Origin of the sequence: Streptomyces polygonati (genome assembly GCF_042650325.1) — a bacterium.
In the GTDB taxonomy this organism is placed as follows: domain Bacteria; phylum Actinomycetota; class Actinomycetes; order Streptomycetales; family Streptomycetaceae; genus Actinacidiphila; species Actinacidiphila polygonati.
On record NZ_JBHSBB010000021.1, the window covers coordinates 1 to 56,697 of the forward strand.

The 56,697-nt window shown below is 70.7% G+C and carries 56 protein-coding genes, 4 pseudogenes and 2 CRISPR repeat arrays (1 of these 62 only partly in view); of the genes and pseudogenes, 44 read left to right on the forward strand and 16 right to left on the reverse strand.

Translation table 11 applies throughout. The annotated features are described in order from the left end of the window. The first annotated feature begins 173 nt into the window (after positions 1–173). A CRISPR array of direct repeats spans positions 174–2,003; the repeat unit is 30 nt; unit sequence GTTGTGACCCCTCCGAGGGTCGATGAGGTC. A 141-nt stretch (positions 2,004–2,144) separates the two neighbouring features. From cas2 to ACFO3J_RS27190, 8 genes are all read right to left on the reverse strand, one after another. Further along, a complete protein-coding gene (cas2, locus tag ACFO3J_RS27155; RefSeq protein WP_386434539.1) occupies positions 2,145–2,408 on the reverse strand; it encodes a CRISPR-associated endonuclease Cas2 in 264 nt (87 codons plus the stop codon). Between the two features lie 7 nt (positions 2,409–2,415). Beyond that, a complete protein-coding gene (cas1b, locus tag ACFO3J_RS27160) occupies positions 2,416–3,396 on the reverse strand; it encodes a type I-B CRISPR-associated endonuclease Cas1b (RefSeq protein ID WP_386434542.1) in 981 nt (326 codons plus the stop codon). Between the two features lies 1 nt (position 3,397). Continuing rightward, positions 3,398–3,895 carry a CRISPR-associated protein Cas4 gene (locus tag ACFO3J_RS27165; protein WP_386434544.1) on the reverse strand — a complete coding sequence of 166 codons (498 nt, stop codon included), beginning with the start codon at positions 3,893–3,895 and terminating at the stop codon, positions 3,398–3,400. Then, entirely contained in the window at positions 3,892–6,318 is a 2,427-nt protein-coding gene (gene cas3, locus ACFO3J_RS27170; protein WP_386434546.1) for a CRISPR-associated helicase Cas3', read from the reverse strand. The genes ACFO3J_RS27165 and cas3 overlap by 4 nt, the downstream gene beginning before the upstream one ends. Beyond that, the gene (cas5, locus tag ACFO3J_RS27175) at positions 6,315–6,992 is read right to left on the reverse strand and encodes a CRISPR-associated protein Cas5 (protein WP_386434548.1); all 678 of its coding nucleotides are present in this window, start codon (positions 6,990–6,992) and stop codon (positions 6,315–6,317) included. Before cas5 ends, cas3 begins: the two co-directional genes overlap by 4 nt. Positions 6,993–7,085: 93 nt before the next feature. Beyond that, positions 7,086–8,141 carry a type I-B CRISPR-associated protein Cas7/Cst2/DevR gene (cas7i, locus tag ACFO3J_RS27180; RefSeq protein ID WP_386434550.1) on the reverse strand — a complete coding sequence of 352 codons (1,056 nt, stop codon included), beginning with the start codon at positions 8,139–8,141 and terminating at the stop codon, positions 7,086–7,088. Next, positions 8,138–9,562 (reverse strand): hypothetical protein, encoded by a 1,425-nt coding sequence (locus ACFO3J_RS27185; protein WP_386434553.1) that lies wholly within the window; start codon positions 9,560–9,562, stop codon positions 8,138–8,140. Before ACFO3J_RS27185 ends, cas7i begins: the two co-directional genes overlap by 4 nt. Before the next feature lie 71 nt (positions 9,563–9,633). Next, a complete protein-coding gene (locus ACFO3J_RS27190) occupies positions 9,634–10,044 on the reverse strand; it encodes a CRISPR-associated endoribonuclease Cas6 (protein WP_386434556.1) in 411 nt (136 codons plus the stop codon). Between the two features lies 1 nt (position 10,045). Here ACFO3J_RS27190 and ACFO3J_RS27195 point away from each other — a divergent pair, with 1 nt between their 5' ends. Beyond that, the gene (locus ACFO3J_RS27195) at positions 10,046–10,252 is read left to right on the forward strand and encodes a hypothetical protein (RefSeq protein ID WP_386434559.1); all 207 of its coding nucleotides are present in this window, start codon (positions 10,046–10,048) and stop codon (positions 10,250–10,252) included. 636 nt (positions 10,253–10,888) lie between these two features. Then, positions 10,889–12,249: a CRISPR direct-repeat array (repeat unit 30 nt; unit sequence GTCCTCATCGCCCCTGCGAGGGGTAGCAAC). A gap of 108 nt (positions 12,250–12,357) precedes the next feature. Here the strand turns inward: ACFO3J_RS27195 and ACFO3J_RS27200 are convergent. Then, entirely contained in the window at positions 12,358–12,570 is a 213-nt protein-coding gene (locus tag ACFO3J_RS27200; protein ID WP_386434561.1) for a hypothetical protein, read from the reverse strand. Beyond that, positions 12,570–13,286, reverse strand: coding sequence for an HNH endonuclease family protein (locus ACFO3J_RS27205; RefSeq protein WP_386434564.1), 717 nt, complete (start codon positions 13,284–13,286; stop codon positions 12,570–12,572). Before ACFO3J_RS27205 ends, ACFO3J_RS27200 begins: the two co-directional genes overlap by 1 nt. A gap of 227 nt (positions 13,287–13,513) precedes the next feature. Here ACFO3J_RS27205 and ACFO3J_RS27210 point away from each other — a divergent pair. The 3 genes and pseudogenes from ACFO3J_RS27210 to ACFO3J_RS27220 all read left to right on the forward strand — a co-directional run. Continuing rightward, a pseudogene (locus ACFO3J_RS27210) lies at positions 13,514–13,821 on the forward strand (HNH endonuclease family protein); the annotation flags it as partial. Positions 13,822–14,284: 463 nt separating this feature from the next. Then, positions 14,285–14,515, forward strand: coding sequence for a DUF397 domain-containing protein (locus ACFO3J_RS27215; RefSeq protein ID WP_386434566.1), 231 nt, complete (start codon positions 14,285–14,287; stop codon positions 14,513–14,515). Positions 14,516–14,599: 84 nt separating this feature from the next. Continuing rightward, on the forward strand, positions 14,600–15,517 hold the full coding sequence (locus ACFO3J_RS27220) for a helix-turn-helix domain-containing protein (RefSeq protein ID WP_386434569.1): 918 nt from the start codon (positions 14,600–14,602) through the stop codon (positions 15,515–15,517). A 27-nt stretch (positions 15,518–15,544) separates the two neighbouring features. On the opposite strand, the gene ACFO3J_RS27225 is transcribed toward ACFO3J_RS27220, so the two are convergent. The 5 genes from ACFO3J_RS27225 to ACFO3J_RS27245 all read right to left on the reverse strand — a co-directional run bounded on the left by ACFO3J_RS27225 (position 15,545) and on the right by ACFO3J_RS27245 (position 19,954). Further along, a complete protein-coding gene (locus ACFO3J_RS27225; protein WP_386434685.1) occupies positions 15,545–16,342 on the reverse strand; it encodes an SAM-dependent methyltransferase in 798 nt (265 codons plus the stop codon). A 235-nt stretch (positions 16,343–16,577) separates the two neighbouring features. Further along, on the reverse strand, positions 16,578–16,997 hold the full coding sequence (locus ACFO3J_RS27230) for a hypothetical protein (RefSeq protein ID WP_386434572.1): 420 nt from the start codon (positions 16,995–16,997) through the stop codon (positions 16,578–16,580). A 2-nt stretch (positions 16,998–16,999) separates the two neighbouring features. Next, complete coding sequence (locus ACFO3J_RS27235) at positions 17,000–18,067, reverse strand: hypothetical protein (protein ID WP_386434574.1); 1,068 nt, start codon at positions 18,065–18,067, stop codon at positions 17,000–17,002. 118 nt (positions 18,068–18,185) lie between these two features. Next, on the reverse strand, positions 18,186–18,461 hold the full coding sequence (locus ACFO3J_RS27240) for a hypothetical protein (RefSeq protein WP_386434577.1): 276 nt from the start codon (positions 18,459–18,461) through the stop codon (positions 18,186–18,188). Positions 18,462–19,207: 746 nt separating this feature from the next. Further along, positions 19,208–19,954 carry a DNA-methyltransferase gene (locus tag ACFO3J_RS27245; RefSeq protein WP_386434580.1) on the reverse strand — a complete coding sequence of 249 codons (747 nt, stop codon included), beginning with the start codon at positions 19,952–19,954 and terminating at the stop codon, positions 19,208–19,210. A gap of 578 nt (positions 19,955–20,532) precedes the next feature. Here ACFO3J_RS27245 and ACFO3J_RS27250 point away from each other — a divergent pair. The 17 genes from ACFO3J_RS27250 (at position 20,533) to ACFO3J_RS27330 (ending at position 37,413) form a co-directional block, all read left to right on the forward strand. Beyond that, complete coding sequence (locus ACFO3J_RS27250) at positions 20,533–21,678, forward strand: C40 family peptidase (protein ID WP_386434583.1); 1,146 nt, start codon at positions 20,533–20,535, stop codon at positions 21,676–21,678. A 107-nt stretch (positions 21,679–21,785) separates the two neighbouring features. Beyond that, positions 21,786–22,094 carry a DUF6112 family protein gene (locus ACFO3J_RS27255; RefSeq protein ID WP_386434586.1) on the forward strand — a complete coding sequence of 103 codons (309 nt, stop codon included), beginning with the start codon at positions 21,786–21,788 and terminating at the stop codon, positions 22,092–22,094. After that, complete coding sequence (locus tag ACFO3J_RS27260; protein WP_386434589.1) at positions 22,094–22,783, forward strand: hypothetical protein; 690 nt, start codon at positions 22,094–22,096, stop codon at positions 22,781–22,783. Before ACFO3J_RS27255 ends, ACFO3J_RS27260 begins: the two co-directional genes overlap by 1 nt. Before the next feature lie 29 nt (positions 22,784–22,812). Then, positions 22,813–24,162 carry an SCO6881 family protein gene (locus tag ACFO3J_RS27265; RefSeq protein ID WP_386434591.1) on the forward strand — a complete coding sequence of 450 codons (1,350 nt, stop codon included), beginning with the start codon at positions 22,813–22,815 and terminating at the stop codon, positions 24,160–24,162. A gap of 111 nt (positions 24,163–24,273) precedes the next feature. Further along, a complete protein-coding gene (locus ACFO3J_RS27270) occupies positions 24,274–25,749 on the forward strand; it encodes an SCO6880 family protein (protein ID WP_386434594.1) in 1,476 nt (491 codons plus the stop codon). Between the two features lie 37 nt (positions 25,750–25,786). Then, complete coding sequence (locus ACFO3J_RS27275) at positions 25,787–26,242, forward strand: DUF6238 family protein (RefSeq protein ID WP_386434597.1); 456 nt, start codon at positions 25,787–25,789, stop codon at positions 26,240–26,242. A 28-nt stretch (positions 26,243–26,270) separates the two neighbouring features. Further along, the gene (locus ACFO3J_RS27280; protein WP_386434600.1) at positions 26,271–27,773 is read left to right on the forward strand and encodes an ATP-binding protein; all 1,503 of its coding nucleotides are present in this window, start codon (positions 26,271–26,273) and stop codon (positions 27,771–27,773) included. Positions 27,774–27,803: 30 nt separating this feature from the next. After that, positions 27,804–28,343, forward strand: coding sequence for a hypothetical protein (locus ACFO3J_RS27285; RefSeq protein ID WP_386434602.1), 540 nt, complete (start codon positions 27,804–27,806; stop codon positions 28,341–28,343). Between the two features lie 97 nt (positions 28,344–28,440). Beyond that, entirely contained in the window at positions 28,441–29,529 is a 1,089-nt protein-coding gene (locus ACFO3J_RS27290) for a hypothetical protein (protein WP_386434604.1), read from the forward strand. 44 nt (positions 29,530–29,573) lie between these two features. Beyond that, on the forward strand, positions 29,574–30,641 hold the full coding sequence (locus ACFO3J_RS27295; RefSeq protein ID WP_386434606.1) for a hypothetical protein: 1,068 nt from the start codon (positions 29,574–29,576) through the stop codon (positions 30,639–30,641). Positions 30,642–30,741: 100 nt separating this feature from the next. Then, positions 30,742–31,446, forward strand: a complete 705-nt coding sequence (locus ACFO3J_RS27300) for a hypothetical protein (RefSeq protein WP_386434608.1) — start codon at positions 30,742–30,744, stop codon at positions 31,444–31,446. Next, positions 31,443–32,231, forward strand: a complete 789-nt coding sequence (locus tag ACFO3J_RS27305) for a hypothetical protein (RefSeq protein ID WP_386434611.1) — start codon at positions 31,443–31,445, stop codon at positions 32,229–32,231. Before ACFO3J_RS27300 ends, ACFO3J_RS27305 begins: the two co-directional genes overlap by 4 nt. Before the next feature lie 90 nt (positions 32,232–32,321). Next, a complete protein-coding gene (locus tag ACFO3J_RS27310; RefSeq protein WP_386434614.1) occupies positions 32,322–33,095 on the forward strand; it encodes a hypothetical protein in 774 nt (257 codons plus the stop codon). A 270-nt stretch (positions 33,096–33,365) separates the two neighbouring features. Next, positions 33,366–33,557 (forward strand): hypothetical protein, encoded by a 192-nt coding sequence (locus ACFO3J_RS27315; protein WP_386434688.1) that lies wholly within the window; start codon positions 33,366–33,368, stop codon positions 33,555–33,557. A gap of 217 nt (positions 33,558–33,774) precedes the next feature. Next, entirely contained in the window at positions 33,775–34,917 is a 1,143-nt protein-coding gene (locus ACFO3J_RS27320) for an AAA family ATPase (protein ID WP_386434691.1), read from the forward strand. Beyond that, positions 34,914–36,713, forward strand: a complete 1,800-nt coding sequence (locus ACFO3J_RS27325) for a hypothetical protein (protein WP_386434617.1) — start codon at positions 34,914–34,916, stop codon at positions 36,711–36,713. Before ACFO3J_RS27320 ends, ACFO3J_RS27325 begins: the two co-directional genes overlap by 4 nt. A 208-nt stretch (positions 36,714–36,921) precedes the next feature. Continuing rightward, entirely contained in the window at positions 36,922–37,413 is a 492-nt protein-coding gene (locus ACFO3J_RS27330) for a hypothetical protein (protein WP_386434620.1), read from the forward strand. Positions 37,414–37,496: 83 nt separating this feature from the next. On the opposite strand, the gene ACFO3J_RS27335 is transcribed toward ACFO3J_RS27330, so the two are convergent. Continuing rightward, positions 37,497–37,925, reverse strand: coding sequence for a hypothetical protein (locus tag ACFO3J_RS27335; protein ID WP_386434623.1), 429 nt, complete (start codon positions 37,923–37,925; stop codon positions 37,497–37,499). A gap of 193 nt (positions 37,926–38,118) precedes the next feature. Here ACFO3J_RS27335 and ACFO3J_RS27340 point away from each other — a divergent pair, with 193 nt between their 5' ends. The 23 genes and pseudogenes from ACFO3J_RS27340 to ACFO3J_RS27450 form a co-directional block, all read left to right on the forward strand. Continuing rightward, positions 38,119–39,375 (forward strand): hypothetical protein, encoded by a 1,257-nt coding sequence (locus ACFO3J_RS27340; RefSeq protein ID WP_386434626.1) that lies wholly within the window; start codon positions 38,119–38,121, stop codon positions 39,373–39,375. Between the two features lie 6 nt (positions 39,376–39,381). Further along, a complete protein-coding gene (locus tag ACFO3J_RS27345) occupies positions 39,382–40,656 on the forward strand; it encodes an MFS transporter (RefSeq protein WP_386434629.1) in 1,275 nt (424 codons plus the stop codon). Between the two features lie 77 nt (positions 40,657–40,733). Next, positions 40,734–41,966 (forward strand): ATP-grasp domain-containing protein, encoded by a 1,233-nt coding sequence (locus tag ACFO3J_RS27350; protein ID WP_386434632.1) that lies wholly within the window; start codon positions 40,734–40,736, stop codon positions 41,964–41,966. Positions 41,967–42,085: 119 nt separating this feature from the next. Beyond that, on the forward strand, positions 42,086–42,760 hold the full coding sequence (locus ACFO3J_RS27355; RefSeq protein WP_386434635.1) for a hypothetical protein: 675 nt from the start codon (positions 42,086–42,088) through the stop codon (positions 42,758–42,760). 22 nt (positions 42,761–42,782) lie between these two features. Beyond that, complete coding sequence (locus ACFO3J_RS27360) at positions 42,783–43,223, forward strand: hypothetical protein (RefSeq protein WP_386434638.1); 441 nt, start codon at positions 42,783–42,785, stop codon at positions 43,221–43,223. A 144-nt stretch (positions 43,224–43,367) separates the two neighbouring features. Next, positions 43,368–43,826, forward strand: coding sequence for a hypothetical protein (locus ACFO3J_RS27365; protein WP_386434641.1), 459 nt, complete (start codon positions 43,368–43,370; stop codon positions 43,824–43,826). Positions 43,827–43,907: 81 nt separating this feature from the next. Further along, a pseudogene (locus ACFO3J_RS27370) lies at positions 43,908–45,699 on the forward strand (TraM recognition domain-containing protein). Beyond that, complete coding sequence (locus tag ACFO3J_RS27375; protein ID WP_386434644.1) at positions 45,696–46,757, forward strand: hypothetical protein; 1,062 nt, start codon at positions 45,696–45,698, stop codon at positions 46,755–46,757. Before ACFO3J_RS27370 ends, ACFO3J_RS27375 begins: the two are co-directional and overlap by 4 nt. A gap of 207 nt (positions 46,758–46,964) precedes the next feature. Beyond that, the gene (locus ACFO3J_RS27380) at positions 46,965–47,144 is read left to right on the forward strand and encodes a hypothetical protein (RefSeq protein WP_386434647.1); all 180 of its coding nucleotides are present in this window, start codon (positions 46,965–46,967) and stop codon (positions 47,142–47,144) included. Further along, entirely contained in the window at positions 47,144–48,298 is a 1,155-nt protein-coding gene (locus ACFO3J_RS27385; protein ID WP_386434650.1) for a DnaB-like helicase N-terminal domain-containing protein, read from the forward strand. The genes ACFO3J_RS27380 and ACFO3J_RS27385 overlap by 1 nt, the downstream gene beginning before the upstream one ends. Continuing rightward, positions 48,295–48,870: a hypothetical protein gene (locus tag ACFO3J_RS27390; RefSeq protein WP_386434653.1), complete on the forward strand. Its 576-nt coding sequence runs from the start codon at positions 48,295–48,297 to the stop codon at positions 48,868–48,870. The genes ACFO3J_RS27385 and ACFO3J_RS27390 overlap by 4 nt, the downstream gene beginning before the upstream one ends. Before the next feature lies 1 nt (position 48,871). After that, positions 48,872–49,045, forward strand: a pseudogene (locus tag ACFO3J_RS27395) (hypothetical protein); the annotation flags it as partial. Between the two features lie 121 nt (positions 49,046–49,166). Then, positions 49,167–49,421 (forward strand): annotated as a pseudogene (locus ACFO3J_RS27400) (DNA cytosine methyltransferase); the annotation flags it as partial. A 477-nt stretch (positions 49,422–49,898) separates the two neighbouring features. Then, the gene (locus ACFO3J_RS27405; protein ID WP_386434655.1) at positions 49,899–50,069 is read left to right on the forward strand and encodes a hypothetical protein; all 171 of its coding nucleotides are present in this window, start codon (positions 49,899–49,901) and stop codon (positions 50,067–50,069) included. A 158-nt stretch (positions 50,070–50,227) separates the two neighbouring features. Continuing rightward, positions 50,228–50,830 carry a DUF4913 domain-containing protein gene (locus tag ACFO3J_RS27410; RefSeq protein ID WP_386434658.1) on the forward strand — a complete coding sequence of 201 codons (603 nt, stop codon included), beginning with the start codon at positions 50,228–50,230 and terminating at the stop codon, positions 50,828–50,830. Further along, a complete protein-coding gene (locus ACFO3J_RS27415) occupies positions 50,827–51,603 on the forward strand; it encodes a glycosyl hydrolase (RefSeq protein ID WP_386434661.1) in 777 nt (258 codons plus the stop codon). The genes ACFO3J_RS27410 and ACFO3J_RS27415 overlap by 4 nt, the downstream gene beginning before the upstream one ends. Then, entirely contained in the window at positions 51,600–52,085 is a 486-nt protein-coding gene (locus ACFO3J_RS27420; RefSeq protein WP_386434664.1) for a type II toxin-antitoxin system RelE family toxin, read from the forward strand. Before ACFO3J_RS27415 ends, ACFO3J_RS27420 begins: the two co-directional genes overlap by 4 nt. Next, positions 52,082–52,750 carry a hypothetical protein gene (locus ACFO3J_RS27425; RefSeq protein WP_386434667.1) on the forward strand — a complete coding sequence of 223 codons (669 nt, stop codon included), beginning with the start codon at positions 52,082–52,084 and terminating at the stop codon, positions 52,748–52,750. The genes ACFO3J_RS27420 and ACFO3J_RS27425 overlap by 4 nt, the downstream gene beginning before the upstream one ends. Next, positions 52,747–53,898: a hypothetical protein gene (locus tag ACFO3J_RS27430; protein ID WP_386434670.1), complete on the forward strand. Its 1,152-nt coding sequence runs from the start codon at positions 52,747–52,749 to the stop codon at positions 53,896–53,898. Before ACFO3J_RS27425 ends, ACFO3J_RS27430 begins: the two co-directional genes overlap by 4 nt. 21 nt (positions 53,899–53,919) lie before the next feature. Then, the gene (locus ACFO3J_RS27435; RefSeq protein ID WP_386434673.1) at positions 53,920–54,459 is read left to right on the forward strand and encodes a hypothetical protein; all 540 of its coding nucleotides are present in this window, start codon (positions 53,920–53,922) and stop codon (positions 54,457–54,459) included. A 47-nt stretch (positions 54,460–54,506) separates the two neighbouring features. Beyond that, entirely contained in the window at positions 54,507–55,337 is an 831-nt protein-coding gene (locus ACFO3J_RS27440) for a winged helix-turn-helix transcriptional regulator (RefSeq protein ID WP_386434676.1), read from the forward strand. 97 nt (positions 55,338–55,434) lie between these two features. Beyond that, positions 55,435–56,274 carry a DUF317 domain-containing protein gene (locus ACFO3J_RS27445; RefSeq protein WP_386434679.1) on the forward strand — a complete coding sequence of 280 codons (840 nt, stop codon included), beginning with the start codon at positions 55,435–55,437 and terminating at the stop codon, positions 56,272–56,274. 19 nt (positions 56,275–56,293) lie between these two features. Continuing rightward, positions 56,294–56,697, forward strand: partial view of a DUF317 domain-containing protein gene (locus ACFO3J_RS27450; protein ID WP_386434682.1) — the beginning only. The gene runs 517 nt beyond the window's last position; 404 of the gene's 921 nt are visible here — the first part of the coding sequence; its start codon is at positions 56,294–56,296; its stop codon lies off the right edge, out of view.

A 56,697-nucleotide genomic window follows, 5' to 3' on the forward strand; every position in this document is an offset into this window, starting at 1 on the left:
AGCCAGACCCCTGGAGGGGGTCAACTTTCAAGCGCCGCCACTGGTCCACTTTTCAGCCGTCGCCGACACTTCGTGGCACCTCCGCGGCGAGTGACACGGCGGCGGAAGGCGAGTTTGATTTCGCCGTGGCAGCCGGACCGAGCTATACATCGATCGCTTGGTGCGGATGCGCTGTTGTGACCGCTCCGAGGGTCGATGAGGTCTCCAACGGCAGCACCGTTGCCGCCACGATGGTGGCGACGTTGTGGCCCCTCCGAGGGTCGATGAGGTCCGCGCTCTCGTCGGTCATCCCCGTGGCGGTCGTGAAGTTGTGACCCCTCCGAGGGTCGATGAGGTCGGCCGAGGTGTGACCGCGGTGGGCCGTGGTCAACTGTTGTGACCCCTCCGAGGGTCGATGAGATCCCCGCGCACCCACGCACCCTCTTCCTCGCTCATCGGGTTGTGACCACTCCGAGGGTCGATGAGGTCCCGCTGGCGCCGCGGCCGTCGTACTGCCCTGCTCTAGTTGTGACCACTCCGAGGGTCGGTGAGGTCCGGACGACCCGCTCTCCGCCGTCATCGCCATCGCCAAGTTGTGACCCCTCCGAGGGTCGATGAGGTCCGCCCGCTCGGTTCCTCGGTGACCGCCGTACTCGCGTTGTGACCCCTCCGAAGGTCGATGAGGTCGGCAGGTCGCTGGCCCGGGCGTCCTCGTCAGCTAGCAGTTGTGACCCCTCCGAGGGTCGATGAGGTCCCCCGTCGACCGGCGCCGCGACGCGATCCGCCAGTTCAGGTTGTGACCCCTCCGAGGGTCGATGAGGTCAGGTGGTCACCTACCTCTCCCGGTGGTGGCCTATCCCGTTGTGACCCCTCCGAGGGTCGATGAGGTCGCCGGGGGCAATTCCTCGTCGGCGTTGCCGCTGTAGTGTTGTGACCCCTCCGAGGGTCGATGAGGTCGACGTGCGCAGCTACCAGCGCCAGGTCACCGTGTCCTGTTGTGACCCCTCCGAGGGTCGATGAGGTCGGGTCGGCCGCTGCGGCTCCTACCGGCAGGGCACCGCGTTGTGACCCCTCCGAGGGTCGATGAGGTCCGGAACGGCCGTTCGAGTGAGCCCCGCGCCACTGATGTTGTGACCCCTCCGAGGGTCGATGAGGTCGGCGATGACGTCGTAGCGGACGCCGGTGGTGCGGATGTTGTGACCCCTCCGAGGGTCGATGAGGTCGCGCGATCCTCGACCTGCCCGGCAACCTGCTGGACTTGTTGTGACCCCTCCGAGGGTCGATGAGGTCCTCGCAGCGGTCGGCGACGAGCAGCTGGCCTTCGGGTTGTGACCCCTCCGAGGGTCGATGAGGTCGCCTGGAGAAGGGCACCCCCGCCCTCCGGAAAGAGTTGTGACCCCTCCGAGGGTCGATGAGGTCCCCTGGGCCGGGCTGATCGCCCACGGCCCAAAGCGGATGTTGTGACCCCTCCGAGGGTCGATGAGGTCGCCGTACTGCTCCCGCATCCCCGCCTTCCGGCTCGGCATGTTGTGACCCCTCCGAGGGTCGATGAGGTCCGGCTGTGGGAGCGGACGTTGGGGCTGCGGAGGATGGGTTGTGACCCCTCCGAGGGTCGATGAGGTCCCCGGTCATGTCCGTCACCTTCGCGGGCCCTCTGTCCGTTGTGACCCCTCCGAGGGTCGATGAGGTCCGCGGCCGACACGGGGCAGCCGGTCGCCCTGTTCCTGTTGTGACCCCTCCGAGGGTCGATGAGGTCGCGGCCACCGGGTTCGCCCGCGCCGCCGCCATCGGCAAGTTGTGACCCCTCCGAGGGTCGATGAGGTCGCGATCACCGGCTACAACCCGAAGGACCCGGACAGGTTGTGACCCCTCCGAGGGTCGATGAGGTCACGCCGCGTACTGGTGCGAGGGCAACTGCGGCATGCCGTTGTGACCCCTCCGAGGGTCGATGAGGTCCCGGGGCTGGTCAGGTCGGTCGGATGCACATCCGCCAGGTTGTGACCCCTCCGAGGGTCGATGAGGTCCCCACAGTAAAGCCGCAGGTCAAAGCGGCTTGATCAGGCCGCTTGCCAAGCGTTTTTGCAGCAGACCGCCGGTCGTGCACGCCGGCCCGGTGTGGCGTTGAAAAATGTGCGGAGTACTGGCCGTGCTCAAGCAGGTGCGGTCTACAGGATGTCGCTCGGGACGGGCTCAACTGCGCCCCACTCTAGACGCTGCGGAATGGCGCCTGGTGGGAAGGTGTAGACGAGGACGCTGTCGTAGCTGAGGTCGAGCACGTCTTCGACGTTGCTGTGGAATCGGCGGAGTTGGGCGTCGCTGAGGTGGCCTTCAAAGACGCTGCGCTGGACGTGGTGAAGGTATTTGCGGCAGGTCCGCAGGATCTTGGGGTTGCGTTCGGCGAGGGTGTCGTAGACGACCACGACGTACATGCCGGGGCTACCACCAGATCCGGAAGGGTTTGTACGCGGTGCCCTCCAGGCAGTGCCGGGTGAGGGCGAGGGCTTCGAGGTAGAGCAGTTCGTCGTAGGCGACGTTGCGGCTCAGGCTGCGGTGGGCGACGGTGACGGCGAATTCGTCGCGGACTGTCTGGACGACGAGTTTTCTGCCGGTGTCGCTGAGCATGGCCTGGTTGGTGTCGCGGTCGAAGTGGTGCTCTTTGAGCTGGTTGCGTCCGGACATGCGGAGCAGGAGGCGTTCTGCGAAGAGGGGTTTGAACATCTCCGAGAGGTCCAGGACCAGTGAGTGTCGCTGGCGTTCCATGCTGCTGTGGAGGAAGGCGATGCCGCTGTGGAGCGGGGTGAGCCGTACGGCGGTCAGGACGCGTGCGTAGGTGATGCCGTTGACGTAGCTGATGAAGGCGTTGCCGGCGTTCCTGGGTGGTCGGCGGCTTCGGCCGGCGAGTTGGAGCCAGTCGGGGAGTTTGGTGTCGATGACCTCCCAGGCGGAGCGTCGGAAGGTGCCTTCGGCGCCCATGAGCTGGGCAGAGCTGGTACTGACTTTGACGGACTCCTGGAGTACGGCGTAGGGCCGGGCCAGGAGTTTGCGGTCGACGACTCGGCGGACGTTGAAAGCGCAGGAGTCGACGATGCTGCGGGCGATGGCCAGGCTGGCTTGCGGGTTTTGTGCGGTTCTGGCCTGAGCGAGAACCGTTTCACCTGAGGTGCTGGTCTCGGAGGTGAGCAGTGAGCCGGCGTAGTCGCCGTAGTAGCTGAGCAGGTGGACGTTGATGCGGTGGCGGTTGAGCAGGGAGACGACTGCGGTGTTGAGGTCGGTTTCCGCGCAGGCGACGATGTCGCGCACGTCGGTGACGGGTATGTGGACGTTGTCGGCGTTGTCCCGTTCGATGATCAGGGACTCGTCTTTGCGGCGGATGCGGCACGGGCTGGTCAGCCAGTACGTGCGGGCGGCAGCGGGCATGTCATTCCGTCCAGCAGTAGTCGGTGAAGCTGCAGCCGCGGCATGCCGAGCGTGCCAGGCGGCCGGGAGACGCCGGAGTCGAGGCGAGGGTGAGGACATCGGCGATGTCGGTTCGGGCCTGGGCGGCGGCTTCGGGTGTGTAGAGGTGGCGCTGGGTGCGTCTGGTTTTGGGGTAGTGGAGGACGGCGCCTTGTGCATCGATTCCGACTGCGTGCAGGCGCAGGCAGTAGTGACGGCCTTGGGCCTCGTCGGCGGGGCTGGGGCGAGAGGAGGATTTGACTTCGTGGACCCAGTGGCTGCCGTCGATGAAGTCGAGTTTCGCGGCGCCGAGGTCGACGGGCGTGTTGCGGGTGTAGGAGGTGTCGTGGACGGCTTCGCCGAGTTGCACGGTGGTGCTGAGGTGTTCGGGCCGGATGCCCCGCAGGTACAGCCACAGCTGGCGGGGGCAGTGGTACAGGTATTTGATGTGGACGCCGCCGACGTCGTCCTCGCTGATCACAGGACCTCCCCGGGCGTGTAGGTCTGGCGGGATTCGCGGTGGATGGCCAGCAGGCCCAGTTGGGGGTCGTAGTCGGCGTCGATGATGCGGACGTTCAGGGCCTTGTCGTACTGGGTGAGTGCGGTTCCCCAGGCCGGCAGGGGGATGAGGTACTGGTCTGCGTGCAGGCGGCCGGTCTTCTTGTCGGGGCCTTGGTCGAGGGCTTCCTTGTAGTGGTCGCGGTCATCGGCCAGGACTGCCTCGGTGCCGTCGAATTGCTCGTCGAAGCGCCGGGCGAGGTGGGAGCGGTCGTCGAAGGGTAGGGTGAAGGTGAGGAATGCCTGGTGGAAGTCGTGCTGGTGCTGTTCGACGTTGGTTTTCCAGCGTTCGCCCCAGGGGCCCTGGTAGATCTCGTCGAGCCAGCCGGTGATGATCTGCTCGTCGATGGTCTGGCCGTCGTGGCGGGTGAGGATGTCCCAGCCGAGCTGTGTGGGTATGGCCTCGTAGACTCCGTCGGCCCACAGTTGTGGACGGCTGTCGCGCCGGGTGGTGTAGGCGGGTTGGTGGACGATGACGGGTGCGGGTGCAAGGGTTCCGAGGCGGTTGACGCGGCCGAAGCGCTGGATGAGGGCTTCGAGGTCCGCGGCTGAGGTGTGGCACACGTCCAGGTCGATGTTGAGGGAGACTTCCAGTGCCTGGGTTCCCACTAGGAGGCCGGGCTGCCGGGGTTGGCCGGCTGCGAAGCGTCGCAGGATGCCGGTTTCGATGGCGGTGCGGTCCATCCGGCGGTACCGCGAGTGGAGCAGGTACGCGGAGTCCGGCCCGTAGAGTTGCGTGCACAGCGGCTGCAGGTCCTGGTAGAGGGTGATCGCGTCGCGGACGTTGTTGGCCACCACCAGTACGGAACGGCCGGCGGTGAGATGGTCGCGGATCTCGTCGCGGGAGGTCTTCTCGGTGAGATGAGCCTGGCGGGTGTGGAGGCGGTGGCGTACCGGTGCGGGCGCGTCGTCGGGTGCCTCGACCAGCTGGACCTGGTGGTCCAGCGTGGTTTCCACCAGGCGGGCCAGGGCGGTGGGCAGGGTCGCGGACATTACCGCGATGTGTCCGCCCAGTTCGTGCCAGAGCCGGATCATGGCCAGGATCATGCCGAGGCGGCGGGTGTCGTAGGCGTGCAGTTCGTCCAGGACGAACACGGAGTTGGCGCTGTCGGTCAGGATGCTGGAGTGCACCGGTCCGGCCAGCGCGCCGCGCAGGAGCTGGTAGGGCGTACCGACCCGGACCAGTTCCCGGAAGTTTCTGGTCGCCTCGGCGCGGGAGTGGGCCTTGGCTGCCGCGTCCGCGGTATCGGACGGGTCATCGTGAGTGGCGGTGGTGTCGGGGCAGCCGTCGGCCAGGGCGCGGGCGAGGTGGTAGGAGGCGGCCTTGGAGTGGGCGACGCCGATGCCTTCCGGTGAGTCCAGCTCCGTGCTCAGGCGTTCGGCCATGGCGTTGATGCTGGCCAGGTACGGCAGGAGGTAGAAGACGCGGGGGTTGGCGCGGGTGCGCTGCGACAGGTCAGCGATCTGGGTGACGGCCCACAGCAGGACTGCCTCGGTTTTTCCGCTGCCGGTCCAGGAGCGCAGCAGCAAGTGGCCGCCGACCTGGGCGGCCCGTTCCTGCTGGGGGCGGAGCAGGTGGCCCCGTTCGGCGAGTTTTTTGGCCAGGCGGGTGGGGTAGTCGGCGGTCAGCGGGTGCCGGGTGTGCAGGGGTGAGTGGGCCGAGGACAGGTGGTCGGCCATGGTGACCGCTCCCAGCAGCAGGACCGCGGTTCTCCCGTCGGTGTCCCGGGCTGGCAGTGCCGGCTCCCAGCGGTCCATCAGCTCCTGAAGCAGCTGGTGGGAGCTGCTGGTGAGTTCGTCCATGCCTGCGCGTGGGGATTCCTCGCCGGCCGGCAGGGAGAACCGCCTGGCGGTGGTGTGCAGCCACTCCAGCAGTTCGGTCAGGCGGGCCTGGTCGGCTGGGGTGAATCTGGCGGCGAGGTCTTCGGGCTGGTCGTTGCCGTACTGGTGGAAGACCGGGAGTTTCCGCGTGGGTTCCAGGCCGCAGGTGAAGGAGCGGTGGTGGCCCGCGATCGCGGTGGCGACCCATAGGCGCTGCCCGGCCGGCAGGTCCGCCAGGAGCAGCCCGACGAATCCCAGGGACAGCACTTCGTGGCGCTCACCCCAGACCACGGGCTGCTGGTTGGTGTTGCCGATCATGCGCTGGAATCCGTCGGGCAGTTTTCCCGCGTCGTGCAGCAGGCAGGCCAGAGCCGCCCAGGTCCAGAAGCCCGGCGGCGTGCCGGGAATGTCACCGGTCCGGTCACGGATCCGCAGCAGCGCCTGCAGTGTGTTCAGCAGGTGGCTGGTCAGCAGCTCGCCTGGCTGCCCTGGGGTGCTGGGGCTCTTGGCGCGCAGTTGCTTCAACGTTGCGGTCCCCAGGGTTGTCCGGCGGGCGGTGTCAGGCCGGCCGGGTGGACGGGCGGGAGCAGCGCCACGGCTTGGCCGTGCGCGGTCGCCAGGCCAGCGTCGATGCGGGTGCGGGCGCCGGCGGTCGCGTAGCGGTAGCCGTCCCATTGGGTGTGGGCACGGTCCGGGGAGATGGCGGTGGTCAGCCGTATCCGGGTGCCGACCGCCCCGGGCAGGGCCTCGGGGACGATGGCGTGGCCCTGGTTGCCGGCGGATGCGGCCAGTTCGACGCGTCGGGTGCGGACAGCGGTCAGGTCCTGGCTGCGGCCGAGCCGCAGCGGCCAGACCGGGCGGCGCAGGGCCTGCTCCCACAGGTCGAGGTCTTCGGTGATCCATACGGTGAGGGTGGTGAGGGCCAGGAAGTCGCGGTCTTTGATGGTGGTGTTGGTGGGGGTGCCGGGGGCGCCGAGGGGGTGGTAGGTCTCCAGGTCGGTGCCAGCTCCGGCTGCGTGGAAGGCCATGGCGAACCGGGTCCGGTGGGGTACGCGGTCCCACCCGCCGGCTGCTGCGGCCAGCAGGCCGCCGACGGTGGAGGGCGGGGGGCAGGGCAGTTGGACCTGCAGCCCGGCGTAGAGCGGATTGCGGAAGCTGACGATGGGGGCTGTGGCGGTCACTTCCAGGGCAGGGGTCATGGCTCGCTTCCTCGCGGGCGGACGGCGCGGATCGCCGGAACGGGCGGTGTCCCCTCAAAGGGTCAAATCGGATACCGTGGCAGCAACCGCTGCTTACGCGGCGGGGTCTTCGAACCACTCGTCGTGGGCGCCCGCCTCGAACTCGTCGGCGAGGCCGTTCAGCACCGTGCGCGGGTGTCCGAAGATCAGTTTCTCGCCCTTGATGAGGTCGGCGAGGTCGCTTCGGGCGCGGTCGCGCTGGCCACCGAGGAAGCCAGGGGCCCATCCGATGCGCACGGGTCCGTCCAGTTCACCGGACCATGCCTCGATCTCCTCGCGGAGGATGTCCGCGTCGAAGTACGTGGTGCGCTCGCGTTCCCGCACCACCCGGGTGAACGGGTTGGTCCCGCCCAGCAGCGGCGCGAGGATCAGCAGGCCGGGCGTGCGGTCGCCGTAGTGCGCGGACTGCTTGGCGCCGCCCTTGACGACCGCCATCGTGCGCAGCAGCACCGCGACCCGGCGGCGGCGCTCCGCCAGGGGCAGCCGCACGCAGTCCACCCCGCGCAGCGTCATCCGGCTGCCGCCGCCCTCGACCACGGCGGCGGCCACCGGCTCCGGCACAGCAGGCTTGGCGCTCTTGCCCCCGGTTTCGAAGGCGCCCACGCGCGGCAGATCCAGCAGCAGGTCACCTGCCAGGTCCGCGGTGTACATCTCGTGCTCGTGGATCACCGGGTGTTCGTCCGGGCCCATGTCGCGGCTCATCGTGCCGAAGTCCATGACCGGTACGGTCGGCACCACCGCGACCAGGGTGCCGGTCGCCAGGACCGTGTCCCGCATGAACGTCTTGGACTCGCCCTTCTTGGCGCCGTCCTCGTCCGCCTTGACCGCGATCATGTAACCGAACAGGTCATCGTCCACGTACAGGTCGGGACGGCCGCCGGTGTACGCCTGCTGCTTCTTTCCCTCTCCGCTGCGCACCACCGGCGAGGTGGCCTCACCAGCCGGCAGGCTGTCGCGAAGCCAACGCCGGCTCGCCTGAGCGGACACGTACGGGTACACGTCTCGGCCGGTCTTGAACTGCTTGACCATGCCCCGGTTGTCCTCGCCACGGCCGTTGTTGGGGGCCCCGGCCTTGACCTCCAGGATGCTCTGCCCCACCAGGAACGTCATTGCCCCACCTCTTCCTCGTTGTCGGCGCCGGCGGCGCCGGCCAGGTCGTCCTTGATCTCCTGGAGTTCCTGCTGCGAGCCCTTGGGCTGCCAGCCGGCCTCTGCCAGCGCCTCCAGCACCGCGAACACCAGCAACCGGCGCCAGGACCAGGCACGCTCGTCCTCGAACAGCAGCCGGTAATCCCGCACCGGCAACAGCACCGGCGATGTCTCCGCAGGCCGCGGGAACAGCAGCCACTCCACACCCTTGGAACGGAACCACCCGTACAGGTTCCCGCCCTTGGAGTTCGCCCGGATGAAGTCCCGGAACGGCCCCGGACGGCTGTCCTGCCCCAGCAGCGCGGCGAGCCGCCGCGCCAGCTCCCCGATCCGTTCGACGTCCTTGTCGTCCATGGTCAGCACCTCACGGCAGTAGGAGTAAACAAGCGGAGCCAGCGCCGGCGTCTGCGCCGGAACAAGCACGGTCGCGGAAACCTCGGCCAGCAAGCGCCCGACAGTGAAGTCCAGGACCTGCGCCGGACGGGTGAAAGCCCGCTTGGCCAAGAACGCCTCGCCCGGCACCTGCTTGGTCCCCTGCGTGGCCACCAGCGCCGGGTAACCGGCACGGCGCTTCGAATCCCGCTGAGTGGACCGCAGCCACTCGGCAACGGGCTGCCCCAGCTCCTGGGTCACCAGGAGCTGCTCCTTGTTCGAGTTGGACAGCACGATCAGCTCCACACCGCAGGTGATCCGCCGGCCGTAGGCACGCACAGCGGACAGCACCGCCAACTCCCGCGCGTACGCAGAGGGCTTGGGCCCCTTGGCCGCCCCGGCAACGGCAGCCTGCCGGGTGCGGGCCACCGCGGTACGGGTCATGTCAGCCAGGAAGCCGTCGTCCCAGGAGTGGATCACCGCCGCCCGCCCGCCCGACAGGGCCGCACCGTAGGGGAACGCCCACAAGCTGGCCACGCACGGGTAGCACAGCGCGGTCCCATCGTGGCCCCGCGCGGTGGTGTTGCGGTGCCCGATGCTCGCGCCCAGCGGAATATCGACCTTCCCGAACCACCCGCACGCCGCACGCCCGCAATACGCGCACGGCACCCCAGGCCAGTCGGCCGGCCCCGCCAGGACCCGCCACTCGCGGATCAGCCTCTCGCGCTCCTCGGGCGCCTGCCTGCCCCGCGCCGTCGGATTCAACTTCGAGTTCGGCCACAGCATGTAGCTGGCCCCCAGCCAGAAACCACCAGGATCAGCAGCCTTCGCGACCCGGACGGTGCCCACCAGGTCCCGGGTCATGCCGTCCACGGCCCGAGTGAACATCTCACCGGTCAACTCCTGCGGGTGCTCGACACCGGCCAGCCCGGCCAGCGCAAACGCCCCGATCCGCTGCAACGGACTCGCAGTCAGCACAACCGACGACTGCTGATGCGACACCTCAGCCATCTCCACCGCTCCTCCCAACGCCTGTGAACCAGCAGCCCGGTAAGCCCCAGCTCCCGAGCGCATTCCGCAGGTCATCCACCGATCCACCCCATACCGGCGCTGTTGGCCTGGCCCACGCCCCACGAGGCAATCGCGGACAGCGTCTCCGGCGCCCCCGACACCGAGACCTCCACGCAAGCGCCCGGCTTCTTTCCCCCCGCGCCACCGGCACCCGCCACAGCGAAGGACCGCTTCGGCCCGACCCAACCGACACCCTCCAACGTCACATCCGGGTCCAGGCCCAGCGTCTCCGCCTTGCGCCGCAGGTTGCCCTGCACGTAGACGTCCCACTCCGGCTCACCCGGCAGACACCACGCCTGCCGGCCAACGCGCTCCCCGGCTTCGTCCCGCCCCGACGACTTCATCACCACCGGCGTCACCGTCCTGAACACCGCCCGCCCCGACGCGAAAACCGGAGCCTGGACGGCCTCGATCCTGTCCACGATGAACGCGGTCGCACCCCACGCCAGCACCGGCATCGACGCCAATGCCGCCGCCCACCCCTCCACCACCTCCGGCAGCGGACTCCCCAGCTCCACAACCCCGGGCCCATCCGCCGCGTACACACCCCGGCGCCGCCTGGCCGCAGGAAAAACCGGCGCCCCATACCCGAACGGCACCATCGCGTGCGGCCCCCACCCCTTCGCGTGAAGCACCCTTCCCAACTCCGGCGCACTCCGCTCCAACAACGCATACGACAACGCACGCCCCGGAGCCAGAACCTCACCCCAACCCAGCTCACGCGCCCCCGTATGGAAGGTCAACCGCAGCCGCACAACACCCGCCCCCTCGATCCCAAGCCCACGACCAGCAACTGAGCAGCAGCCGAACAGCGTTGTCAGTGGTCACTGCGACAGTGGGGAACCCCGGCCCACGCAGCCACCAACTCGACTGCACACGCTAGCCCTCCTCGGTAGAATTCCCAGCGAAACAGCGGAAACTCAGGCACGACGGATCAGGTAGTGCATACTGCAGTCAAAATGACTTTCGCTACGCTGGCCTGTGCATCAGCCTCCACCTTCAGACCCGTCAACCGCGAGCCAACGGGGTAGCAACTGCCTGAGCTTCCGCTGCGACCACCGTCGGAGGCACACCTCATCGCCCCTTCAAGGGGTCCGGCAGCCAGATACACCCCACACGGAGACCCGCATGGCACATCTTCGTCACCCCCCGTAGCCCAGTAATTTCAGCGCCACGCCCGGGTTGCCGACACAACCGACGACCCACTGAAAAATGCGGCTCCTGCCGACCCGCAACCGTGCCCACGACCAGCGGCTTTACCGTGGGGTCCTCATCGCCCCTGCGAGGGGTAGCAACGACGGCTCGGGCGCCTTCCTCGATCCCGAGTGCCTGTCCTCATCGCCCCTGCGAGGGGTAGCAACGCGCGGTTCACCGGGGTGCTCAACTGGCGGCCGCCGGGTCCTCATCGCCCCTGCGAGGGGTAGCAACACTCCCACCGCAGAGCGTCTGCGAGACACTCCTTCCGGTCCTCATCGCCCCTGCGAGGGGTAGCAACGGGCAGCGGACGAGCCAGGTGGTGCGGCCGGTTGTGTTGTCCTCATCGCCCCTGCGAGGGGTAGCAACGCTGCGGCGAGCGCTGGCTCCGCGACGGCGTGAACCAGTCCTCATCGCCCCTGCGAGGGGTAGCAACCCGAGGTGTTCGGCGGCGGCGACCAGGAGGCCGGTGTCCTCATCGCCCCTGCGAGGGGTAGCAACTCCGATCCCCTTCGCGGTGGCCGCGATGGTCCGCCCGTGTCCTCATCGCCCCTGCGAGGGGTAGCAACATGGAGCGCTCCAGTTGGCCGCTGGCGAACGCGCTGGTCCTCATCGCCCCTGCGAGGGGTAGCAACAGGTCGGTCCGGCCGGTGATCTGCGCGAGGCCGGGAGTCCTCATCGCCCCTGCGAGGGGTAGCAACACGACCTGGAGTACCGCTACACCAGGGGCGGTGAGGGGTCCTCATCGCCCCTGCGAGGGGTAGCAACACGACCTGGAGTACCGCTACACCAGGGGCGGTGAGGGGTCCTCATCGCCCCTGCGAGGGGTAGCAACTCACCCCGTCGATCGCTGTGTTCCTCAGCGGCTGGGCGTCCTCATCGCCCCTGCGAGGGGTAGCAACATGACGACGCCATCACCGGCGCCCTCGCCATCGCGCCGTCCTCATCGCCCCTGCGAGGGGTAGCAACCGGCCGAGTTCGCGGGCGACGATGGCGGCCTCCGTGGTCCTCATCGCCCCTGCGAGGGGTAGCAACAGTACGGCACCCGGGTGCGTGGCCACCCGGCGCACCAGTCCTCATCGCCCCTGCGAGGGGTAGCAACCACGTGGGCGATGTCCACGGCGTCATAGCCAGCACCGTCCTCATCGCCCCTGCGAGGGGTAGCAACAGGGCGGCTTCAAGGGCGCGCAGGCCGGTGGTGTGGGGTCCTCATCGCCCCTGCGAGGGGTAGCAACATCGCGGCGAACAGGCTGACCAGGGTGGCGAACCGGGTCCTCATCGCCCCTGCGAGGGGTAGCAACGCGGCATCCAGCCCCTGCAGTCGGGGCAGCTCGCCGGTCCTCATCGCCCCTGCGAGGGGTAGCAACGGAGAGCGGCCACCGTGCCGATGCGGGGGGCGACCCGTCCTCATCGCCCCTGGGAGGGGTAGCAACTTGACGCGTCGTCGGCTGAGGCTGTTGCTTCCTTCGCGGGTCGTTAGTGTGGAAGCCCTGTGGCGCCGCTGGAGCGGATCGCTTCCACGATGGCGTGGTGGAGGGCGGTTAGGCCCGCCTGCGGCATGGCGCGGGGCTGCCTTGGAGGTGGTACCAGTCGTCTGCGCTCGTGTACTGGATGGTGATCTCGGCGTGAGTGCCAAGGTCGGTGGTGCTGACGGTGAGGTCGCCGGTGATGACGCCGACCTCGACGGTCATCGCGCCGCCGGGCCCCGCCTGGACCCGGTGGGTAAGCCGGGCCGGCGGCTGCGGGGTGGGCATCAGAGGGTGGGACAGGTGTCGAGCATCTCGGCCAGAGCATCCATTTCCGCCCCGGTGACGTTGAGGTTGTAGAAATCCTTCACGTCGATCCAGGCCCGGGAGTAGGTGCACCAGTAGGACCGCTGGGGGCGCCACTGGTCCGGGGGCTGGTCGCCCTTCTGCCGGTTGCTGGAGGCGGACACGGCGATGAGCTGGGGGCGGGTCAGGTCGTTGGCGAAGGCGCGGCGCTGGTCGGTGGTCCACTCATCGGCTCCGGCACGCCAACCGGCTGCCAGCGGCACCACGTGGTCGATGTCAATCATGGAGGCGGAGGTGATCTCCTTGCTGTCGTACGGACTGGTCCAGGTGCCGGAGATAGCGCGGCACTGATCGTCCTGCTTGACGTCCTGCCCGTCGCGCTGGAGTACCACTTCGCGGGTGTCGCAGGCGCCGTGCTGGGTGATCCAGTGCGGGAGCTTCGCCCGGGAGTAGCCGGCCATGGAGTGCGGCTCGGCCACAGTGAGTTGCGCGAGCTCGGTCCGGGCGGTGTCGGCCGGAGACGGCTCCTGCAGGGCCGCGGGCGTGATGACGCGCGGTACCGCTGCGGCAGTGGCGGCGTGAGAGGTATCGGCAAGCGTGTGGTCGGCTGCCGGAACCGGCGCGGCAACCCCTGCGGTGAGACCAGCGGCCAGCACGGCCACGGCGGCGAAGGCATGCCGAGTGCGGAGAAGGTTCATGTGAAGGGCCTATCCCGGCGACACGATCCCGCATTCCTCGCCAACAGCACCTATCACCCAAATTGACGTCCGCGTCAGGTGAGTTCACAGCGGACGAGCAACGATCCGCTCCGCGGTAAGGTCCGTACCGGCCCTGTCAGCGGCGCCCCGACCAGACACCGGACAACACAAGGCCGACGCTCGACCCCAACGTACCTTCAAAAGAACGCACTAGAGGGTACGGATAACACATGGTTCCGCTCGAGGAGGCGTGGGACAGCACTGCTTCGACCTGGACGGTCAAGGAGCGCGAGGCGTACGCGAACGACTTGGGGGACGCGAGGGCGCTGATCGCGGTCTCGGCGAAGGCGAAACCCGGTCCAAGGGCGAGCAGGATCCGGCGACGTGGCTGCTGCCGTCCACCGGCTACCGCTGCACCTACGTCATCAAGTAGATCGCCGACAAGACCCGGTGAGGCCTGGACACCGACGCCACCGAGCAGGCCGCCCTCGCCCGCTGCCCCGCCGCAGTCATCACGGTGACCACAGCCCGGTAGCGGCCAGGAGAGCGGAGGTCCGGCTGCCGTGTCCTGTCCTGCGCCGTAACGCTGCTCCCGGGTATTTCAGGGCGCGCCAAGCGTCGGGCGTTCAGCGGGACTGATCACGTCGCTGGTTGTACGCACCATCGTGTAAGTCCGGCTGTCCCATCGGTACAGCGGGTGCCCGTGGCGCCGCCCGGCCTGGTTCGGGCGTCTTGTTGCAGTCGGGTGGAGTCTTGGCCAGGCATCCGCGTTCGGATGAATCCGAGCATATACCGCGTGCAAACGCCGTCTTTTGGGTGATGGTTTGGGTCTGTTGCTGCGGGCTACCATCAAGGAGGTTCCATCTGCTTGTGCAATTTCACGGATGGAACGGAGGTTGGCGGTAGCCGGTCGGCGCGGCTTGCGTGTAGGTCGCAAATGCGGTGTGCGAGCAGTCGTCTTCGCTGGTCGGAAGGGCTCAACGCGGGAGGATATCGCGATGTACGACAACGGCGTGGCGGCAGATTCGATCATGGGCGTGGAGTGGGTGAAGAGCGGGGCCAGTGCTCCGCAAGGCGATTGCGTTGAAGTGGCCCAGCTTGCAAACGGCGATGTGGCACTGCGCAATTCCCGCCACACCGGGGGTCCTGCGCTGGTGTACACGCGTTCGGAGTTCCGTGCTTTCGTGGCCGGAGCCCGCGACGGGGACTTCGACAACATGACTGTCTGAAAAGCACTCACCAGAGCTTGCCTTGGGCCGGGCTCGGCGACAGGCTATGGGCTGTCATATGCCAGCCGATGGTGAGGAGTCGGGGTGACGAGTCCGACATTGAGGCTTGTGCAGACGGGCGCGGAGATGCAGGTAGGACCGGCTGCCGCAGGTCGGGTGATCGGCTCGCACCTGCGGCGGCTCCGAGAGCAGCAGGGCTTGAAGCTGGCGGACGTCGCTCCGCTGGTTGGTATCTCGGTGGCCACGCTGAGCCGGCTGGAGCGGGGCAAGCACCCGCCCAAGGAACAGAACGTCATGCGTCTTCTGGACTTCTACGGCGTCCAGCGTCCGGCGGACCTTGAAGCCATACGGCAGTTGCTGGTGCAGGCTGAGAAGAAGGAGTGGTGGCACCAGTTCAACGATGTCTTGCCGGGGTGGATGCAGCGGCTGGTCGCCACCGAGGCGACGTCGACAGAGATTCGTACCTACCACTGCCAGTACATTCCAGGACTGCTGCAGACTCCGGACTATGCGCGGGCCGTTGTGAGCATGGCGTTTGCCAAGCCGGCCGAGTCAGCCCGGCAGATCCAGCGCAAAGTGGAGGTGCGCCTGCAGCGTCAACAGATCCTCAACCAGGCTGATCCACCGCGGTATTTCGCGCTTCTGGACGAGGGGATTCTGCGCCGCCCCGTCGGCACCATACCTGTCTTCCGGGGACAGTTGCGGAACCTGTACAGCCTGGAAGAGAACTCCGATCAGGTGAGCATCCGCGTCATTCCCTTCACGGCTGCGATATCCGGGATGTCACCCGCCCCGGCGCTGACCTACCTGAAATTCGCCCAAGGCGATACGCAGGAACTTATCTATCTGGAGCAGCATCCGACCGGCGGCCGGTATCTGAGCGCACCCCAGGAGATCGAGGAATACCGGCGGGCGCTGCTTGACCTGGCCAGCGCGGCGGCGGACAGGGAGTCGAGCATGCGCATGCTGGTGGAGGCGATCAATGATCTGGAGGACCGCTGAGCCAGCTCTTCCGGCGTCTGGATCTATTCAGGTGATCTCGGCCACGCCGCCGAACTCCACCCACTCAAGGCTTCTCATGCGGGGAGTGACTTCGCCGTCGGGACGCCAGCGGGACACTTCGCACAGCTCGTCCACGACGCGCATCCGCGGGGAGCTGAAGTACCGGCGTACTTCCTCCATCGAGCGCACCCGCCCCCAGGCGCCCCCCGTGGTCTCGTGCATGAAATCTGTGACCTCGTCCCGGACGGCCGCGTCGTCGCTGGCCAGCTGGCAGACAACGAGGTAGCTGCCGGAGGGTAACTCGTCTGCGAAGCGGGCGACCAGGCCCCAGGGATCGTCTCTGTCCGGGATGCAGTGCAGGACCGAGACGAAGAGCACCGCTACGGGGTGCCTCAGGTCAATCAGCCGTCCGACTTCCGGCCGGCCCAGGACATCGTCGGGGTTGCGCATGTCCGCGGCGATCACCGCGGTGTTGTTGTTGGTTTCGAGCATCAGCCGGCCCTGCGCGAAGACCAGGGGGTCATTGTCTATGTAGACGACGCGCGATGCGGGGTCTACCCGCTGGGCAACTTGGTGCACGTTGTCCTGCGTCGGCAGTCCGGATCCGTGATCGACGAACTGCCGTATTCCGGCATTGGCAAGGAATCGAACGACCCTCTTCAGGAACGCGCGATTGATAAGCGCCAGCTCCCGGGTATTGGGTGCCATCGTGAGGAGTTCGTCGCACGCCTCCCGGTCCGCACGGAAGTTGTCGGTCCCCCCGAGCAAGTAGTCGTACATCCGTGCGACACTGGGCTGATTGACATTGATCGATCCGGAAGAAATGGGTTGCTCCCCGCAGCCGTTCCGTCGGCGCTCCCGATGGGAGAGTCCGCCCCTCGCGCGAGATGATGTTACGAGCAAACGGCAGTCACGGGCCAGTCCGTTGGCCGAGAAACTGGGCTCAGTGGGAGTGAATCACCCCCATCCGGGTGGAACAATCTTGCCCGCGCGCACAACCCGCCGACTGAGCAAGCCCCCCTGCTGGCATATGCCGGACTGTAGGCGGGGGGGCGCACATTCACCGAAACGCCCGGAGCGCCGCCTGCAGCCGGCCGGCGAGGACCGGCTCATCAATACCCATCAATTCGGCCGCGACGTGTGCGGGCAAGCCCAACCGGTAGCGGAGCACGAGGACGTCCGCGTGCTGCTCGCCCAGAATGTCGTAGGGGGCGCGGGGTACATGGCCGGCGGCTCCGGCGGCCCGAGCCGTCAGAAGCCGCCACGACGCTGCGGCGGGCGACGGACTGCGGAGAGCCTGGGGCCAGGACATCGCGAGGTCGCCCAAGGCCGCCTGGACCAAGGGGCGGGCATGGACCGCACCTCCCACCCGGACGGAGATATATCGCAAATACAGGCTCTGCCTGTGCGCGCAGAAGGCAGTGAAGGACAAGGGCATCCTGACTGTGGTGAGCCCAGTGGTCGGCCAGTACGGGATCATGGCTAACTCCTCCCGTCAGGGCGGTAAGCAAGCGGGTCCTGTTCAGGTCCGGTGGCGAGCGGACCTTTCGGGGCAGCGCGGGTTCCAGGCCGGCCAGCGGCACGCCACAAGGGCCGCACTCGCGAGGCATCCCCTCCCAGCGCAGCCACCACCGCCGCCGCAGGCTCCCAGCGCGATGGGATCTCGCCCCGCAGAATTCCGGCAGCAGTGGGGATGGTGATATCCCCGTCGGCCCTTTCGATCAGTGCTGCCGCGGACGGGCAGCCGGCCGCCAGGTGCAGACCGCGCACCGCTTGCCGGAACGCTTCAGCCGCCCCGTCCGGTGTCCGCGGCACAGCGGTGTGGCCGCCCCCCCACACCCACAACTGCCGCAGGTCCGCAGGCACCGCCCCCAGGGCACCGGCGACCAGTCCCAACTCCGGCCACGTCGGCAACTGCGCGCCCGACAGCACCGCCTGCACTTCCCGGGCGCTCAGTCCGGTCGCCTGCTCAATCGCCGACGCCGAAACCGCGCGGGACCGCTGGAGGAACGCCAGCGCCTCGACGAGCTGACGCCGGGCACGCAGATCGCCTGACGCACCGGCCCCAGATCCCCCGGCTGCCAACGCGGCCGAAGGTGAGGTGCCCGGCGAACGCGTCGCAGGCGTCGGCACACGGCGGATGACGCGTGCAGCATTCCACCGGCCGCGGGCAGCCGCGACAGTGACCCCCGCCGCCAGCGCCACGTCATCCCAGCCAGCACCATCCCTACGAGCCCGGTGGACCGCGGACGGGAGGTAGCCCTCCATCTGCTCTGCGACATCGTTGAAGCGGCTCATCAGTTCCGCCAGGGCCGCCCCCGCGCGCTCAGCCTCCAGCAGGGCGGCACTCGCCTCGGCAATCCGCTCGGCAACCTCGCCACCGGTCTGCGCCCCCGGAAGCGACACCGCCGACTGCGAGGCGTCCCGTGCCCGCTGCGCCTGCCGTCGGCACGCTGGCGAACAGTAGTCCTTGCGCCGCCCCGGGCCCGACCGTTGGGCGAAGCTCCGCCCGCACACCGGATTCGCGCACCAGGCCGTCAGTACACCCATGACGTCCTCCACCTGGATCCACGTTGTGCGCGGGCACCTGAAAGACGTCCTGTCGCCTGCCCGACCGCACGCTGACCAGTTGCCGGCCGGGAACCGGCCGGCAACTGCCGAAGGCTGCCTACTCGATCCGCCCGCGCAGCCAGAAGACCGTCGGGGGCTCTACATCCGAAAGCGCGGCGCAGAAACCAGGGAGCACCCCCATGACCAGCTCCCCGCCGAATGCCGCCTGGCACACGGTGAGCACCAGCAGCACGCAACTCCAGGACACCGAGAAGGCGAAAACTGTCGGCCCTCGGGTTTGCATCCGCTCCAGGGACGGGATGATTAAGTCCGGCAGCGCCGACGGCGGTTCGTCCGCATCTCGGCGCACGTGTTCATCCAACGTGTACTCCAAAGGTCAACGGTGTGATGGACGCACGCCCTGAGGGCTCCGAGACAGGCCGCTAACCGCTCGGAGCCCTCGCTGTGCGAGCGCTCTCCGCAACCTAACCCGCTCCCCGTCCCGTCGGCGACTGCCGGACACCGTGCAAAGTGCCGTGAAATTCCACCGACCCTCTGCGGCCCTAACAACCTGCACCCATTAGTTACACACGCGGTCACCTGACGATCGACCACGTTGCTCACCCGCTCACTCCATGATTCTAATCAGTCATAAAACACCACTTCCAATCAACATATGGACTTTCCGCCCGCGACGCGCTTTCGATCCCCCGATCGATCCGCTCATCCGACGTGCATATAAATCATCCGAACGGATGACCCTCCAGGCTCGGTTACCGCCTTCGTGCAAATTCTGTGCCCCCACACCCGCCGTGGCTCCGTCCCACCCGGTACATGCGAAAATGGGGTACCGGGCGCACAGACAGCCCAGCCCAGAGCCGCTGATGGCCTCTCGCCGCCGAACACGCGTCTGCATCAGCACAGAGCTGATCGGGATCGGGCGACTTCCCACGGCGCAATCGCGGCAACCGGGTCCTCCCCGAAGGCTGTGCAAGCGCGACTCTCTCTTCGGCTTACGGTAGATCCGACGCACATGAAAGGCTGTCCAACGGAAAGGGCGGCCAGTGCATCAGTTCCTCGATATGCCAGCCGCCCTTGCGTTGTCTGCGGCCCACCGGCCTGGTCTGGTGGTTCTCATGGTCATTCCTCCGGTCCGGCCAGGATGAAGTCGTCCTGGGTCAGTTCGGCCTGGAGCCGGCGCTCTGCCACTTCGGCGTAGTGGTCGGACAGTTCGACGCCGACGAAGTGGCGGCCTTCGCGCAGGGCGGCGACTCCGGTGGAGCCGCTGCCGGTGAACGGATCCAGGACAGTGCCGTCTTCGGGGCAGATCCGGACGAGCTGCCGCATGATCTCCACGGGCTTCTGGGTGATGTGGACCCGGTCCTTACGGGGCTGGGAGGCGACGAAGTACCCGGGCAGGTACAGGTCCCGGCTGTGGTCGAGGGTGCCCTTGACCCCCCAGGTGATGAACTCCGACGACTGCTTGAAGCCGCCCTTCCTCGGGCGGCTGGCGGGCTTGATCCAGGGGATCGTGCCCGACCAGGTCCACCCGGCCATCTGCAGGGCGTCGCTGGTGGTGGGTTCCTGGCGCCAGTCGGAGAAGACAGCGGCGACCGCGTGCTCGACCGCGGCCCGGTACGCCTCGGTGAGCAGCTCGGTCAGCCAGCTCCGGTACGAGCGCTGGTCGCGGTTCTCGCCGGGGAAGTTCTGCAGGTCGTGCGCGCTGTTGGTGGTGACGTACTTGGCGCGGGCGGTGCGGCCGGTGCGGTCGGAGCTGGTGCGTCCGCCGCTGTTGTACGGCGGGTCGGTGATGACGGCGTGGACGCAACTGTCGGGCAGGGTCTTGAGCACGGTGAGAGCGTCGCCTCGGTGCAGCGTGTAGGTCATGCGCGGGGCCTCTTTCCAGGGCGCGAGGGAAATGCCCGCTCCGGGGAATGCCGAAAGGCGGCGATCCGGAGCGGGGGTTGCGCCGGAGGTTAGCCACCAATCCCGGACGGACCTAATGGGCCCGGGTGTCCTCCACGGCCTGGAAGGGGGTCATTTGGCGCGTCCGGATTTCCGGTCTACTGTCCCGTCAAGTCACCGAGGTGGGCAACCGCTTCACCCATGTTGACCTGTGCTGATCCGTGTTTCCGTGTCCAATTGGGCAGCCGGAAAGGCACGTTCACCCCTGCATTCCGCACCGATAGGGGACCTGTTGTGTACTGCCTGAGATTACGAGCGCGGCCGGCTGCCGCGCACGACCTGAAACCGGCGTCCGGGAGCTGTCAACTCCCCTGATCCGGGCCCGCCTCCGGTAGGCGGATTCACACCGGCGCGGTGCCGGCGGCTTTGCACGAGAGGCCGGCACCGTGCCTCCTACCAACGCAAGGAGCCGCTGCGATGCAGCACGACCTGATACGCCCACACCCCGGCCCGACCCTGTTGTGCAGTAAGGCCGTTGGCCACGGCGGGCGGTGGCGGCGATGAAGAAGACCACCGGAGTCGTCGTCGGCCTCGCCGCTGCCGGTCCGCTGCTGCTGGCCGTTCCCCTGCTCGGCATCACAGCGGGAAGTACGGCGGCCTCGTGTTCCACCGGCGCTGCACAGGCTGTGGATACCGCAGCGGTGGCCGCGCAGGTGAAGGCGATCCTGGACGGCGGCAGCACCGGCACCGTGACCGTGCCGGGGCTGGATGACCCGGCCGAGCAGGTGCCCAACGCCGAGACCATCGCGGCCACCGGCCTGGCCATGGGCATCCCCGCCCGCGGGCAGATCGTGGCGCTGGCGACCGCGCTGCAGGAGAGCGGCCTGCGCAACCTCACCTACGGTGACCGCGATTCCCTGGGCTTGTTCCAGCAGCGGCCCTCGCAGGGCTGGGGCACCGCAGCCGAGATCCTCGACCCCGTCCACGCCTCGACCAGGTTCTTCGAGGCGCTGGAACAGGTCTCCGGGTGGCAGTCGCTGACCGTCGCCCAAGCTGCCCAGGCGGTGCAGAAGTCGGACTTCCCCGACGCCTACGCGACGTGGGAACCGCTGGCGACCGCTCTACAGAAGGCCATCGAACCGCTGCTGGCACCAACCGGCAGTTCAACACCGGCTCCCATCCCGTCAGGCTCCGGCGCCATCGGCACCATACCGACGGGTATCGGCGGCGGTTGTTCGCCCGGCGGGGACGGGACCGGCTTCGGCGTCATCCCGCCGGGTTCGGTGCCGGCCGGATACACGATCCCGGCGGACGCTCCGCCGGAGGTGCAGACCGCGATCCGCTGGGCGCTGGGCCAGCTCGGCACCGACTACCAGTGGGGCGGGAGCTGCACCGACTCGCACGGCCCGGACCCGATGGGCCGCTGCGACTGCTCGTCCCTCATGCAGCAGTCGTACAAAGCGGCCGGGGTCACGCTCTCGCGGACGACGTACACGCAAGTTCAGGAGGGCAAGCCGGTTTCGGTGAATACCCTCCAGCCTGGTGATCTCGTCTTCACCGAGGGGAGCGCCGAAGCTCCCGAGCACGTCGGGATGTACATCGGCTCCGGGCTGATCATCAACGCCCCCCACACCGGCGCCGTGGTGGACATCAACACCCTCGCCGACTGGAGGCCGCAGATCCTCGCGGCCCGCCGCATCGTCTGACCCGGCGTTCTCCCCCTCCTCCTTTTCTCTTCTTCCCCTTTCCTTCCGCGCCACCGCCGCGCCCCCGCGGGCTTCGGCGCGCCCTGAATCGAACTGGAGTTCTTATCATGTATCTCGCCGACAAGGTTGTGCGGCTCGCTTACGACCCCGGGATCAAGCCGAACGAGGGCGGGCTGCCGGGCCTGTCCGTTCTCAAGGAGGTGATGGGCTCGATCAACCTGTTCGGGATCATCGCGGTGGTCGGGGCACTGGCGGTCAGCGCCGGAGTGTGGGCCTGGGGCCACCACTCCGGCGGCCACCAGGCCGAGGCCAACGGCAAGAAGGGCGTGGTCGTCTCAGCGGGCGCGGCCCTCCTGCTCGGTGGCGCCAACGGCATCGTCGCGTTCTTCTCCACGCTCGGAACGCAGGTCCACTGATGCCCGCCACGTCCACGAACCCCAGCGGCACGTCCGGGATACGCCGGCGGGCGCTGCTCGGCACTGCCGTCCTGCTGGTGCTCGTCGCCCTCGCAGGGCTCACCGCTTACCTCACCCGCGACGGCCGCTCCCCTGCCAAGCCGTCTGCTGCGCAGGCGAGTTCGCCTGCTACGACACCCGACTCCTCTACGGCTCCGACCGCGCCTGCGCCGCACGGCGTCAATCCCGGCTTGCCGGTTCCTCCGGACACGCACGACCCGATCACCTTCGGGAAGGCGGCGGCCGTCGCGCTGTGGTCCTACGACACCCGCGCCTCCTCTCAGCCCGAGCTGCTGGCCGCCGTTCACCGATGGCTCACCACGGAGACCAAGTACGCGGACACCGCGTCGGTCGACGCCCTGGTGCCCTCGCCCGTGCTGTGGGAGCGGATGGGCGACCAGGGCCAGTTCGCCACCGCCACCGCGTCCGAGGCGCACTTCCCCGCCTCGTTCACCCAGGCCCTGCAGACCGACCCCGGGGCGATCACCACCGCGTACGTCTACGCCGTGACCGTCACCGGAGCGCAGTCCATCGCCTGGACCGGCTCACCCCGCGGCGGCGCGGAGGCCCGCACGATCACCCTCGCCGTCCAGTGCCGCCCCGACCGGCCCTGCTCGCTCGCCGGCGTCCTGCCCAACGTCGCCCCCTGACCAGCCCACTCCGATAAGGAGGTTCCGCTATGGGAGCCTGCGATCTTCCCCTGATGTCCCAGGTGTGCGACGCCATCGGCGGCGTCGTCTCCGGCACCGGCCAGGCCGTCACCGACGGCATCGGCGCCTGGCTTGCCAAGTCCGCCGGAGACCTGGCCGCCAGCGCCGCCGACCTCGCCGCCCGCGCGGTCGACGAGACCACCGCCATCGACCTCAACGCCCCCTGGTTCCGCGACAACTACGAACTGCTCCTGCCCATCGGCCTGGCCCTGACCGTCGGCACGTTCTGCCTGCAACTGGTGTCCGCGGCCTGGCGGCGCGACGAACGCGCCCTGGCCCAGGCCGCCATCGGCACGATGATCGGTGTCCTGTTCTCCTTTTGCGCCGTCGCCTTCACCTCGGTTGCCGTCACCGTGGTCGACGCCCTGTCCGACGGCCTCTTCCAAGCCGCCAACACCTCGGTGGACGACGCGATCCGCCGTGTGGTCGAAGTCAACGAGCTGGGGCCGATGTTCGGTCTGGGCTGGGGCGTCCCGTCCCTGGTTGCGCTCGGCATGGCCATCGGCGCGTTCATGTACTGGGGCGTCATGGTGGCCCGGAAGGTCGGCGTGCTGATCCTGGTCGCCCTCGCGGTCTTCGCCGGATCCGGCGGCGGCTGGGAAGCCGCCAAACGCTGGCGCAGGGGCTGGGTCGAAGCAACCGCCACCCTGGTGGTCAGCAAACTGCTGATGACCGTGGTGTTCCTGATCGGCGTCTCGGCGATGGGCAAGTCCGACTCGCACGACGGCCTGTCCGCGCTGTCCGACGCGATGGCCGGCCTGGTCGTGATGGTCCTGGTCCTGCTCTGCCCCTACGCCACGTACAAGTTCGTCCACTGGGCCTCCGACAGCGGCGGCCACGACGACCTGCACCGCACCGGCATCGCCGGAATGGCCGTCGCCGCAGGCGCCGCCAAGACCGCCGGCAGCCTCGCCATGCAGGCCGGCACCGGAGCCCCGGCGCCGCAGGGGCCCAGCCAGGTACCCGGCGCGGGCGCCGACGGCGTCGCCTCGGGCATCGACCCCGCGGGGTCCAGCCTCAGCAAGGAAGGCATCGACGGCACCCCGAGTCCGAAGACGACCTTCCGCTACGGCGAGGACGAAAGTGCCTCCGGCGACAAGGGACGAGCCCTCATTCAGCGTCCCGGCATCCCTCCGCTGATCACCCGGCCCGCTCCCGCTGAATCCGAAGGCTCCCCAGCCGGCACCCCGGGGGCGGCGGTCCCGGCACCCGGCTCCTCGGACGCGGGAACGATGGGGGCGCCGCCGGACGGCGAACCGTCGGCTACCGGCTCCACGGCACAAACACGCTGGTCCTACCCCGATCAGCCGCCCTCCTGACCGGTCACCCGCCAGGGGCGGGCTGCAGGCCCCTTCCCGCAGCCCGCCCCTCCCCCAGGCCGCGCGGCACCGCCCGGCTCATCCCATCCTCTCCTATCTCCTGGACCCGCAATGTCTGACAACCGCAACCCCGAGGTGGTCCCCCTGGCCACCGTGAAGTTCCCGCACCGCAGCCGCCGGGGCATCCTGCTCGGCCTGACCGCACCCCAACTGACCGTCGCGACCGCCACCGGCCTGCTGCTCCTGGCCGTCATCCTCACCCGCGGCATCGTCGGCGCCCTCGAACTCCTCCCGGTGTGGGCCGCGATCCTGCTGCTGGTCTTCGTCCGCTCCCAGGGCCGAAGCCTTGCCGACTGGACACCGATCCTCACCCGCCACGCCCTGCGCCGCGCCCAGGGCCAGCTCCTCTGGCTGGCCCGCCCCTCCCGCCGCCCGGTCCGCGAAGGACTCGTCCACCTGCCCGGCACTGCCGCCTCCCTGCGGGTGGTCACCGCACCGGACCGCCGGTACGGCGCCGTCCACCACCCGGGCACCGGCACCCTCACCGCAGTTGTGAAGGTGTCCAGCCGTGCCTACGCCCTGCTCGACCCCGGCACGCAGAACGCCAACGTCGCCGGCTGGGGGCGCGCTTTGGCGGCCCTGGCCCGCACCGGGCAGGTCGCCCGCATCCAGGTGGTCGAGCGCACCGTCCCCGACTCCGGCGACGCGCTGCGCCGGTACTGGGAAGAGCACGGCAACCCCAACGCCCCCATGGCCGGGCAGGTCTACAGCGAGCTGATCGCCTCCGCAGGACCGGCGGCAGCCCCGCACGAGGCGTACGTCGCGGTGTCGCTGGACGCCAAGGGAGCGCGGCGGCTGATCCGCCAGGCGGGCGGCGGCCTGACCGGCGCGTTCTCCGTCCTGGCCCAGCTCATTTCCACCTTCGATCAGGCCGCCCGCACCGCCGGCCTCAACCCGACCGGCTGGCTGACGGCCACCGAGATCGCGGCCGTGGTGCGGACCGCCTACGACCCCAAGGCCCTGGCCGCGCTCGACCGCTGGTCGGACTCCGGCCGCCCCGCCGCCCACCCGGCTGCCGCAGGTCCGGTCGTGGTGGTGGAGAAGGCCGACCACATCGCCACCGACACGGCCTTCCACACCACCTACTGGATCGAGAACTGGCCCCGTATCGAGACCAGCGCAGGCTTTCTGCATCAGCTCCTGTTCACCGCCGGAGTCCGCCGCACCCTCAGCCTGTCGTACGAGCCGAAGGGCCTGGACGCCGCGCTGCGCGACGTCCAGCGTAAGAAAGCCTCCGTGATCGCGGATGCCGCCGAGCGCGCCCGGCGCGGACAGGTCGACTCCGAGGCCGATTCAATCGAGTACGCCGACATCAAGGCCCGCGAGCGCCAGCTCATCGCCGGGCACGCCGACGTCGCCCTGACCGGCCTGCTCACCGTCTCGGCCGACTCCGAAGACGAGCTGCGCTCCGCGTGCGCGGTCGTGGAGACCGCGGCCGTCGGCGCCCAGCTCGACCTTCGGGCCTTGCGCTGGCAGCAGGCCGAGGCGTTCACCGCCGCCGCCCTGCCGCTCGCCCTCGCCGTCTGATGCCGGCCCCATCCCTACCCGCTGAAAGAGCACCGCCATGTCCCGCACCACCAGCACGCCGACCGCGCAGGACTTCGTGCCCTTCGCCACCGCCGCGATCGACTTCCACCGCGCCCTCAACGTCCCGGCAGGCCCGCTCGTCGCCTCCCGGACCGAGCTGGACTCTGTGCACGAGCACCTGGTCGCCGTGTACGAGCTGCTCGACGCACACGCGGTGCGCACCGGCTCCCTCGCGGCCGTCGAGGGCGACTGCCTGAGCGCCGCGCGCACCCGGATCTGGCAGGCCGCCGACCACGTCCACGCCGCCTTCCACGCAGCGCCCCGGCCGGACTCCGGTGAAGTTCCCGACCGTGAGGCGTGCCGTGCCGCGCTCCCCGAAGGCGCCCCGGAGCTGACCATCTGCCGGCGCCACCAGACCGCGGCCCGGCTGGTCCGCCGCCGCAGCACCCCGGCCGATCTGCACGGGCCGTTCACCGGCCTCGTCCGCCACTGACCCCGCGATCAGAGCAGGAGAAACGCTCATGCCCCGCACCCGCGCCAGCGCCACAGCCGTGTTCGTGCCGCGCAAAGCCTCCCGCGCCCAGCAGCGCGCCGCCCGCGCCGGATTCGCCGCAGCCCGCCGGCAGGCCCGCCGCGCCGAAACCCCACCCAAACGGCCCGGCCAGGAGGGCCTCGATCCGGAGCTGCGGCCGACCTACCCGCCCTCCGGGCGCCCCGGCCCGGCCTCCGCCCGCGGCGGAAAGCTCCGCCTGCCCGCACACCGCATGACCACCGCCACCGTCTCCGGCGCCTATCCCTTCCTCGCCGAAGGCGGACTCGGCGCGGAAGGCATCTTCATCGGCCGCGATGTCCACGCGGAGGCCGCGTTCTGCTACGACCCGTTCTCGCTGTACGCCAGCGGCCGGATCGAGGGCTTCACCAACCCCAACGTGGTGCTGGCCGGGATCATCGGGATGGGCAAATCCGCGCTCGCGAAGTCGATCGCCACCCGCGCCATCGCCCACGGCTACAAGGTCTACGTCCCCTGCGACCCGAAGGGCGAATGGAGCCCCGTCGCCCAGGCGTTGGGCGGCTACACCATCGCACTCGGCCCCGGCCTCCCCGGCAGGCTGAACCCGCTGGACGCCCCCGCTAGGCCGGAGGCGGTGAGCGAAACCGACTGGGCCACCGAGACCCGCAAGCGCCGGCTGCTGCTGCTGGCCGGCCTCGCCCGCACCGTCCTGGCCCGCGATCTGCTGCCGATGGAGCACACCGCGCTTGACCTCACCCTCGACCTGGTCGTCACCCAGGCGGAGGCGACCGGGACCGTGCCGCTGCTCGGCGAGATCGCCCACGTCCTGGGCTCGCCCGAACGCCTCGACGCCGCCCTCGGCGACCACGCCGGGCACATGGGAACCGCAGCCCAGGACCTCGCCCACGCACTGCGCCGCCTCGTGCACGGCGACCTCAGCGGCATGTTCGACGCCCCCTCGACCGTGATCTTCGACCCGGCCACACCGATGCTGTCCATCGACCTGTCCCGGCTCGGCGGCTCCGGCGACGACACCGCGCTGGTCCTCGCCATGACCTGCGCCTCGGCGTGGATGGAGGCCGCTCTGGCCGATCCGGACAGCGGCAGGCGCTGGGTGATCTACGACGAAGCCTGGCGCGTGATGCGGCACGTCGGCCTGCTGGAGCGCATGCAGTCCCAGTGGAAACTCTCCCGGGGGCTCGGCATCGCCAACCTGATGGTCATCCACCGGCTGTCCGACCTGCTGTCCGCGGGCGACGCCGGCTCACGTGGCAGGGTGCTGGCCGAGGGCCTGCTCGCCGACTGCAGCACACGGATCATCTACCGCCAGGAACCCGACCAGCTCGCCGCCGCAGCCTCCCTGCTCGGCCTGACCGGCGTCGAAACCCAGGCCGTCTCCGCCCTCACCAAGGGCCGGGGTTTGTGGAAAGTCGCAGGCCGGAGCTTCATCACCCAGCACCTGCTCCACCCGGCCGAGCGGAATCTGTTCGACACCGACGCCAGGATGCGCTGAACCCCACCCCGCAACAGAAGGAGCCAGCCCGTGCTGCCCAACCCCGACTTCGAACTCTACGACAACGCCGGACGGACCACCGAGCAGATCAACGCCGCCAAGACCGGCGTGCCCACGCACGACGACCTGCGCCGCTGGTCGGTCAAGGAGGGCTCCGTACCCGAACCGGCCGGGCCCGCCATCACCGCCTGGACCGACCGCCTCCACGACGCCGAGCCCAGCGAGGTCGCCCAACTGATCCTCCTCACCACGACTGACCCGAACGGCATCCTCCCCAGGCTGCACGAGTTCCTCGAAGCCGCCGCCGACAAACTCCAGCAGGCGGGCGCCGGCGAAGCCGCCGCCAACCTGACCGGCATCGTCAGCCGCCTCGGCGAACTCGACGAAGACCTCTACTACATGACGGTGGACGCCTGGGAGGAGATCAACGCCGCGCAGCGCCGCACCAGTGCCGCCACCCGTACCTCTCCCGCCGCCGGCACCCGGCCCACCACCGCTGCCCCAGCCGCGGACCGGCAGCCCGCGCCGCCCCCGGCTCCTCCCCGCCCGGACAACCCCCGCAACCGCTGAAGCCCAGACCAGGAGGAACCCGCCGTGACCCGCACCCGCAGACGCTGTCCCGCCCGAGCCCGCTCACCCGCTTCCTCACCACCGCATTGGACCCGCCATGCCCGCACCCGATCCGAACGCGCCCCTCCCTGCAACGCCCCCCCGCCGCGCGCAGCCCAGCAGCCCGCTGCGAACCTTCAGCGACGCCCTCGCCCTCCGGTTGCCCGGCTCCTGGAACGCGGCCGTCAAGGACCACTTCGCCTACAGCCCGGCCTACGCCTATGTGATGGACAGGCTGTGGGACCACGGTCATGCCCAGTGGGGCCTGCAGGACTTCGTCACCGATGAGGCCACCTTGCTGGACAGCTCCGGCACGGAACTCCTCGTCGTCCTCCCCCGTCCCCACCACCGCACGCAGTTCCTCGTGGCCGCCCTGGCACCGCCCGGAATCGACGGCGTGCTGCGCTCCGGCAATGCGCCTCACGGCATCGCCGTATCCGCCGACCCGGTCCGGGCAGCGGCCGACGTCGAACGCCGACTGCTGCCCCGCTACCGGCACGCTGTGGAAGCGGTGCGCATCCCCGCGCTGCGCGAAGCACACCGGCTCGCCCAACAGGCCCTGGACGACTGGGACGCGGTCTCGGACTCCCTGTGCGACCAGCAGGGCATCCCGCTGGACGAAGACGCCTACGGCGTCCGGCAGACCCAGCGTGACGCCGAAGCCTGGCAGCCCTTCGAGACGTTCCTCTTCCACGGCTCAGCCGCGATCGATCACGCGACAGCCGTCCTGCCCGCTCTCTCGCTGCCTGCCTCCACCCTCGACCGGTGGAGCTACCAACTGCATTCCCTGGCCGATGCCTTGGCCGAAGGCATCCGCATTCGCGACAACTGGGAGCCCCGCTTGGTCGCCAAGATCGAGCAGCCACTTGGCCCGGACCGCTGGATCGCCTTCAACGACACGCTCGACGAGCGCAACGCCGAGGGCTGGCACGCGATGACCCTCTTCATCGACCACGCCCAGGTGCTGCACGCCATCGCCGACGCCGAACGGGAGCGCGCCGAACCCGCCGCTGCCCGCGTCGCCGCCGCGCGGGCACGCTCCACCACCACGGCGCCCGCGCCCAGGCCCGGCTCCCGGCTGCCGGCGCCCGAGGCACCCCCGCCGCCACCCGGGCCTCCGACACGGTCACCCGCCCCTGGCCGCTGACTTCCCCCTGTGTCCGACCCCTTCGCCACGAAAGCCGAACCGCCATGCACACCAATCCTGAGCACCTCCGTCAGCCGCCCCAGCCAGACAGTCCGCCGGGCACCGGTCTCCGGGAGTTCGCCGAAGCGATGGCGGCCGGGCTGCCGGGATGGGACGCCGATGTACGCGATCTCACCTCGGGCGTCGACCACGCCGCCATAGCGGATCTCCTGTGGGACAGCGCCCCGCTGCACAGCGCCTTTGCGCGCTACCGGCTCCAGGAGGCGGCCGTGCTGACCGGCACCGGCGGGGCACGGCTCACCGCGTTCCGCACCCGTTCCCGCGACCAGGTCGCGATCAGCATCCTGCGACCGGACTGGATGCCGGCCGACCTCGTCGGGCCCGGTGACCACCAGATGCCGATGGCCCTCGCCGTCGACCGCGACCCGGTACGGGCCGCCGCCCAAGTCCAGGAGCGCATCCTGCCCCGCTACGAGCAGGCGGTGTGGAGGGTACGGGTCCGTGCCCTGACCGAGGCTGCCGATGGCATCGCCCAGGCATCGGCGAGGTGGGACACGCTCGCGGACTCCTTCCGGGACGCCGACGGGAGGATCAATACGGCCGGGTACAACGAGGGCAAGGCGGCGCGCAACGCGGCGGCCTGGCAGCACGTCGAGACCTTCCTCGCGCACGGCCACGAGGTGCTCGCCGGGGTGAAGGCAACCACGACCGGGGCCGACTACCTCCACGGCCCGATCAGCGCCGACCTTCGGCAGATGCGGGGCATCGACAGCGTCCTGGCCAGGGCCGCCACCATGCGCTCCAGTTGGGAGGACGCCGCCTCAGCGCTGGCCGCAGCACCGCCGGGCACCCGCGAGATCTACCTGGAGCGCGCTCACCGCCTGCGCGACTTGGACGGCTGGCGCTACGCGGACGAACTCAGTTTCAGCGGAGCGGCACTGGCCAGGGCCGCCGCGCACCTGATTGACCGGATCGGAACTGAACAGCCGCCCGCCGACCGGCGCGCGGATGCTGCGCTCACCCGTTCGGCGCCCGGCCCGCACCGTACGACGGCCGCTCCCGCGCCGGTCCTGCCTGCGCAGGTTCCGGCTGCCGAGCGCCGCACCCGCTGACGCTCCTACCACCAGATTCCGGACGGGCCAAAACGGTGATCCGCCGGATCCTCGACCTGCTCGCACCGTGAGCGTCGGTCCCTGTTCGAAAGGTCCTGCTGTGACTGCTTCTCCTCTTCATATCGTCTCCACCGGTCCGGCCACGGGCCTCGTCGCCGGGGGCCCGTACGACGAACTGGCCGCCGCCCTATTGCAACGGGCCGGGTTCGTACCGGTCTCCACCGGCCGTTCGTCGTACTGGCAGATCCCGGAGGACCTCGCCCCCGCCGACGCCCGTGAGATCGCTGGTTCGGCGTACGACATGCTCCGTGCCGCGCGCTACGAGGTCACCATCGCCCCCGAACTGCGGCCGGCGCCGGCAGCGGTGGCCCGCGAGATCAAGGCGATGGCGGGCGAGATCGCCGACGCCGAGAACCTGGACACCGTCATCGCGCTGCTGGCGCCGCTGGCGGCTCCCGAGACCGGCGTCCTGGCGGAGATCTCCTGGCTGATCGGCCACGCGGCCCGGTGGACCGCGGTGGAATCCGCGTGCACCTACCGGGAAGGTCTCGCCCGCATGGTCTTCGGCGCGGCGCAGGCCGTGGAGGTCGCCCAGGGAGAGCTGAACCGGGTGGTCGCGGCGCTGTCCTGGGTTCCGGAGCAGATGCGGGGACGAAACGCACCCCCCGTCAGGGCGGAGGCTGACACCCACCCGCGGGTGACGGCAGCCCGCGCCCGTTCGGCCAGCCCCGCCGGTCCTGGCGAGCAGCCTTCGCCTCCGGCTGCGCCCGCAAGTCGGCCGCCCGCCCCCGGACGCCGGCCGTGAACGGGGAAACGGCAACCTCCACTGGTTCTGTCCCAGCCGCCGTCACCTTCCAGCGCGAAGGGACGCTTGTTACCGCCCACGTCCGCGGCGATGACCCCCAGCGGGGATTCGCCGACTCAGCGCTGCACTACGCCGGCTTCGTCCCGGTCGCGCGCCTGCGCGAGCACTACCACCGGCTGCCGCTGGGCATGACCCGCCCGGACGAGCAGCGGCAGACGGTCACCCGAGCGATCGACCTGCTGCAGGCCGACGGCATCGACTTCTCCGCCGATCCCGACCTGATCGACACCGCGCTCCCGGTTCATGCAGACACCGAGATGAGCCTCGGCGACCGCCTCGGCCAGCTCACCGACTCCCTGTCCCGCGCCCGTCACACCAGCGAGGCGGTCGCCGCGCTGAGCGAGCTGACCGCCCCCGGCACCGGCGCCCTGCAGCGTGTCGTCGAAGCGCTCGAAGCGACCGCCGACTGGTGGGAAGGGCTCGGCGGACCCGCCGATCCCCTCTACGCCGCCCGGCTGCGCCGCATCGCGGGGCACGTGGACATCTGCGCGCTGGAGATCCGGTCCCTGCGCGGCGAACTGGCCGACCGGCACACCGACCATCCCGACCACGTCCGCGTTCACACCGAACGCGTCACCCGCGAGGATCCCGCCGTCTCCCGGGTCACCGCGGCCCTCGCGGTCTCGCCGACGGCACGACGCGACACTCCCGCCGCGATACCGCCAACTCCCGCCGAGCGCGCCGCCCTTCCCACCACCCGGCCGCTTGCCACACCCGGCCGCTGAAACAGAGGAAACCGCCGATGCCCCGTGCCCGCAGAGCCCTGCCCAACCGCCCTCGCTCCCGAGCCCGCTCACGTTCCGGATGGATCCGCCGTGCCCGCCTCCCAAGTCAACCCGCTTCCCGATGTCGTAGTCGGCCGCCACCCCGACTTCGGCATTGTCGCCACCAACCCCACTGACCTCGCTGCCAGCGCCTGGATGCTGCGCGGCTTCGACTTCCACCCCGTTCCCGGCCACCCCGACCTGTACGCGCTGACAGATCAGCAGCACGACGGCCGCGACCGCGCCACCCGAGCCGTCGACCTCCTGCGCCGGGCCAACTACCGGGTTGAGGCCGACGCCGAATTCGACCCCTTTCCAGCAGCCCCCGACCCGGTGCCGGCCGCCGCCGTCCCTGTGCGCGGCGGGCCCGAGGTGGCCTTCGCCGAGCACCCCCGGCTCGGCATCGTCGCCGCTACCACCGACAACGATGTCCTCGGCGGGCAACTCCTCGAAGACCACGGCTGGCGCCACAACCCCAGCCTGGACATCTACACGCTGCCCGTGACCACCGGCCGCGACCAGGCCCTCGGCCAGGTCGTCCAGGCCACCGTCGCGATGCACCGCGCCGGCCTCCAGGTGGCCGTGCAGCCCGCCCTCGCCCGGGACACCGCCGCGCGCCGCCCGCCCCCGCCGACCAGGCCGGCGCCCCGGGAACGCAGCCCGGACACCGACACGCGCACGTTCCCCGCCATGAACGCCACCGCACTCGCCGCCAGCCCGGCCCGCGCCGGTCTGCCCGGCACACCCCCGGTCCCCGTACCGGACGCCTCCGCACCGGCCTCCCGGCCGGTGGACCCGCGCGTGGCCTTCTCCCACACCCGCTGACACCCCCACTCCCGTAAGGAACAGCTCTCATGGCCGTTGTTGGTAAGCCCGGCTATCAGAACGTGCGGAAAGGCGAGGTAGATAGCTGCGGGGCGGTGAGGCCCGCCCTGGAGCACGTCGGCAGTCATTGCCCATCGTTCGTGGTCCAGCCACGCACCGTTGATGCGCTAAAAGCTCCGGCCCCGCCCCGCCTTCGCCCCACACCCCACCGGCTTTCCCGCCACCACCGATAGGAGATCCGCCGTGCCCGAAGCACCAGCAGAGCCGTTCATTCCGATCCGGCACACCATCACCGGCGAGATCACCACCACCGGCTACAACGCCGCCGCCCGGCGAATCCTGCTCCAGGACGGCTTCGAAGAGACGCCCGGCTGCGCCTGCCAAGCGACGGAACCCGTTACGGAGCACGGGCCTGCTCGCCAGCCGACGAGCTGCTCGTCGCCGGCTGGCCCCTGCTTCTGAACCGCGCCCCCGGTCGGCAGGTGAGCGCCGACGGTACGCACCGGTTGGCCTGGTCGCCGATGTCGGCACAGTCCGTGAACCGCTCCGAGACCGGCCAGCCCCTCCAGCCCACGCCAACCCCACCCAACCTTCTACCTGTTGAAGGAGCCTCGTTGTGACCACACCCGGACCGCCTACCAGTCCAGCGCGCACCAAGGCCGGCGAACTACGGGCCAAGGTGGCCCGACTGCTGGCCGACCGGCCGGCAGATGCGCTCACCATCGGGCACATGGCCAGGCACCTGGGCCACTCCCACGGCGCCGTCCGTAACGCCGCCCTCACCCTGGTGCGACGCGGCGAGGCCGACCAAGGCGGAAGCGGACAGCCGGAGTTCCGTGCGAATGCGAAGACTGCCGCAGCCGCGCAGACCGCTGTGATCAGCCCCCCGGGCACCCACTCTTCCCGCGCGCAGGCGGCCACGGCCCGCACGACCATTCCCGCAGCAGCCACGCCGAAGCAGACCGGCCCGATCCGCCGAGCGGGGGGTCAGCTCTACCACCCCCGGGAGCTGGCCGATCTGCCCGATGTCGAGGCGTTGAACCGTCTGCGTGACGCCGACGTGCCGGTGCTGCTCTACGGCCCTCCGGGCACCGGCAAGACGTCGCTGGTGGAGGCGGCGTTCCCGGACCTGCTCACCGTCGCCGGTGACGGCGACACCACGGTCGGCGACTTGGTCGGCGAGTACACGCAGGCTGACAGCGGAGGTTACGTCTTCCAGTACGGTCCGCTGGTCACTGCGATGACCGAGGGCCGCGCCCTGCTGATCGACGATGCCACCTTGATCTCACCGAAGGTCCTGGCGGCGCTGTATCCCGCGATGGACGGGCGCAGGCAGATCCAGGTCAAGGCCCACAAGGGCGAGACCATCAAGGCCGAGCCGGGCTTCTATGTGGTGGCGGGCCACAATCCCGGCGTTCACGGGGCCGTTTTGACGGAGGCGCTGTCCTCCCGGTTCAGCGTGCAGATTCAGATCGGCACAGACTATGACCTCGCCCTGGCCTTGAGGATTGATGCTCGCGTGGTCCGGGTCGCCCGAAACCTCGCCCGCCAGGTCGAACTCGGCGAGCTGGGCTGGGCCCCCCAATTGCGGGAATTGCTCAGCTACCAGAAGACCGAGGCCGTCCTCGGCACCAAGGCCGCGCTCGCGAACCTCGTCGGCATCGCTCCTGTGGAGGATCGCGACGCCGTCGCCGACGCCGTCATCAAGGCTGCCGGCGTCAAGACAATCGCGCCCCTCACCCTCGGCAAGCAGCTCCCCGCCTCGGCCGTCCGGCAGCCCCCGGGCAGCACCGGCTCCGCACACCGGGGCCGCTCGCGATGAGCGCCCACCACCACGTCCAGTCCCCCGCCACCACGCCGAACGACGCCGCCGACCTCGCGCGCTGGGACGACGACGGCGCCCCGCCCGCGCAACCCCGTTCCTCCCCGGCCGCGTGGCTGCGCGTGGGAGCCGAACTCGGCGACCGGCTGGTCGCGCTCTCCGGCCGCCAGGACCTCCTCGTCACCTGCCGCCCCGGCACGCGCAGCGGCGCAGCGGCCGCGTTCTTCCCCACGCTGGGCGAGGTCGAGTTCGACGCCCGGCTGTTCGCCCCGCTCCCGCCCCACGAGGTCAATCCGCGGATCGTGGGCGACGAGGAGCGGTATCCCGCCGCCTGGGGGGTGTTCGTCCACGAGGCCGCGCACGCGGCCCACTCCGTCTGGACGGAGCCTGCCGGAGCGGACCCCCGTGTCGTCGAGGCCGCGCTCCTGCTGGAGGAGAGCCGTGTCGAAGGCGCACACCTGATCACGCGGCCCACGGACCGCACGTACCTGCGTACCAGTGCCCGCACCCTGGTCATGCCCGACATCGCCCACCCCACCCTTCAGGGCATCGAGCACGCCGCCGGCGTGGCGGCCCTGATCCTCGGCCGCCGTGACGTCGGCATCCTGGACGCCGGCGAGACCCGGGCCGTCGCCGATCTGTGCGAAAAGGTGCTGGGCGCAGACCTGTTGGCCACCCTCACCCGCATCTGGACCGCAGCCCACCAGTGCGTCGACCACGACGCCACGACCATGCTCCCGCACGCCCAGGACTGGTGCGACGCTCTGGACGCCGCTGCCCCCGCCCTGCCCGTGCCGGAGAACCTCACCGATCTGCTGTCCGGCGCCGTAGGGGTGGTCATGGACTGCATGGCAGCCACCGACGCCGCCGACCTCGCGGCACAGGCCGCAGCGACCAACGCCATGGCCGCGCAGTCCAAGGCGCAGGCTCAGGACCGAGCCCAGCGGGCCGGCCAGCGACGCCAAGCCGCCGCCACCGCCAAGTCGGTCTTCAACACCCGTGGCACCACCGTCAACCCCGACGGCACACCGGCGCCCTACGGCAACCCGGTCACCGGCACCCGCAGGCCCACCGCCGCCGAGCAGAGTGCCGCCGCGCGCCTGAGCCGCGCCCTGCGTGCCGCCGCCTACCGCGAGCGGACCGAGGAGCGGACCACCAGCCCCACCCCGCCCGGCCGCCTCAACATGCGCGCGGCCCTCGCCCGCGACGCTCAGCGCGCGGCCGGGTCGGTCCCCACCGCGGAACCGTTCACCCACACCCGCCGCCGCAGCTCGCCCACCCCACCGCTGCGTGTGGGGATCGCGGTCGACGTCTCCGGCTCCATGCGTGCCGCCTGCGCGCCCGTCGCGTCCGCTGCCTGGATCGTGGCACGCGCAGCAGTCCTGACCGACCCCGACTCCCTTACCGCCACCATCGCCTACGACACGCACCTGACCGCCTTGACCCGACCCACCCACCGGGCACCGGAGCGCGTGACAACGTTCGGCGCCAAAGGCAGCAGTCACAACCTCGCCTATGCCCTGGACGCGCTCGACCACGGCCTCGAACTCAGCCGCCCCGGCGCCGGCCGCCTACTCGTGATCGTCACTGACGCCATCTACACCCCCGACGAAACCGCTCAAGCCGTCACCCGCGTCAAGCAGCTCACGACCGCCGGCTGCGCCGTACTCCAGCTCACCCTCACCGCGGAGTCCCAGCACCTGCCGGGGACCACCTTGCTGCACCTGACCCAGCCCTCCAGCGCTCCCGCCGCCATCGCCACGGCGGCCACAAACGCCATTCGAAGGACACGCTGAGACGACGCAGAAGGCGGAAGCGTCCCCGAGACCACCGCCAAGCAGTCCAGACCACCTCCGTCCGCCGCATGAATCGTGCATCTGATGCACGACCCTCCGCAGCGACGCAGGCCACCACCCCAACCGCCAACGAAGGGCACTCGATATGAAGCCCCAGACCAGCAGCCCGACCTCGAACGTAACGCCCATCAAACGGAATTCCCCGGAGGTGAAAACGATCTGGAACATCGACTTCTCCTGCGGGCACAGCGATGCCCGCGACCTGTCCGACCGTCCCGCCGACGAACGCGCCGGTTTCGCCCGCTGGCTGGCAGAGCGTCCGTGCACCGACTGTTGGAGGACAGCCCACCAGGCCGACGCCGCCGCCACGCAGCAGTGGCTGGCGGCCAAGCGCGCCGACGAACAGGCCGCCGCCGAAGCATGGTCGACCCAGTACGCGATGCCTCCCCTGGAGGGCACCGAGCGCGCCGTGGCCTGGGCTGTCCGCTGCCGGCATCAGATCCTGGCCGCCGCCTACACCGCCCTCGTCATCGAGGGCGACACCGCTGAGACGGCGTGGGAGGCGATGGAGGACAAGGCGCGCACCGTCACCCGCGCAGGGTGGTGGCTCGACCAGCGCTCCTGCGAGCCCAGCGATCTGTCCGGGCTGCTCGACGCGGCCACAGAAGCGGACCGGCCGACCGAGAACCCGCACTTCTGACCTCCCGGTGCCCCGCCCCCCCGGGGGGTGGGGCACCGGCTCCCCTCGGCCCTTGCTCACCGATGCGGATCTGCCGTGCCCGACTATCCCCTGCGCTGCGACGTGCGGCGCACCGAAAGCATTCCACCACCCTGCTCGCCCAACTGCACGGCAGTGAACCCGGCTTCCAGCCGTACCTCCTCAGCGCCTGATCGCCCGACCTGACCGTCCAGGACGCGGTCGCCCTGCCACTGCTGGCGGAGCTGCTCGATGAGCCGCTCGCCCTGCGCACCCCGCGCACCGGACACGATCCGGCCCGGCGGCTGACCTGGCACTGCGCGATCCGCAACGCCACCACTGCGGAACTGGACGACGACTGGTTCGAGCTGACACGCGAAATCCTCGACGCAACCGGCGTCGAACCGGACGACGACCCGGCCGCCTACCGCTGCGCAGCCCTGCGCAACCAGACCGGCGGGCTGGACATCGTCGCCACCGTCATCCGCCAGGACGGCCGCTGGGCCCGGCTGCACAACGACACCTACTTTGCGCGCTCAGCCTGCGCGAACTTCGCCCACGACCACGGCCTCCACCCTTCGGCATGACGACAGCACGGGCTTCTACCACCGGTTTCCGGACGGCCCAAATCGCGGAAGCTGCGGATCCTCATCACCCGGAAGCCCGACCACGGGCCCCGTCCCTCCGCTCTCCTTCGAGGTCAGTGTCGTGATCGCCCATCTTCAGCGCGCCAGCCACACCGCCGGTCTGCTCGCCTACCTGTACGGGCCGGGCGAGCGCGGTGACCAGGGCAATCCCCGTCTGGTGGGCGGTGACTGCCATGGCGCCCCGCTCGACCTGCTCACCCACGCAGGCTCCCTGCCCTATCTGGCCCACGCCCTTAACGCGCCCGTCGAGCGCCTCGGCAACAGGGCGCCCGAGCGGCCGGTGTGGGTCTGCTCGGTCCGCTCCGACCCCCGCCAACTCGACCTGACCGACGCCCAGTGGGCCGAGGTCGCCCGCCGGGTGGCGGCGGTCACCGTCGCACCCGGCGGCGATCCGGACGCCTGCCGCTGGATCGCCCTGCGCAACCAGCCCCGCCAGGTGCACGTCGTGGCAACCCTCGCCCGCGAGGACGGCGGCCTCCACAACGCCTACCGCGACGCCTTCCGCCTGCAGAGCGAGTGCCACCGCATCGCCACCGAACTCGGTCACCTGCCGCCCGCCCCCACGCCCACCGAATCAGCACCAGCCCCGGAGAACTTGATGCCTATCACCGTCACCATCGCCCCCGAGCCGAGCGGCAGCGTCGTCGCCCGCGGCGGCGACAGCCTCGCCAAGTCCCTCCTCAACCACGCCGGATTCGCCTACGCCAACGACTGGCACGGCCCCCGCCACAGGCTCCCCACCTCCATGAGCCGCGACGAGCAGGCGGCCATCTCCGCGCACGCGGCGCAGATGCTGCGCGCCGCCCGTTACACCGTCGAACTCGACCCCGTTCTCGACACCTCTTCCGCCGGCCCGCAGCGAGCGCATTCCCTCGGCGACCAGGTCCTGGCGGTGACCGACCGGATCCGGGGCGCGGAGAGCGGCGCCGAGCTGGCGGACGCACTCGCCCCGCTCCTCGACCCGGAGCAGGGCGCTCTGGAGCGGGTCCGGGAGGCGCTGGAGGCAGCCGGGGAGCAGATCACCGATCTGGCCGACGAGGCGTACCAGTTGGGTGACCGGTTCGGCTTCGCCAGTGACTTCATCATCGCAGCGCAGTCCGAACTCGCGGGCGAGGATGAGGAGTTGCGCCGTGTCGCCGTTCCGCCGCAGGAGCGCGCAGCGCCGCTGTCGGCTGGGGTCCACGACGCCCGCAGCGCCGCGCTGGCCGCCTCGCCGGCGGCGACCCGGGCACCGGCTTCCCTGGACGCCTCCCCCTCGGCCCCGGCTGCGGCGCCACCGGCAGGTCCGGCGGGCAACTCCGCCTCGCGGACCCGGTGACCGGCGATGCGCTTGTTGCCCGCCCTCCGCCGCCGTTCCGACGGTCTGGCGCCCCTGTATCTGATGCGGGCCGCCGATGCCCTGGCCAGCACGACCGCCGCTTACGCCATCCCGCTGCTGGTCCTGATCACCACCGGGTCCACCGCCCTGACCGGCATCGCGTTCCTGCTGGAGTGGACGCCGCGTCTTGCGGCCTTCACCTTCGCCGGGACGCTGGCCGACCGCTTCGGTGCCGGCCGGGTCTTCCGCTGCACCAACTGTATCCGGGCCACCGTGGTCGCGCTGGCCGCAGCGGTGCTAACCGTCCTGCCCGGCACGGGGACCGCGACAACAACCGTTGTCCTGGGGTTCGGGGCGGTGTCCGGGCTGCTGGCGGAGATCTCGTTCGTCGCGGTGGAGACTCTCGGTGCACAGGCCGGCCGGCATCTGGGGAACCGGGTGCACCACCTGCAGGCAGTGCAGACCGGCATCGATCAGGGCGCGATGCTCGTCGGGCCGGTGCTGGGCGGCCTGTTGCTGCTGGCCGGGCCGAGCGTTCTCCTGGCCGCTGTCGCGGCCCTGGCGATGACTGCCGCTGTTGCCACGCAGGGCAACGTCCTGGCGGCAGACCGACGCCGCGCGCCGAGCAGTCTGCTGACCGGATGGCGGACCCTGCGCCGCACCCCGGCGCTGGCCTGGCTGATCGGCGGGCTCGCCGCCTCCAACCTTGCCAGCGGCGTCCTGCAGGCCGCAGCCCCCATCACCGTCATCCACCGCTTCCACTACTCCACCGCCGATGTCGGCGCGGTGTGGAGCGTGGCCGCCGTCGCCTCCCTGCTCACCGTGATCGCCACCCGACGAGCCCTGGACCGCTGGCAGGTGTGGCCGGTCGGCGCGGTCGCCGCCGCCGTGTCCACCGGAGCCTGCCTCGGCGTCTCCCTCGCCCCCGGCTTCGCCGTCTACACCGCGGCCGTCGCTGTGCTGATGGCAGCCGAAGGCGCATTGACCGTGGTCCTGCGCACGCTGCGCTCCCGCCTCATCCCCGCCGCCGCGTTCGGCTCGACGCTGGCCGTGGTGATCATCCTGGTGCTGCTGCCGCTGCCGGTGGCCGGTGCCCTGGTCGCGGCCGTGCCCGCCGCCGGCCTTCCGCATCTGCTGCTGGCCTGCGCCGTCCTGCAGGGCGGAGTGCTCACGGCGTGCTTCGCCGGCCTGCGGCGCCACCGCGCCGCATGCGAACCACCACGTGAACGGGTCCTCGTGGTGCACCGCAGCGAACACGTTCAGCCGGTGGACGCGCCATGACCACCGTCGTCCCGGCTCAGACGCCCCTCTTTCCTTCTCTTCTTCCCGTCCGATTTCCGCCCTCTGGAGGGTTTCCCATGTCCCGTACGTCCAGCCCGCTGCTCATCGTCGTCGGCGGAACGGATCCGCTGTATCGCGGGTATTGCGTCGAGCAGGTCGCCGCCGCGTACCCGATCGCGCTGATCGACACCAAGCCGCCGACCTGGCTACGGCATCTCGTCGCCGACCACGAGGTCGCCGACACCCACGACCCGGCCGCCGTTATGGCCGCCGGTCTGGCGCTGGCCGAGCGCCATGCCATCGCCGGGGTGGTCACCTGGGACGAGTACGCCCTGGTCTCGGCCGCCGAACTCGCCGCCCGCCTCGGGCTGCCCGGCAACACCGTCGCAGCGGTGAACGCCTGCCGGGACAAGGCCACCAGCCGCCGCCTGTTCACCGAAGCGGGCCTGCCCTCACCGGCCTCCGCCCGCGTCGAGAACCTCGCCCAGGCCCAGGTTGCCGCGTCCCGTACCGGCTTTCCCGTCGTTCTCAAGCCGTCCTCGCACGCGGGCAGCGTCGGGGTGATCCGCGTCGACAGTCCCGAAGAACTCTCCGGTGCCTGGGAGTTCGCCGCCGCCGGGGCCGGCGGGCAGGGGCCGGAGGGCAGCGGTGTCCTGGTCGAGGCGTTCATGGGCGGCGAGGAGATATCGGCGGAGTGCGTGACCTTCCGCGGCGTGACCACCGTGGTCGCCATCACCCGCAAGGAGGTCGGCTTCGCCCCGTACTTCGAGGAAACCGGCCACACAGTGACCGCCGGCGACCCGCTCCTGCCCGTGGTTGCTCCCGTTGCCCGCCAGGCGGTTGAAGCGCTCGGCGTCACCGACGGTGTGACGCACGTGGAGATGAAACTCCCGGCGTCCGGCCCGGGACTGGTCGAGGTCAATGCCCGCATCGGCGGCGACCGGATCGGCACACTCGTCCACCTCGCCACCGGCCTCGACCTCCCCAAAATCGCCGCCGATATCGCCTGCGGCAACGCCCCCGACCTCACGCCCACCGCGCACCGCACGGCCGCCATCACCATCCTGTACCCGCCGGCCCCCGGCATCCTCACCGCCCGACGCCTCGCGATCGAGCCCGCCCCGCAGCACCCGTGGCTGCACCAGATCGTCTGGCTGCACGAGGTCGGTGACCGGGTCGCCCCGCCGCCGGAGGGCAGCGTCGACACCGCCCGGATCGGCTTCTTCATCGTCACCGCCGACAGCCCCGCCACCGTCCGCCAGCGGCTGGCCGTTCTCACCGGGGCCCTGACCCTGACGGTCGCCGGATGACCCCGGTGGCGGCAGCGCCCGCCGTCAGACCGGCCCGGATTCGCACAGCCCATCCGACCGGGCGGGGAGCGCACACCACCGTGTGCTCCCCACCCCCGGCACCCACCCGAGGAGCCCTCGTGCCCGAGTTCTATCCGAGCATCGGCGATGCCGTCGGTGCGGCCATGGCCCACAACATCCGCCTCGCCCACGGCGAACCCACAGGCCCTGACGCGCCATTGCAGGTCAGGTACCTTCCCCATCCGTCGGCCGACCCGTACTCGGTTCCCGGGATGATCGCCCGGCTGACCGAGACCGCAACGCCCCAGGAAGTCGTAGGAATCCTCGAAGAAATCAACAGCGCGCTCGTCGGGGCCCTCCCGCAGCTCAGGGAACTCGTCGCCGCAGCCGCCGACTGGACCCGCCTGCGGCTGACCTCCCTCGGCGAGCCGCACCGCGAGCTGGTCTTCGAGACCTGGACCCGGCTGGCCGCCGCCCGCGGACTGCTCCGCGAGGTGGAGGAGAACCTGGAGGCCGCGCAGGACCTGGTCACTGCCATCCCTGGGGATCTCCGCGACCCGCGATGCCTGGACGAGATCCCGGCCCTGCGCACGCACGAACTGCTCAGCGATGTCCTCGGACGCAGCGCCACGCCGTACGACGAACCCCCCGGCGCTCCCAACCGAGAGGCAGACCGGCAGCGCGCCGCACGGACCTCGTCACCGAACGCCTCCGCCCACCGCACCGCTGCGTCCGGCACCGCACCCACCGGACCCCCAGCCCCGCCACCGGCCTCACCGCCGCGCAGCCGCTGACCCGCACAGAAAGGAAACGCTCATGAACCCCCCGCCCCCGCCCAACCGCGCCGACCACTACGGCACCGACGTCGAGATCTGGTACGACCACGCGGTCTTCGCCGACGTCCGTACCGGGATACCCCAGGCCGGCCACCAGATCCTGTGGGAGCACGGCTTCACCCTCGACCATGCCTGGCTGGGCCCCAACTGCCGTGTCCTGAGCCGCGACGACGGCTGGAACAACGACAGGGCCTGTGCGACCCGGGCAGCCGAAGCTCTGTCCCGCGACGGGTTCACCACGAACCTCGACCCCGTTCTGCTGTCCCGGGACGCCCTGGCCGCCGACCACTCCCGGCACCTGGACCGACAGCATGCCGCGACCCGCACCTCGCCGACTGCCGGCACCCGCCGCTCCAGTAACCCCGATCCCACTGCTGCCCGGCCTCCGGTCACCTCGACCACCATCCGCCGCACCCGCTAGGAGAACCGCGACGGCCAGCAGAAGAACCCGCCGCCCCGCCCCCGAGGACGAACCGTCCGCCACCCCGGACGCGGAGGCCGACGGGCAGCGCGCCGCGTTCCCGCTGGCCCTCCGACCCGCTGACCCGCTGACCGAGGACATGCCATGACACTGTCAGCCAACGTCAACCACGCCGACGCCTTCGGCGTGGACGTCGAAATCTTCCTGTGGCGCGACCAGAGCATCTGGGCGGACACCCGTACCGGCATACCGGACCTCGCACGGCAGCGCCTGGCGGCCTACGGCTTCGTCCGGATCCACCACGTCAACCTCTTCGACGCCCACGAACTCCGGCCCGACCTGCCCTGGCCGGAGCAGAAGAGGCGGGCCAGCCTGGTCGCGGAATCGCTCACCCTGGCCGGTTTCACCGTCAACATCGACCCCGGCCTCTACGACCAGGCCGTCGTTCCCCCCATCCTCGCTGAAACCCGCCGGCAGCAGGCAGCGGCCACCCGCACCTCCCCGGCCGCCCGCGCCCACCAGCACTCAACAGCCCCACAGACGGCACCACTTGCTCAGGGGCCGATCCCGCCCGCCCCCACACTGATCCGCCGCACCCGATAGGAGCCCCGCCGTGACCAGCAGAAGAACCCACCACTACCCCGCCGCCCGCAAGCCGATCACTTCACACCCCTGGACCCCGCCATGCCATCTCCGCGTACGCGCGCGCCCTCGACCACCACCGGCACCGACGCCCTCCTCTACCTGCTGTTCGGCGTCCTCGGCGCCGCTCTGGCCTTTGGCTCCCTCGCCTGGACCACCGGCAACCTCACCAGCACCTTCCTCGGTGACGGCCCGTGGGCGCCCTACCGGGTCACCGACGCCGTGCTCCACCCCGGGGTGCTGTGGCCGCACCTGAGCCCGGCCGCCGTACTGATCGGCGCCCGGATCGCCCCCGGCCTGCTCACCCTCGGCCTCGCCGTGACCGGCGCCGTCCTATGGCTGCGCATACGCGGCGGCACGACAACCGGCCTGGCCCGCAAGGCCGACCTCGCCCCGCTGCTGACCCGGGAGATCACCGCCAAGGCCCGCAGCCTGCGGCCGAGCCTCGCCGACCTGGAGAGTAAAAGAGGTCGCACCCGCTGACCGCGGCATCCTGCTCGGCACGCTGTCCCCCGGCCAGGCCGAGGTCCGCGCGAGCTGGGAGGACGTCCTGGTCGCCATCATGGCTCCCCGCTCCGGGAAGACCACCGGCCTGGCCATCCCCGCGATTCTGGCCGCCCCCGGCCCGGTCCTGCTCACGAGCAACAAGGCCGCAGGCGACGCCTTCACCACCACGGTCGGAGCCCGCTCCCAGGTGGGCACGGTCTGGACGCTCGACCCGCAGCAGATCGCCCACCACCCCCGGCAGATGTGGTGGGACATCCTGGCCGACGCCCGCGACCTGGCTGGAGCCAAGCGACTTGCCGGGCACTTCGTCGCCGCGTCCGTCGACGAATCCGCCGGCTCCGACTTCTGGTCCACCGCCGCCAGCAACACGTTGGGGGCACTGTTCCTGGCCGCCGCCTCCCACCGACGCCCGATCACCGACGTCCTGGCCTGGCTCGCCTCACCGGCCGACCGCACCCCGGTCGACCTGCTGACCGACGCCGGCCACGACGCGGTCGCAGCCCAGCTCCAGGGCACCGTCTCCGGCGCGACCGAGACCCGTGACGGCATCTACGAGACCGCACGGCAGTACGCGAGCTGCCTCCTCGACCCCGACGTCGCCGCCTGGGTCACCCCCGCCCGGCACCTGCCGCAGTTCAAGCCGTCGGCGTTCGCCACCTCCCGCGACACCCTGTACCTGCTCAGCAAGGACGGCGGCGGCTCCGCCTCGGCGATCATCGCCGCAGCCGCCGACGCGGTGATGCGCTCCGCCGTGGTCGTCGCCGAGCGCTCCGGAGGCAGGCTCGACCCGCCCGCGCTGTGCGTGCTGGACGAGGCAGCCAACGTCTGCCGCATCTCCGATCTCCCAGACTTGTACTCCCACTTGGGCAGCCGGGGCGTCATCCCGATCACCATCCTGCAGTCCTACCGGCAGGGGCAGAAGTGCTGGGGCGAGGCCGGGATGGACGCCCTGTGGTCCGCCGCCACCATCAAGATCATCGGCAGCGGGATCGACGACGCGGACTTCGCCGACAAGTTGTCCCGCATGATCGGCGACCACGACGTGCAGACCACCTCGGTCTCCACTTCCGAGTCTGGCAAGTCCACCTCCGTGTCGATGCGCACTGAGCGGATCCTGCCCCCCGACGCGATCCGCGCCCTGCCCAAGGGCAAAGCGTTGTTGTTCGCGACCGGCATCCGCGCCGCGATGCTCGACCTCCGCCCCTGGTACAAGGAACCCGCCGCCAAGACGATCGGCCCCGCCTCGGCCGCCGCCACCGCAGCCATCACCGAGCGTGCAATGGCCAAGGCCACACTGGTCCGTGACGACTTCGGTGCGGCGTCATGAGCGTGTGGAACATGACCGGCGCCGACCGCGTGGCCTCCCTGCGCGAATCGGCGGAAGCCGACAGTGACCCGGCCGGGCAGCTCTCCGACCTGGACCTGCTCAATGCCGCGTACGAGTCGGTGCTGCGCGAGCAGATCGACACCCGCGACCGCTACATGGGCCTGACCACCTCCCTGCGCAAGCACGACGAGGCCGTACGGGCTGCCGCCGTCCACACCTTCAAAGGAGACGCCGACCGCTACGCCCAGTACGCCGTCGCCCGCCATATGAAGCCCTTCGACGCGCTGCTGTACCGCGCCGCGAACCTTCCCGACCGCCCCGGTCCCCGCCAGATCGAAGGGCTGCACGCGGCGGCCGAGCGGGTACGGCTGGAGCTGGAGGACGCCGGTCCGACCGGCGACCTCATCGACCCCGGCGGCGCCCGCCACACCCTGCGCACCCTGCGCCACGCCGTCGGCATCCTCGCCGGGAAAGACGGACTCGACGCCTCCGACGTACTCCGCCTGGTCACCAGCGCCCTGGACAACGAGCCCCTCACCGACATCTTCACCGTCGCCGACCAGGGCACACCCCGGCCGGTCCCCCCGCCGCCTGGTCCCGCGTTCGCCGGGCCCGGCTGGAGCGAAGCCCGCGGCCTGTGGACCTACCAGCCCGACGACACCGGCGCGCACATCAAGGCGTACCCGCTCGGCGAGGACTGGTACCTGGACCTGTGGTCAGCGCGTGGGCAGTTGCTCGCGTTCGGCACGGTGCCCGAGGCCGAAGTCGCCACCCTCGCCCCCGCGCTGACCGCCCGCGCCGGCACCTGGTCGAACGACCGCTCCGATTACGCCTGGCGCCGGTTCGCCGACACCGCCCAGGCCACCCGTACCGCAGCGGCCCCTCCCAACCGCGCCCCGGCACCTGCGGCGCAGCGTTCCGAGGACGCCCGGGTTCGGGCCGCCACCGCGGCTTCGCCCAGCCGGTCCGCGGCTCAACCAGCAGCCGCCGCGAAGCCCCCGGCGAGCCCGCCACCAGCACTTCCGGCGGCGCACGCGACACCGGCCCGCCACCGCTGACGCCACCCCGGGCACTCGCCTCTCGCCACGGTGGACTCCGCCATTCCCGCCCACGCTCAGCCCGCTGCCGGACGCCGGACGGCTCCTCACCGTGCTCCTGCCAGTTGGCCCACCTGTCCAGAGCAACGTCGACTTCACCGCATGACCACCCCTGTCCTCTCCCTGCTTGCTGGAGCCCTGATGTCCTCTTCTGCTTCCTCTCCTACCGTGCGGCCTTTCCGTGATCTGCCGATCCTGCGGGGCGGCGGCCGGTGGCTGCTGACCGCCGGCGGCGGCACTGTTCCCGCCGACCGGGCGCTCGCCGTCGAGCTGGACCGCTTCGCGGTGAATATGGCTGCCGCCAACCGGGCCGTCGCCGCCCTGCCCCCGCAGCCCGGGGGGCGGTGATGAGGCCGCTGCTGCAGGCCGAGCAGGCCGTGCTCGGCGCGGTCCTGCTCGACCCCGGCCAGCTCGACAAGCTCGCCTGGCTGGAGCCGGAGCACTTCTACCGGCCCGCCCACCAGGCGCTGTTCGCCGCGCTGCGCGACCTCCGGCAAGCCGGGCAACCGGTCCTGACCGCCGACGGCACCGTGCCGCTGGCCTGGGTGAGCGACGCCGTCGCAGAAGCCGGGAAGCACACCCGTGGCCTGACCTCGGTGTACGCGCACACCCTGGTGTCGGCCTGCCCCCGCCCCGAACACGCCCCCGTCTACGGACGGATGGTCCTGGAAGGGGCCATCCACCGCACGGTCACCGAGCACGCCGTGCGCCTGCACCAGACGGCCCGCGCCGACGCGGTCCGCGGCGAGGTCGAGGGCACCTTGCACGACGCGGACGTGCTGGCCGATGTGCTGGAGGACCTCGCCCGGCGCTGGGGCACCGAACCCCGCCCCGCCAGCCCCGCGCCACCGATCCTCCCTGCTACCCCGGCCCCGGCCGAAGCCCAGACGGTCGCGGACAACGAGCGGCTCCTCCTGGCGGCCCTCACCCAACGCCCCTTCGGCATGGACGAGGTCGTCGGCTGGCTGCGGCCGGGCGACTTCGCCGACCCCGCCCACGGCCAGCTCTACCGCTGCCTGGGCGCGCTGCACCACCGCGGTGAACCCATTGACCAGATCACGCTGCTGTGGGAGGCCCAGCGGCGCGGCCTGCTCGCCGACGGCACCGTGACCGCCGAGGAGATCACCGCCATCTGCGACGGCGTCGGGCCCGGCAGTGCGCAGTGGCTCGGCGAAGAGGTAGCCCGCTCGGCGCTGCTGCGGACCGCCGCCGCCACCGCCCACACCATCCGCGACCTGGCCGCGACCGACGCTCTGGCCCCCGGCCGGCTCATCAACCAGGCCCTGGCCGCCCTCGACGCCCTGGCCGACATCCAGCAGCGCTGGACCACCGCCACCCGCACGGTGACACCACCGGTCCGCGGTGAACCCGCCGCCGGGCCGCCTCCGGCGCAGGTCCGTGCCGCCCGCGCGCGCAGCACCCCGCCCGCCCCAGCGGCGTCAACGGCCAGCACTCCTTCTGCCGTACCGCCCGTTCGACCGCCTTCCCGGAGTCACACATGAATCAGCCGCACCACCCGGACCCCGAACTCAGCTCCCTGGCCGAGGCGTTCGACAACGTGCTGCACTCCCTAAGCACCCAAAACCCCGCACAGCACGACCTGTCCGACCCCCTCACCAGCGTCGCCGAACTCACCGCACGCCTCAGTTCCACCATCCGCGACGCCCACACCGCGCTGGCCACCTGCGCACCCGCCGCTCGGTCCTCCCACGCGGCGACCGCGACAGACCTGTGCCTCGCCATCGGCGCCGCCGGACGGGCGGTCAACGCACTGGCCACCGCCCAGGACGCTCACCTGTTCATCGACCACTTCGCGGACCGGTACGGCAACCCCGACGACGCCGCCGCCTTCGCGCGCACGCGGATCGCCGCCGCGCTCACCAAAGCCCGCGACAACCTGACCGAGACCAGGGGCTATCTGCGGCACGTGAACGACGCCGGCGACCAGCTCCAGCGCGCCGCCTGCGCCCGCTCATCCCACGCCCCTACCGCCGGACCAGCCGGATCCATGTCCGCGATCACTCCGGCCCCGACGCCGCCCGGCGTTGGCCCGGCTACCGTGAAGGGGCGCTGACATGCCAGCCCGCTCAGCCGTCGGCCCTGCGATCGGCAGCCTCTGCTCCGGGTACGGCGGACTCGACCTCGGCGTCCAAGCCGCCCTCGGTGGCACGGTGGCCTGGCACGCCGAGACCAACCCCGACGCCGCCGCGATCCTGGCCCGCCACTGGCCGCTCGTCCCCAACTACGGCGACATCACCGCCATCGACTGGGCCGACGTGCCCCGGGTGTGCGTCCTGACCGCGGGCTTCCCCTGTCAAAGACGTCTCGGTCGCCGGCCGCCGCGCCGGACTCAACCCCGCAACCCGCTCGGGGCTGTGGCTGCACGTGGCCCGTGCGGTCCAAGCCCTCCGCCCCTGCCTGGTGGTGATCGAGAATGTCCGAGGACTCCTCACCTCGCCCGCCGGTTCCCCTGGCGACGTGGAATTCTGCCCGTGGTGTCTGGGAGACGACCCAGCCCAGCCTCCTCTGCGGGCACTTGGTGCCGTACTCGGATCCCTGGCCGACCTCCGGTACGACGCTCGCTGGCTCGTGCTTCGCGCCTCCGACATCGGAGCACCCCACCGCCGCGAGCGGACCTTCCTCGCCGCCTGGCCCACCGACGATCCTGCTCAAGACGCCGACGTCCAACATCGCGAGCAACGGCGGCTCGCAGCATCCGGACAAGAGGAAGAGCGGCGGGCACGGTCCGAATCTCGCGGACGAGGTGGAGTGGCTGCTGCCGACGCCGAAGGCGTCGGACGGGATCAAGGGCTCCCCCCGCCAGCGGCACGGCAACGGCGACTTGACGCTCCCGTCGGCGGCGGCCTCGCTGCTGCCCAGGCCGTCGGCGGGCGAGATCGGCACTCCTGGACGCCGTCCGGACAAGGGCCGGCGACTGGCGCTGCCGACGGTGGTCCTACCGCTGTGGACGGAGGTGACCCCCAACGCGCAGCGTCCGAGCGGCGATGGGGACCGTACGGCGCCGCCACCACCCGATGGGAGACCCTCACCCGCCCCGCACCCCCGCCGACCGATGACGGTGGCCGCCTTCGGGCGGACTTCGTGGAGTGGATGCAGGGCCTGCCCGAAGGCTGGGTGACCGCCACACCCGGACTCGGCCGCCCCGCCCAGCTCACCGCGCTCGGCAACGGAGTCGTCCCCCAACAAGCAGCCCGAGCAGTCCAGTTGCTTCGCCCGCCGTTCCCGCGCTGCCACCACTGCCCGCGGCTGTAGCCGCACTACCGCTTTTTCCCGGACCGGCCAAATCGAGGATCCTCCGCATCCTCTTCCCCATGCCCACTTCCTTCCCGAGGAGCACAGCCGTGGCCGCCAGAAGAACCCCGCCCCCGCGCCCGCCGCCTCCGTCCTGCTCACCCACCCCTGGAAGCGCCATGTCCGATCCCACCACCGTCGCCCCCGAACCCGAGCCGTTCCGCGTCCCCGACGAGAACCTCGACGACCTGGCCAGCACGCTGGCCGCGACCATGGCCGAGGTCCGCCAGCAGGGCGTCATCCTCGACCGCCTCGGCTCCGAACCCGACACCGCTGCCGCTGCCGCACGGGCCGATGACACCGCCCCCGACACCGCGGCTGCCGCCGCACCGGACGGCGGTCCGAGCAGTGTGTTCATCCTCGCCCTGGGGGGCGAGAAGTACGCCACCGAGCTGGCCGCGCTCGCCGACTGGGTGCACTACCTGTTCCTGCCTGTCTACGGCCGGGAGATCAGCACCACCCGCCCGTGGTGCGAGAAGTGGTACGAGCACCCGGAAGCCGTCGCACGGCTGCATGCCCTGTGGCTGGCCTGGCAGCAGCTCACCGACTCCGAGGCGGGCCTGTCCGGTCCCTCCACGTGGCAGCGTGACCATCTCGACCAGGCGCTGGTCCATCTGCGGGCGCCCGACGGGCCGTTCGCCGCGTGCACCACCAGCCCGGCCCGCCCGACCCACCGACTGCTCGCCACCCCGGCACCCGTAACCGCGGACGGTGCCCGGTGACCGCTGACCTGGACTTCGCCCTGGACGACCTCGAACCCGCCGACCTCGACTCCGAGCAGGCCGAAAGCCTGCTGTGGGCTGGCGACCTGACGGTCCTGGCCGAACACCACACCGCTCCGCACCGGTCGCACAGCTACGTCGTCGCCCACGACACCTCCGCGACCTGGGGCGTGCCAGGGGCACCGCAGGTCGCCGCGATCAAGGTCGCCCGCGACTTCGGCCTGGGCACCTTCACGCTGGAAAGCGAGTACCACGCCAGCGTGCCGTTCGCGCAAGCCTGGCTGATTGAGCGCGGGTGCCCGCCCGAGAAGATCGCCCTGGCTGAGGGCGACTTCGTGGAAGCGGCCGACGAGCAGACCGTGCGGGTGCAGCAAATGATCCGCGACGGCGGGCAGCGCTACGACGTCATCGACACCTGGACCTGGGATGACAACCCGTGCGAGAACTGGACCCTGGCGCGTGACAGCGCCGCAGCCGAGAAGCCGGTCCGGGTCTTCCTCGAAGTAGTCGACCCCGCAACGCATACCTACACCGTGCGCGAGGGCGCGTTCCCCGACGAGGACACGGCCCGGGACTGGCTGGAGGACCGCAGCACCCCGCTGCCACCGGCGCCCGACGACCACCTCGCCGCCGATGCCCTGCGTGCCTCCGTCGCACTCGCGCGCTCCACCGGCCACGCCGGATCGGTGACCGCCTGCGGTCTCGACCGCATCCCCGCACCCGCGCCCTCGACAGTGTCGGTGCAGCGGCCCGGTCCGGGGAGGTCGCTGTGACCCTCGCCCGCCGCGCCTTCGCCGCCCACCCCGACGCCCTCACCGACCTGCGCAACCTCCCCGAACCGATCCGCGACCAGGCGCTGCTGCACCTGCAGGACCTCGTCAACGGCGAGAAGGTCGCCACCCGCCGCCTGACCGGACGCCTCGAAGGCTTCCACAAGGTGATCCTCGGCGTGGGATCCGACTTGGCCACGCATCGGCTGGTCGTCCAGTTCAGGCCCGCACCGGCCACCTCGCAGCACGAGCGCGAGGTCTATCTGGTCGCTGCCGGCCCCCGCGCCGACTACGCGGTCTACCGCGCCGCCCAGCACCGCACGGGTCGCACGCAGACCCCGCCGCCCGACCCGGCGACCGCAGCCCGCATCCGCGCCGCCCGCGCCCGCTCCCCCCACGCCGAGGCCCTCACCGCCAACTCCCCGACCGTCTCGGTCGCTTACAGCACCAGCACGCCCAACACCGCCCGAAAGGCTATCCGATGACCACCAACCGCACCCCGCTGTCCCGCGCCGAGCTGGCCGACCTGCTCACCGGCGCCGCCCACAGCATCTCCAGCGTCCTGACCGCCGAATACCCCACCCCGGCCACCCGCTCCTACCTGCACCCCGTCCTCGGCGCGCTGTCCGCCGGGCCCACGGTCGTCGGCGAACTCACCGAACGGCTGGAGGGTTTCCTCGACGAACCGATCCCCGACACCCCGGCCGAGCTGTTCACGCTCGCCTCCTACGCCGCCGCCCTGGGCTGGCTGACCGAGTCCCTGGCCGAGCTGACCGACGCGGTCGACCGCATCTGCACCCAGGCCGGCATCCCCGCCGCACCGCCCGATGCCGCCCTGGCCCCGCTGTTCCCCCAGGAGGACGGCACGGCCGGGGCGGGCTTCGGGTTCAGCGTGCTGGAGCTGGCGGCCATCCGCGCTGCCGCCGAGACCGCCGGGCTGTCGTCCAGTGACTACGTCGAGGTCCTGTCGCAGTCGCTGCTGGCCGCTGCCCGGATCACCGACGCGTGCATGGAGATCGCCAGTGGCCTGGCCGAGGACGCGGCGTATGTGCTGGGCGAAGCAGGCGGCCATCTGCGGATCGGCGAAGGCCCGGACAGCCTGCCGACTCTGGTGCGCACCCTGCTGACCCGGATGGAGGCGGCGCGTTGAACGCCCACGACCCGGCCGTTCGGCCTGGCGCGCACCTGGTCGCCGCCGAACTCGGTGTCGAGGACCCGTGGACCCTGACCGACCGCCACCCGTTGGACGACCCCCTGTGGATCGTGGGGAGGCTGGTCGCCACCACCGCCCACGAAGTCGACGATTTCCACGAGCGCCTCACCCGTGCAGCCCGCAGCGCCATCGACCTGCTCGAACCGCTCAACCGGGGCGAGCACGCGGGGATGCGCGGCTCGTACGGCGTCTTGGACACGGCCGTTCTCGCCGCCCGGCGCAGCGCCGCCTACCAGCACTTGACCCGAACCGTATCCGCCTACCAACGGCTGCTTCCCCAAGCCGGTCAGACGGCATCCGCCGGGCTCCGACCGACGCTTGAGCATGCGGCAAAGCAGGCGCCGGGCCGGGACGACGACTGGGCCATCGCCGGCGATCAGCAGATTGACGCGCTGCGTGCCGTGGAGCGCGGTGGGTTGCGGTTGAAGCAGAGCGCGCTGTCCGAGCAGGACTGGTACCTCTCCGACGGCACCGGCGTCCTGGTCCCGGTCTGGGCGAAGACCGTCGAGCGGATGCTCGCCGACGGCCTGCTCGACATCGACACCAGCACCACGCCCACGCAGGGCCAGCTCCTGTCGCTGACGCCGCCGGGCCAGGAAGCCCTGCGGGCAGCCGATGTCGCCGCCGGGACAGCCTCCGGCCCCGGGGCCGCCTCACGCGTGGTTGCCAATCCGGTTCGGGGAGCGGGCAGTTCGGATCCTGCCGTCGACCCGCTCCCTACGCGCGAGGAGCTGCTGGCGCTGGAGGAGATCAAGCGCGGCGGGGTGCTGCTGAAAGAACGCGCCTTCCGCCCCGGGCTGGGCATCTACACCGGCTCGGGGGTGCGGATCTCCACCGCCACGGTGGAAGCGATGCAGGAGCGGGGCTGGATCGAGCGGGACACCGGCGCCTCACTGAACTTCGGCCAGCAGCTCTCCCTCACCGACTCCGGTGAAGCCGCCTTCCGCGCCGGCTGCGCCCAGGACCCGCGCACCACCGCCGCCCTGCTCCGCAGCACCCGGAACACCCACCCCTCCCCTCCGCCAGACACCCCCGCCGCCAACGCCGGCGCCGCCGATCCGGCGAAGCCCACCCATACCCGCTGACCTGCCCGAAAGGAAACGCCCATGTCCACCACCCTCCACACCCGCCGCCTGGTCGAGCACCGGTACGGCCGCCCGCTGGAGCGCCTGCAGCGCGAAGTCGCCGCCGGCCGCTGCGCCGACCCGGTTCTGCCGATCGTGCTGCGCCGCCTGACCGTCCTGGAGCAGACCGGCGAACAGGGCCGCGCCGCACACCGCGCCCTGCGCACCACACTGCAAAAAGCCGTCGCCGACGGGAGCCCCCGGGATGACCGCCTGCGCCCCTACATCGCCGAACTCTTCTACCTGGAACAGCAGGAGCAGTCCCAGACCGAGGCGCTGTGGGACCTGCTGGACGTCCGTCTGCTGCTCGACCAGCCCGGTGCCGGCCGGACCTCCACCCGCCACACCAGTCGTAGTCCCGAAGACGAGAACCTCATGGACGCCGCCCGCGACGCCGCCGTCTGCCTGCCCCGCCTCACTCGCGACGCCCTGCGCCTGGCCCTGCGCGACCGCGGCATCCAGGTCAGCAATCGCCGCCTCGGCCTCGTCCTCCGGCAGCTCCGCGCCGAGCGCACCCACTGACCTCCCCCGTCCCTTTCCTTACGTCCACCGGCCTCATGGAGTACGTCATGTCCATCCTCGCTCAGCCCGGCACCCCGCAGGTCAGCGCCATCGACGCCCAACGCGTCGAGGACACGCTGTCCCGGATCGCGCCGAAGTGGACCACCTGGGTCGCGCAGACCCTGGCCACCCAGCGTGACCCGATGCGCGTGCGGGACGTGGCAGCCCGCGTTCCGTTCGTGAGCGAGCAGCTCGTCGGCAAGCGTCTGGCCCAGATGCACGCCGACGGCCTGGTCACCCGTGCCGAAGACCTCCCGGGAGCCCCCTACCGGCTCAGCGCGTCCGGCGCCGCGCTGGCCCCGGTGCACCGGCGACTCGCCGAGTGGTCCCAGGATTACCTGCCGGGACGGATGGCCGGCGCCGAGCGCGTCGAGGACGCGGTACGGCGGCTGTACCTGCGCCACTCCACCGCCGTAATCCAGACGCTGGGCGACGGCCCGTTGCGGTTCGTCGAACTCGCCGAGCAGGCCGGACTCGACCACAACCACACCCATCACCGCCTGATCCGGCTCCAGCTCGACGGCCTGGTCACCCGCACCGGACCCCACAGCCGTGATCCCTACGTCCTGACCGACGCCGGAGCAGCGCTGGGCCCCGTCTACGCCGCCGTCGAGCACTGGAGCGACCCGACCGCCGCAGCGCGACCCGCCGCCGGTCCCGGCCCCCGGGCTACCCGCACCCGCAGCGCGGCCCGGCCCGCACCGGAAGGCATACGGACGGCGGCAGCACTGCGCCGCAGCCCCGCCGCGCCCGGTGGCCTGTTCAGCCACGCCCCGCAGCCGCAGCCACGGGTGCCGGCCACCATCACCGCCCAGTCCTCCCCCTCCCGCAGCAGGTGATCCACATGGACCCCAGAGCCAGAACGCTTCCGCCCATCCCTGCCCCGCGCGCCGTTCCCGACAGCGCGCGGGCCCCACCCCACCCGGAGCCCCCCTCATGAGCACCCAGCAGCCCGACGACCAGCCGGTCCTGGTCAGCCCCGCGTATCTGGCCGGGCGCGGCAACCCCGCCGCCATCGGCAACGCCCTGTACGCGCACCGCGACTGGGGTTGGACCAGCACCGAAGCTGGGCAGATCTTCGTCAGCCCCCACCACGACGTCCACGTCGCCTACCTGCCCAACAGCCGCGACGGCGGCTGGCGCATCACCCGCTACCACGAGCCGCTCGGCATGCCGGTCTGGTCGGCGTCGTTCAGCCGCAACACCCCCACCGAGATAACCAGCGCCTTCACCGACGCGCTGGTCGAGTGCCTGGAAAGCGACCATCCCCACCCCTCGCACTTCGGGCCCGACAACGAGATAGCCCTTCCCGCCGATGTTCTGGCCGAGCGCGGCTGGCGCACCGAGCACAGCGACGTGGACCTGTCCCAGCACTCCCCGGACGGCCGCGCCTACTTCAGCCAGCGCGACTATGACGTCGACGACTACACCGAGCTAAAGGGTGACGGCCGGGCGATGTGGACGATGTACGCCCGTGTCGATGGAGTCGACGGCGAGCGCTGGCACGCCGACTTCACCAGTTGCACACCCCTGTATCTGCTCACCGAGACCGCGCGGGCGTTCAGCAGCACCGAACCCGTCGAGCGGCCCCGCTCCGGCATCCCCGAGCGCAAACTGCCCTACGTCACCACCACGCCCGCCCCCGAGCCGGATCCCGACCGCCGCCAATCGGCCGCGCTCGCCCGCACCCCGCACACGCACCCGGCCGCCGCCGCCCCGCCCCCAGGCCCCGCCACCTCGGACCCCGTCCCGCCCGTGCCCTTCCGGCGCCGCTGACCACCGGAGGAGCGCTCCCATGCTGTATGACGCAACGGACGAGCAGTGGCGCGAATACCGCGTGACCCCCCGGTACCTCGCCGGGTCCGACGGGACCGGAGACGCCGGCTTCGCACCCGTCGCCCACTGGCCGCACCACTACCTGGACGAGGGCCCCTGCCAACTCCTGGTCTCCTCCCCCGACCAGCGCATCCGCATCGGCTGGTTCGGCGACGACTTCGAGCTGTGGAAAATCACCGCCGCCGAGGACGCCGCCTCCGGGCCCCACTGGAGCGCCACCTTCAACCACGTCACCCCAGGCGAGATCGTCGCCGGCCTCACCACCGCGCTGGAACACGACTACGACGCAGGCGACCACCGCTTCCTGGCCCGTCCCTCGATGTACTGGACCGACGCCGTCAAGCCATTGACCGATGCCGGATG

Coding starts and splice junctions, on each gene's coding strand:
- ACFO3J_RS27375 (WP_386434644.1), top strand. CDS start 45,696: ATGAGCGTGTGGAACATGACCGGCGCCGACCGCGTGGCCTCCCTGCGC.
- ACFO3J_RS27345 (WP_386434629.1), top strand. CDS start 39,382: ATGCGCTTGTTGCCCGCCCTCCGCCGCCGTTCCGACGGTCTGGCGCCC.
- ACFO3J_RS27290 (WP_386434604.1), top strand. CDS start 28,441: ATGCCCGCACCCGATCCGAACGCGCCCCTCCCTGCAACGCCCCCCCGC.
- cas2 (WP_386434539.1), bottom strand. CDS start 2,408: ATGTACGTCGTGGTCGTCTACGACACCCTCGCCGAACGCAACCCCAAG.
- ACFO3J_RS27365 (WP_386434641.1), top strand. CDS start 43,368: ATGACACTGTCAGCCAACGTCAACCACGCCGACGCCTTCGGCGTGGAC.
- ACFO3J_RS27235 (WP_386434574.1), bottom strand. CDS start 18,067: ATGGGTGTACTGACGGCCTGGTGCGCGAATCCGGTGTGCGGGCGGAGC.
- ACFO3J_RS27245 (WP_386434580.1), bottom strand. CDS start 19,954: ATGACCTACACGCTGCACCGAGGCGACGCTCTCACCGTGCTCAAGACC.
- ACFO3J_RS27280 (WP_386434600.1), top strand. CDS start 26,271: ATGCCCCGCACCCGCGCCAGCGCCACAGCCGTGTTCGTGCCGCGCAAA.
- ACFO3J_RS27410 (WP_386434658.1), top strand. CDS start 50,228: ATGTCCGATCCCACCACCGTCGCCCCCGAACCCGAGCCGTTCCGCGTC.
- ACFO3J_RS27215 (WP_386434566.1), top strand. CDS start 14,285: ATGTACGACAACGGCGTGGCGGCAGATTCGATCATGGGCGTGGAGTGG.
- ACFO3J_RS27250 (WP_386434583.1), top strand. CDS start 20,533: ATGAAGAAGACCACCGGAGTCGTCGTCGGCCTCGCCGCTGCCGGTCCG.
- cas5 (WP_386434548.1), bottom strand. CDS start 6,992: ATGACCCCTGCCCTGGAAGTGACCGCCACAGCCCCCATCGTCAGCTTC.
- ACFO3J_RS27255 (WP_386434586.1), top strand. CDS start 21,786: ATGTATCTCGCCGACAAGGTTGTGCGGCTCGCTTACGACCCCGGGATC.
- ACFO3J_RS27360 (WP_386434638.1), top strand. CDS start 42,783: ATGAACCCCCCGCCCCCGCCCAACCGCGCCGACCACTACGGCACCGAC.
- ACFO3J_RS27275 (WP_386434597.1), top strand. CDS start 25,787: ATGTCCCGCACCACCAGCACGCCGACCGCGCAGGACTTCGTGCCCTTC.
- ACFO3J_RS27205 (WP_386434564.1), bottom strand. CDS start 13,286: ATGAACCTTCTCCGCACTCGGCATGCCTTCGCCGCCGTGGCCGTGCTG.
- ACFO3J_RS27265 (WP_386434591.1), top strand. CDS start 22,813: ATGGGAGCCTGCGATCTTCCCCTGATGTCCCAGGTGTGCGACGCCATC.
- cas7i (WP_386434550.1), bottom strand. CDS start 8,141: ATGACGTTCCTGGTGGGGCAGAGCATCCTGGAGGTCAAGGCCGGGGCC.
- ACFO3J_RS27390 (WP_386434653.1), top strand. CDS start 48,295: ATGAATCAGCCGCACCACCCGGACCCCGAACTCAGCTCCCTGGCCGAG.
- ACFO3J_RS27445 (WP_386434679.1), top strand. CDS start 55,435: ATGAGCACCCAGCAGCCCGACGACCAGCCGGTCCTGGTCAGCCCCGCG.
- cas1b (WP_386434542.1), bottom strand. CDS start 3,396: ATGCCCGCTGCCGCCCGCACGTACTGGCTGACCAGCCCGTGCCGCATC.
- ACFO3J_RS27260 (WP_386434589.1), top strand. CDS start 22,094: ATGCCCGCCACGTCCACGAACCCCAGCGGCACGTCCGGGATACGCCGG.
- ACFO3J_RS27350 (WP_386434632.1), top strand. CDS start 40,734: ATGTCCCGTACGTCCAGCCCGCTGCTCATCGTCGTCGGCGGAACGGAT.
- ACFO3J_RS27195 (WP_386434559.1), top strand. CDS start 10,046: ATGAACGCGGTCGCACCCCACGCCAGCACCGGCATCGACGCCAATGCC.
- ACFO3J_RS27440 (WP_386434676.1), top strand. CDS start 54,507: ATGTCCATCCTCGCTCAGCCCGGCACCCCGCAGGTCAGCGCCATCGAC.
- ACFO3J_RS27200 (WP_386434561.1), bottom strand. CDS start 12,570: ATGCCCACCCCGCAGCCGCCGGCCCGGCTTACCCACCGGGTCCAGGCG.
- ACFO3J_RS27325 (WP_386434617.1), top strand. CDS start 34,914: ATGAGCGCCCACCACCACGTCCAGTCCCCCGCCACCACGCCGAACGAC.
- ACFO3J_RS27295 (WP_386434606.1), top strand. CDS start 29,574: ATGCACACCAATCCTGAGCACCTCCGTCAGCCGCCCCAGCCAGACAGT.
- ACFO3J_RS27425 (WP_386434667.1), top strand. CDS start 52,082: ATGACCACCAACCGCACCCCGCTGTCCCGCGCCGAGCTGGCCGACCTG.
- ACFO3J_RS27230 (WP_386434572.1), bottom strand. CDS start 16,997: ATGATCCCGTACTGGCCGACCACTGGGCTCACCACAGTCAGGATGCCC.
- ACFO3J_RS27185 (WP_386434553.1), bottom strand. CDS start 9,562: ATGGCTGAGGTGTCGCATCAGCAGTCGTCGGTTGTGCTGACTGCGAGT.
- ACFO3J_RS27385 (WP_386434650.1), top strand. CDS start 47,144: ATGAGGCCGCTGCTGCAGGCCGAGCAGGCCGTGCTCGGCGCGGTCCTG.
- ACFO3J_RS27270 (WP_386434594.1), top strand. CDS start 24,274: ATGTCTGACAACCGCAACCCCGAGGTGGTCCCCCTGGCCACCGTGAAG.
- ACFO3J_RS27435 (WP_386434673.1), top strand. CDS start 53,920: ATGTCCACCACCCTCCACACCCGCCGCCTGGTCGAGCACCGGTACGGC.